Genomic DNA, 46,145 nt, shown 5'->3' on the forward strand with positions numbered 1-46,145 from the left:
TGAGGTATCGAGGTGATGGGAATGGCAGAAAAGACGGCTAAGAAGACAGTAAAATCCGAGGCGCCAAAGGAAGACAAAGAGGCTGTTAAAGCAATGTCGCAGGCGCTGACAAAACCGGAAACTCAGAAGCTGGCAAAACCAGAGGCACAGAAGGCTGTTGTTGCAGCTGCCAAAGCACCATCAGAAGTTGCAGTTAAGGCGCCAGCAGAGGTACAGATGCAGGAACCGAAAGTTGTAGCACCAGTAAAAACAGAGCCGCAGACGAAAGCAGAAGCACCACAAGCCAAAGCCACCAAGGAACCTGCGAAAGCCCAGCCTGAAACGATAGCAAAAACAGAGGCGCCAAAACCTAGAGAGAAAGCGGCAAGAGAAGCGGTGAAAGCGACGCCAGAGGTTTCAGAGACGCCAAAAACTGATGAAGCAAAGGCAGAAGCTAAAGCTGGAGCTAAGAAAGAAGCCGACCCTAGCAAGGAATTCGTGGACGGCATCATGGCAGAGATGAGCTTGAAAGGCGCATCAAAGAAGAGGCTTATCAAGAAGCTGGCAGAGCAGTACAGTTTTGATAAGCAAAGGGTGCTGTTCAAGCTCAAGCGCGCGCTGATTACGGAGAGGTATACGGCGGCGCATGCGGAAGCGGAGCATTGATTTAATTATATTTTATCAATAAGTTCGAGAATTGTAAGGTATTGCTTTTGCCCCATCCAGAAGCCATCTGTTATCATCTTGTTTATTTTGGCTTTTGCATTTTCTTTTGATATTTTGCCTTTTCTGATCATTAAAAATATCAAATAAATTGTTCCGTGAACTTCTACACCCAGAATTTTTCCTGCCGTTCTTGCGATATCGTCATCGATAATTGCAATCCCATCCAGGCTTTTTGCAAGAGATAACACTCCGATCTCCCCACGATGGAGTTCTTGGTTAAGCTGGGTAAACTTACTTTTATTTTCTATTTTCCGTACTGAAATGACCTTATTTTTGACCAGTTCTTCTGCTACGAAGGCGTCTTCGCTTCCTGTCTGTTTGCCCCTAATTACTACTTCTTCATATACAGAATCAGGTATTATGCAATCTGCATCCAGTTCCTGAAAAATCCAGTTAAGACCTGCCTTGCACAGATATATCAGAGGCGTTGAATTGATTACAAAAATCATTGCACAGCAGCCTCAAAATCTTCCAAAATACTCTTTTTAGAAATGTGAAGTGGTATGCCTTTTTCATTCAAAATGTCAAGCATCTCACGAATTGAAATTCCTGCAATCTCTGCCGCTTTCCCCAGAGAGACTTTCTTTTGCATATACTGATTCAATGAATATTCTATCAGCTTTTGCCTCATTCCAATGTCTATAATGCTTCTGATTACAGCGGACCTGTCCATGTGAAAACCGGCTGCAAGCATGTTTATTTTGTTTTCAATGTCCTCGGGCGCGGTAATGGATATATCTGGCATGGGTTGTAATTTAGTTTTTATAAATAAAAAGATTTGCAATGCTGCGCTGAGGTATTAAGAAGGCAATATGTTTCATACCTAAGCGCGCACTGATCATGAAGAGGTATGCGGCGGCGCACGAGGCGGGGCATTGAGTTCAATTGACTGCGCCGCACCCTGAGTTCGTATCAGTTCGTTGTTTTTATAAAAGACTACTGCGCAGCCTTGCGTTCTTCGCGCCTTTTGCAGTGAATGCACACATGTAGTTGCATCGCTTTTATTATCATCCGCCCCAATAACTTCTGTATGGATCATCCTTATTTAATCAGGTTCTTGATAGGTGGCGCGGTAATTGCAGGAACAACGTGGGTTGCAGAATATTTTGACCCGAAGCCTGGGGGCATCATTGCGAACATACCCTCGGCGACCATTATAAGCCTGCTGATCATCGATAGCGTACTGGGCGAGAAAGGGGCAGTCCTTTTTGCGAAAGGAGTCGTGGTCGGGAATATACCGTGGTACGGTTATATTTTCGCCGTTATCCTGCTCACCCAGAGAATAGGTCTTGTAAAAAGCCTTGCTGCCGGGATGGTTATCTGGCTGCTGCTTGTGCCGGTTACATGGTGGCTTTCCAGGTTTGTTTAAATGATGGTGCAAGGCTCAGTGAATGGAAAAAGCTTTAATTAATAAAATGCGAAATCAGTTATAGCAGATATGGCTCATAAGTTCGATGTAAAAAGAGCGGAAATCCTTGACAGTCCAGATAGAATACAATTCCTGAATCCGGATAGTATTCTGGACAGGATAGGTCTGGACAGGGAGATGATACTTGCAGATCTTGGTTGCGGGACAGGGTTTTTCACAATACCTGCGTCGTTGCGTGTCAAAAAAGTGTACGCTCTCGATGTGCAGCAGGAAATGCTTGATATTTTGCAGGACAAAATAAAAAAACAAAAGATCGCCAATATCGAGACCATTTTATCGGAAGAATCATCAATACCGCTGCCTGACGGTTCAGTTGATGTCCTGCTTATGGCTAATGTGTTCCACGAGCTTGAAGACAGAAGTGCCATATTGAAAGAAGGGAAGCGTATTCTTTCAAGCAGGGGAAAACTGGCAATAGTCGATTGGAAGAAGATAGAAATGGACTTCGGACCGCCTGTGGAAGAGCGGTTGGCGGAAGAAGAAGTGATCTCAGTCTGCAAGGACAGCGGTTTTGAACTTGCGGTGCGGTCGGATGCGGGACCTTACAATTATTTGTTGGTTTTTGATTGTATCAAGCATTTGCAGATGAACCCATCCACTAATTAGACGGAAAGACTATATCGACAGGATGACATGAAAAACCTATCCTGATAATCCTGTAGTATTCTGAATTTTACGACCTATATAAACTCGCCACAGAGGCACGGAGAAACAAAGAAATATTTCAAAAAAGCTCTCTGTGCCTTAGCCCGAAGGTCTCCGTGCCTCAGCGCCTCTGTGGCTCATTTATGCTCCACTCGTTTAGATGTTGGAATTATTGGATGGGCTTGCAGACGAAAAGTTATTTTAGTTAAACGAATATATATTGTCGCTGATCATAATGGATAAGATGGAAACCGACAGGATAAAAAAAATAGCACAAATAATCTCTGAAGTTTCGCATCTGGATGAAACCGATATGTTCATCCTGCTGGCGCTGCTTGCTGACAGCAAGAAGACCAATGCCGAACTGGCCAAAATGCTGAAATTCAAAGACGGGAATTCTGTAGCATATCATATGCGCACTATGCAGCAGGACGGGATCATTGAGCGGCATACCATTGTCCCGAACTGGAAGCGCATTGGATTGCCGACAGAATTCATCATACTGGCAGAAGCAGAGAACGAAGAACAGCTGCTTGAGCTCGAGAAAAGGCATGTGATAACGGCAGATGAATACTCTTCAGCGTATGGAGATATCGTTGTGACGCCAACGATTTCAGGCTGCGTTGTCCTGCAGGATGTCTACCAGTGCTACGGCGACAGGATCATGGGAATAATAATCGGCAGGGCAACATCTGACCAGGATGCTGCGGTTTATTGTAAGAATTATGTTGCGGGCAGGTATCCGGGCATTAAGGTAAGCCTGCTTATAAACAAGTACAGGACTATCAGTAATTTCTTCGTCGATAAGAAAGCCATAAAAAAACTAAAAGAATTCTTCCAGATAGGGAACAAAGGTGGGTCTGCCGACGCCCTGAAAGAATTACGTGACATGGAGATATAGGCATATAACTCGCATCGGTTTTAAAATTTCAATTATTCTCTATAGTGGTTTCTAATTTTAGTTATAATTAGAATTTTTTCGTTTTTGTTAAAAACAGGATAAAAAAACGATAAATATAAATACAATGCGTCAAAACAGGTCGGTACTTGGAAAGTAAATCTTGTATTTACGGGAGGAAATTATGAATAAATATGCAAGTGGTATTGCAATAATAGCGCTTATTCTGGGCTTATTCGCAGTCGGTGGTGTTTCAGCCCAGGTTGTAGGAGTTGAGGAAAGAGTTGTAAGCATGCCTGCCATGCCTGCGGCGGAGCAGTTCGGCAACTTCACAAAGCTTGAGATTTTACCCCGCTACGGCAATTTCAGGCTACAGTCCGGGGAGAGCAAGGAAATGACAATTACCATTAAAAACAAGGAGAAAAAAGCTGTCAGTGTAAAACCCAACATAGTGATACCCCCGTTCAGCGAATATATCATGGATAAGGAATGGATAACGGTTACACCTGCCAGCGCAGATATACCAGCTGAAGGAAGCCAGAAGTTCACGCTAAAAGCATCTGTGCCAAAGGATACTTCTGTTGGTTATTATAACGCACAGATCGCTTTTACGGACGAGGAAATGCCATCGCCCTATCCGCAGCCGGTTCCCAATTATGTCCATACCTTCAGCCTTTCAATTGACGCCTGGACACCGCCCATTATCCAGGTCACAACACCCTATATAAGCGACCAGCTTGAGGCAGGGAAGGAATACGACTACGAGATAAAGCTCAAGAACACAGGCGACAAGGAGGTTGCTATAGCCCCAAAGATAAGCCAGGAAAATTACATGTACGGTCCCTACGGAATGGCTAAATCCGCCTTCCCTGACAGTGCGATAACAATAACTGCACCCAAGAGCGTACCTGCAGGCGCTACTGAGAGCGTAAAAATTCACGTTAAAGTGCCCGCAGACTCCAAGGGCATGTATAACGGAATGATAGACCTCGGCATAGAAGACCCATCCCTTCAAAGGTTTGGGGGGTCTGGAGGAATTAATCTTAATTTCAATGTCTGGAAGCAGCCAACCGAGCCTTTTGTCAAGAGCTTCACCCTGAAGCAGCCATCGCCCGTCACCATAGAGATCGGCTCCAGCTACTTTGGCGACCTCTACAGGCTTGCGATGTTTGCAGGCGGCATGAGTGCCAGCAACGCAAAAGAGCCTTCTTTTGAAATATACCTTGAAGGCGGGACAGGAAAAGCCGAGTTGAAACTCGAGAAGACAGTGATAAAAGGTGGTGTAAGTATGGGTGGCCAAATACCGCCGTGGGAGATGGATAGCACCGGCATATACCAGGATATAGGAACGCAGCATATTGAGACCTATACAGCCAATGTCACGGCAGGCGAATGGAAACTGAAAGTGCTGCCCAGAGACACAGACAAGTTTGAGTATACTATAACGATAGGGGAGTAAATACTCCCTTTTGCTTTTTTTCATGAAGTGAAAAACATGAGTAAGAACTATGAACCTCTGCCTTTATTGATAGAATGGAAGATGTTAAACCATGAACACGCCGACAAAACTCGCAATCGGGCTTATTGGAATAGTATTAGCTCTTGGTATAGGGCTAAGCTTAAGCTACAAACAACCCGATCCTATGCCTCAGTGGGTGCATAAAGTAGACTGGCAAAACAAGCCTGGCGATGCTGCCAGAATAGAAGAACTTCTATGGACCGGGATAAGCCCGTACAGGACAGAATACGAGACGGTAAACATAAGCGCAGGTAGCGGGAGCAGTAGATTGCGCCTGCGGGTGGTAGCTACGGCAAAAGATTCGGAGTACCATGATATATACGATTTTGTATACGAGGGCGATAAACTGTTGCTTACCGGTTATCTCCTTGAGGCGATACCGCAGGAGTACAGGAACGAGGCGATCAGCCTCGCTCTTGGGAACCAGGAAATAGCCTCTTCGGTTATCGGTTCAGGCGCTCCGAGCGTGAAGCGCGTACTGCCTGCTACGGCAGAAAAATTCTATGCACCGAAAACATTGCTTAGCGTGACGTGGGAAGGGACTTCAGCATTAATAGACCCGGACGAGCGGAAAGTGGCAAATATCTGGAAAGCAGGAGCACAGGATTCCCAGGTTAGAGGCGGAAGCAAATAAAGGATATGTTAAATTAACATTGTTCCTTAAATATATGGTTTCGCAAATGTTTTCAATTTTTCCGATAAATTTTACGATTTCTCCTCAGGTAATAAACTACCCCCATTGCCCCGCCTGTAAGCACAAATGCAGCCGATAGCTCCAGGAATTCTCCGGGTTGTTCAGTCTTCGAAATGTTCGAATAAGCCGAAGTCTGCGTAGTGTTCTTGATTGATTCTTCCGCGGAAGCATTGGAAACAGGTATCTCTACCTCAGGTCTTTTAACCCCGACTATAGCAAAACTGCTGAAATTCCCCGTAAGACTGGCGTAATAGGTGTAATTCGACTTTCTCTCGGCAATCTGGGTCTCTTTCTTAACCCAGCCTCCCTGCCACTTATACATGCTGATATCCTCCGGGTCAAGACCGTTCTCCTCAAGCCAGCTATTGTTCACACGGAAAGCCACTACACCGTTGCTCACCTTTTTGCTGAAGCCACTTCTGCCCGCAAAGACGTTGAAATACTTATAAAGCTTACCCGGAGTATCGTCTTTTATGTTTTTTGACCTGTTCTTCAGTATCTCCACCGAAACAGGCACTTCGCTCTCGCTTGCACTGCTTTCAAACGTAACCACCAGAACAGGGTCTGCCGCACGGAAAACATATGCTGAAGATACCCTGGAAAGCACATCCATTTCCCTTACCTCCCTGCGTTCAATGTTGCCGATATCTTCACTGGGTGCCATGCCACCCCCTCCGCCGCCACCCCGGCTGCTTGAGGTCCCGACCTGCCTGGTAATAGCTGCGCCTCCAAGGCAATCCTTGTCTGTATCCCTGCATAATGGCAATCTCACATAATCCGTATCAGTGATAGTATTACCGGACTCGGTTTTCGCGGTGAGGGTCGCAATATTCATAATGCATGAGTTATACGGCTCTTCACATTTAAATTTAGATAGATCAGCCGGGGTAGCAGGGTAGATAAAGCTGAAGTTCCTGGGATTATTTGCCTCAAGACCTGAGATATTGAAAAATCTCCCGGGGTAAAAAGGGTCATAAATAGAAACATCAGTCAGATTAACTGTACTGTTGGCTTCCAGCGTATAAGTAACCCTGGTCGTTCCTCCCTCAGTAACAACAACCATACCTCCATCGGCTCGTTTTATCCTGTGAACAGGGATTATTGGAAGGGAAACGGTAGTCGAGTTAGTGTAGTTGAACATAAAATTTGAACCGCTGTAGACCTGGACGTTCATTTGCAGAGTCAAATTAAAAACCCCGTCTTTTACCCCTGCATGGTCTATTTCGAAAGCTAACCTGCAACCTGAGACCCTGTTCTGGCAGGGTTTTGTTTCATTTCCCGCAAGCGTAACAGTAAAGGAGTTATTATCATATGATTTATTATTATAAAACTCAGTTACTTTAACTACCAGCGAACTGTTCCCTGTGTTCTTAAAGGTACTGCTATATCCGATTAATTTCCCGAAGTGTCCGGTCTTTGCATCACGCCAGGTCTCGACCTGGGTACCATTATCATCAATCATGCCCGGTTCGATTAATTTCAGTTCGACATTAAGAGGATTCCTGACTGTCACCTTTATGGATTCAACTGCTTTTCCACCATAATCATCACTGCTGCTGAATTCCCATATATATACACCCTCATCGCCATCGGCAGGAGTCCATGTATATACCCCGGTACTGCTATCCAGGTTCCCTCTGGTCGCACTGGTTCCGTAGCGTATTGTATCCGAATCGGTATCACTCGTATTTATTTTAAAGGTCAGCAGTTGACCTTTGTACACTTCCTTATCTCCGATCGGTAACTGGATAGGGGGATTATTGGGCACCTGGATGTTGTGGGAGGCTGAAGTCAGGCTTAGACTGCCTCCCCCTGAGTTGTTGTATGCCCATACGGATATGTTGCTCCATTCATGTGGCCCTGCTGAGGCGTTGAAGTAAGTGCTGGTCACTCCGTTCTTCCATACACCATTCACATTCACATTGTAACTATCAGTAACATTACCTGTTCCCGCCTTCCATACATGATTTACCCAGAAGTTGCCCTGTGTACTTGTGAGGCTAACCGGAACAGGTGGTATGTATATTCGCTCTGGTGGGGATTTTGGCTGCGGAGTAGATGTTGATTGCGGAGTAGATGTTGGAAGCGGGGTTTGAGTTGGTTGAGGAGCAGGTGAAATCTTATAGAGTGTTTTATCAGCATTTACAACATCTGCACCTTTGATTCTAACATTTAAATAGCCTGTATCATATCCGGTTTTAGAATAACTGAAGTTGTATGTACCATCGGAGAGACCTGCCATAAGATAATAGCCATCTTTGTTAGTAATGTTCTCGATACTGCCGCTTTTCACTACCACCCCTTCCAGTGCAAATCCCTGGTCGTTATATACATGCCCGCCTGCGTTGTAACTGTTGGCTGCACTCCTATCAGGAGCCTTTGCCATTGAAAAAGGGATTAATAGTACTAAAAGTACTATTGCGATTTTATTTAGATACATTTGATTTATCCGCTTATTAACTTTATTTGCATATTATTCACTCGTGTGCCGTTGAGCGGCACTACTACTTCATTCTCTAAATCCCTCATGCTGGGGACAATATATCTTCCGACCTCGATGCTCTTTTTCTCAGGCAACTGGATTTCCCAGTTCGGTGTTCCCCCTGCATCGCTTTTTCCTTCAAGACTGATTATATTCACAGGCGGGACAAGATCTACCCTGAGAGTGGCATTATAAGTTTTCTTTGCAAAGTTATGGAAGCGGAATTTTATAGTTATGTTGCCGTCCACCTGGGTTATATTCCATTTTGTAAGGACTACACGGGGTGTCAGGTTCTCTGGAGGGAAAACATCGTAATTATCCTCCAGTACCTCAAGCATGTAATAATCCCGCGCAGATGCTTTTCCATTTAAAATCCTTTTTGCCATTTCTTCAGCGCAACGAGGCTTTCCTCCTGAACCGTTCACAGCTTTTCCGCAGAACCACCAGTTGTTCGCGGGTTCTACCGACGCAGCTTGAGGGTCAGGGAAAAGGATTTTCTTTAATCCTCCGATTTTCTGCAACAGGAATATATTCTCGGAATTCCTGATATAAATCGTCTGGTTCACTTTGCCATTCTCCCAGTTCGTCATGTTGACTGAGTCTCCAACACTATCAAGATAACTCCACCTCTCGGCGTAGCCCATTTCCCCGGACTCACCCCACTGGGTAATGCTTCCATTCCTGATATTGTCATAAGAGATCGTCTGGGTAGCATTGCCATCTGATGAGTAGCCTATCTGGATGGAGTCAGCATTATCAAAGCCTGTAACATGAGCATCCTGGCTCGTGTCCCCCATCGTGCTCGCCGCGATTTGAATGAGCTGGGCAGAACTCATGTCTTCCTCGGCAGATGCCAACGCTATTCCAGCCATTCCTGCCAAGACCAGTGAACATATTACGAGCAGGCGAATCCTTTTCATGTTCTCACCCTTTCGTAATGGTTTTCTTCTCGTTTCTTTCGGTTGTGACCTGGTTCTCTGTGTTTCCGAGGAAGACGTTTATGTCCTGATTCAATATCTGGATATTGCCCTCTACCGCAACTTCAATTCCCTGCGAAACGTTGCCGGAGCCATGATTCTCAGCACCCTGATTAAGATCAACTATTATGAGATTGATTCCATTAATGGTGTTGTTCACCATTACATCGGGATCAGTTATGACCACGACATTGTCTTGGTCTAAAATCTGTATATTCCCGCTCACAAGAACATCTGTATACTGGTTTACGTTACCGCTGCCGTAATTCCATGCTTCCTGCTTTACCTTGACCACAGCCGCATTCCCGCCGATCAGGTCTGCTTTCTGGTTAATGTCCGCATTTACGGGGAATGACAGCGCCGATGCTGTGAGTATAAACGCCAGTACAGCTATAATTTTCATCATGCTGCTCACCTCCTTTTGGTGATTTTGATTCAATTCTGGTTTTCTATGCAAGTAAAGAAATTAAAGGGAAGGTTAAACTAACCCCCCTCCTTAAACCTCACTTTAGTGATTTGTCGGTATTTTCGATTGTGGGATTTTCTTTCTCTATTATTATCTGGCTGTCTTCGTTATCGAATACAGGTATGGTGAAATCTATCGTTGAATCTTCGTGTGCATTAGCAACCTGGAACTCGCGTATATCAACCGGCTGGATAAGCTCCTGATCGACATAGATCTCTGCCGAAGCTGTCTGAATAATATCATTCGACTGGATGACATCACCGCTGTTGCCCTCGCCACCGATGGCTGTTGCGCTTGAGTCCTGATCCAAATCAGATGCCGCTACGCTGTTGCAGCCGTTGCCGCCGTTGCCGCTGTCGCCATTGCTGTCACCGCCACTGCCTGCACCAGTAGCATCAGCGACACCAAGACCATTGCCATTGAAATCGTCTCCGCCTCCGTTAGCACCGCTGCCAGTACCTTTGGCTGTGGCTTTGCCAGTGCCGTGCCCACCAACGCCGCTCCAGTCACCGCTGTTGCAGCCTCCAAGCTTGTTGCCATTACCTGTTTTCTGAATTCCGGTATTGACGGAGATTGCCTCTGCGTTTCCGCCAAGACCGATATTATGGTTATCCAGATTGCCATTGTTTGTCAGTATCTGGTTTACATTAGCTTCAGCCGCTTGTGCACCATTTACATCCACATGGATTTTCTTTTCGTTCATTGCTTGCGCGTTCGAATCGATTTTAGGATTTGCCATTGCTGCTGGTATCAATCCTATCACTAACATTCCTGTCAGTATCGATATTATCAATGTTTTCTTCATATATTCACCTCATTCATATTTTCCTATTCTAACCCGGCGCTTTAACCGGGTAAATGCGCCCCTGGGTCTTGAACCCAGTTATTTCTGCTCCCCGCCAGGCGCCCCGAACGTTATATTCCATGCCGCTCTCCGTACCACCGTACCGTTCTCGGAGACTTGGACAAACATCCGGACAAAGCTGATATTCCCCACCCGTTTTATCGTGAAGTTCTGAGTCCAGTTGTTATCGGCAGTGTAAGTTATATTGGTCTGGTCATACCATTCCTGCCCGAACTGAGGCTTGAATACGGTGATCACTGTTTCATTCAATCTCGGGTTCGTGAGCTGAAGAGTTACAGTGACCTTGTTGGTCTTATTGAGTTCATTCGATTTGATGACCAACCGCAGCATGTTTGAACCTGCATTGCCGGTGTCGGATGCATAACCCTCCAGGCTAATGTTATCCTGGCTGGCATTCTGGCTTCGGTTCATACCGGGAAGGTTCAGGTCGGCTTTATTTTCGTTGCCGATGCATCCTCCTATGATGGATATGACTGTAAGTACACCCACAACCTTGCATAACCCTGAGATAGAGAACAGCCCTATCTGAAATTGTTTGTTTTCCAATTTATCCCACCACTTTTCCTGTATCCCCACAATGCTCTCTGGTTTTTCAAGTCCCCGGTTCCCGGAGGAGTCCGGAGTACTTCTTAAATTGTTGTATTAGCATAATATTATTACATACCTTAAAAAACATTAAGAACAGGGGACATCTAAACGTTACATATGGCTATGCATATGCATTTGCATATGCCAAAGCAGGTGGCAATGCATGTAGCGAATACACATTGTAGCTGCATATGTAAAAAAATAATATTAAAAGTAATGTAAATATGGCAGCATTTTTTCTTGATTTTACCGTCTTTTTTATATTCCTTCATAACTTATACTGGCATGTAATGAAAACTATGATCATAGGCGGCGGGCTTGCTGGGCTGGCTGTCGCTTACAGGCTTACAGGAAGGGACGAGGTAACTGTCATCGAGAGAGAGGAAAAAGTCGGGGGCGTGGCTGCAAGCTACAGTGTACAGGCACCGCACATGAACACGGGAACATACAATATCGAAAGGTATTACCACCATATTTTTGCCGGCGATAAAGAACTTATATCTCTTATCGAAGAACTTGGTCTTAAAGAGCGGCTTGAGTGGATAAGAGGCACCACGGGTTATTATTTTGATGGCAAGATATACCCGATGAACACGCCTTTTGAGATACTGAGAGCGCTGCCGCTTATGGATGTTATCAGGCTTACATGGCTTGTATTGAAAGCAAAATCTATAAAAGACAGGTCTCCTTACGACAATGTTGCTGCGAAAGATTGGATAATCGGAACTGCAGGCGAGTCTGTATATAATAATTTTTTTGAGCCCCTGCTCCAGAGCAAGTTCGGGGATAATAAAGAGCGGGTATCGGCAGCATGGCTTCTGGGGCGCGTGCAGATCCGCTCGAACAGGGGCGCAAAAGGCGAGACCCTTGGATACATGCGCGGCGGTTTCCATGCTCTTATAGAGGCAATGGCAGACAGCATCATGAAAAAAGGCGGAAGAATAATGAACGGCGAAGTATCCCGGATCGAGGTCATCGATGGCGCCGCGAGAGGCGTTGTTGTGAACGGAGAGAAAATCGAATGTGACAGGGTCATATCAACAGTGCCGCCCCATGCCCTTGAAAAAATAATCGACACACGGCTTTTGGGACTGGACATGAATATCAGCTATCAGGGGACTGCATGCGTGCTGTTTGGATTGTCAGAAAAACTCATGGATGATATTTACTGGTTGAACATAAAAGACGATGTACTTTTCGGCGCGGTGATAGAACACACAAACTTCATCCCGCCATCGGATTATGGGGAGCACCTGGCATATGTGACCTCATACTTCCAGAATCCTGATAACGTTCTCTGGAGATCCAGCGATGAAGAGGTCGTCGGATTATACATGAGGGGGCTTGAGAAGCTCTTCCCCGGGTTCCGGAAAAAGGTGAAATGGTGGCGCCTGCGGCGGGATATGGATACTGCTCCAGTGTATGAGGTAGGGTACGGGAAAAAAGTCCTTCCTTATAGAACGAATATCAAGGGACTTTATCTTGCAGGCATGTTCTCGGAGGCGAATTATCCCGAGAGGAGCATGAACGGCTCGATAGTGGCAGGGTTTAAGTGCGCTGAGGCAATAATCAAGACGGAGGTATAAAAATAGTCGAAGTTTCAATCGTTCTTCCGGCATACAACGAAGCAGCAAGAATAGAGAGCACAGTAGAGAGAACAGCAGCAGCACTTCGTGAACTTACACCGTCATTTGAACTCATAATCGCAGAGGATGGCAGCAGGGATGGCACGGATAAGATCTGCGAGGCCCTCGCAAAGAAATATGATTTTATAGTGCATCTTCATTCGGATGAGAGGCAGGGAAGGGGACGCGCACTGAACCGCGCTTTCAAATCATCAAAAGGAGAGATACTCGGTTACATCGATGTTGACCTTGCTACGGATATGAAGCACCTTAGCGAACTGATCCAGCACATCCGCGACGGCTATGATTTTGCCACCGGCTCGCGCATGCTTCCTGAGAGCAATGTAAAAAGACCTTTCAAGAGGGGGTTTGCAAGTAAAGGTTTTAATTTCCTGACACGTTTTATGCTTGGCTCAAAACTCTATGACCACCAGTGCGGCTTTAAATCATTCAGGCGCGAGCCGCTTTTCAAGCTCCTTGATGATGTCAGGGATACCCACTGGTTCTGGGATACCGAGTTATTTGTCCGGGCGCAGCGCGCGGGCTTTAAGGTCAGGGAGTTCCCTGTGGACTGGAAACACGGCGGCGCCACGAAAGTCAATTTAATGAGGGACGTCTTCGGGATGGGCTCCCAGATATTCAGGTTATGGTATGAATTCTTATGGGATTAGCTGATATCGTTATCTGGTGGCTGGCTTTAGAAATAATCGGCTTTGCCGCCCTCCCGATCGCCTCATATATCTGCCTTAATTTAAAGGATTACGGGTATTCCATATCCAAGCTCCTGGGATTATTGCTGCTGACTTACATAAGCTGGATTATCTCTTTTTTAGCAGGATACTCAACCTATTCTATCGCACTGGCTTTAGGCATCATAGCTGTAGTCTCGCTTATCATCTACCGGAAAAAAGGTCTTCTTATTGATAAGGACTACGCAATAAAATTCGAAGTATTGTTTCTTCTTGCCTTTTTGAGCTTTGCGGTTATCCGCGCCTACAGCCCTGATATTTACTGGACGGGAGGCGAGAAGATCATGGATATGACCTACATAAACAGCCTCCTCAGGACTTCGCAATTTTCCCCTGCCGACCCGTGGATGTCGGGTACCTCGATATATTATTACTATTTCGGTTACCTGATAGTTGCCGATCTAATAAAAATATCAGGAGTTCTGCCTTCTATCGCGTTCAACCTTGCTACGGCATCTTTTTTTGCGCTCTCGCTGACCGCAGCGTTCGGCATTGGATATAACCTTACGGAAAGAATGAAATACGGGGTTATTACGGCTTTTTTTGTAACTCTTGCGGGAAACCTTGTCGGGTTTTTCCAGTTGGTTGATATTTTATTCATCCAGAAAGGAGGCATGAACGGTACGCTCTCGTTCAATTACTGGACAAGCTCGCGTGTGATACCCAATACTATCAATGAATTCCCTTTTTTCAGCTTTCTCCATGGCGATGTGCATGCACATATGATCTCAATAGCCTTTCAGCTTCTTATCATACTCCTCCTGTTGAATGTGATGAAATCCGGAGCGCCAGGTATAGCTTCCATATTGACCCTGGCTTTATCAATCGGCTTCCTGTATCCGTTGAATACGTGGGACTACCCGGTTTATCTGTTCCTGGCAGTTTTTGTCCTGACATCTCAATTTTTCTTATCAAAAAAACTATCATTCAAACCGGTAAAAGGTTTCGCTATATTGACAGCAGCGATCGGTGCAACAGCAGCGTTCAGCTATCTTCTCTATCTCCCCTACCATGCATCCTACAAAGTTGATAAAACGATCTCTTTTGTTGATTCGGGGAGAACATCGCTGATATTCTATCTTGCCATCTATGGGGCGTTCATTTACTTATTATACAGTTTTGTTATGTTAAACTATAAAAAATCCGACCTGAAACAGGGATATTATAATATCTCTCTTATTCTGCCCTCGATAACTGCATCGGTTGTTATATTGATATCGGCAATAGAATTAAAATCATTTATTTCAGATAATGCAAGCAACCCGAATATCAGCGAGCTTGAGTTGATGATCTTGCTTGTGCCGCTGCTTATTTTATCAGCTATCTCGATGATCAGGGAAAAGGACGGGAACAGGGTTTTTGTTCTCATTTTGATAATAACAGGTATTTTTATATCCCTTTTCTGCGAATTTTTTTATATAAAAGATGCCCTGGGGAGCGGAAACCCTGCGTATATCCGTCTGAACACGGTGTTCAAATTATACCTCCAGAACTGGGTTCTGTGGGGAGCTTCGGCAGGAGCTATCGTATTTTATTTCAGGGAGAGTTTTACAGGAAGGAAGGTGTGGAGCATCATAGCTATAATCCTGGTACTGATGGTCTCCATATACCCTGTTCTCGCAACCATCGGGAAATCAGGAGGTTTCGTAGGCAAATCCACGCTTGATGGTGAAGCTTATGTCAGCAAGGAGCATCCCCAGGACTATGAGGCTATACTCTGGTTCAGGAACATAAGCGGGCAGCCCGTTGTGCTTCAGGCGCCGGGGGACCTATACCAGTGGAACACATATGTGACCGCATTTACCGGTCTTCCTACAGTAATTGGCTGGGCAGGGCATGAGAAGAACTGGAGATACCCCTGCGGCTATGAGGTAGATTCACGCTGGTCTGATGCAGGTACGATATACACATCGCTTAATTTTGATGAAGTTGATTCGCTTTTGCGAAAGTACAACATATCCTATATCTATTTTGGAGATGCTGAGATAAAGAAGTACAGTAGTCCGAAGTTGTTCGAGGCGCATCCTGAGAGATTTGAGAAGGTATTTGATTATGGGGATGTGGTTGTTTATAAGGTAAAAACAGGTAACTCTGGAAAATAACCGGATTTTAAATATAATTTTATATTATGAGTGCATCTTATGTAAAATTCATTTTTAATAAAATCCTTGAGGAGTTCAGGGTGATTTTAAATGAGAACGCTTGAAGAGATAAAAGAGATATTGAAAAAGCAAAAGCCAGCCATAAGAAAGAAATATGGTGTAAGAGAAATTGGAATCTTCGGCTCTTATGTGAGAGGAGAACAGAAAAAAAAGAGCGATGTGGACGTTCTGGTTGAGTTTGAAAAGCCAATAAGTCTTTTGAAATTAGTGAATCTGGAAAACTTCTTAGCCGATCTCATAGATATAAAGGTGGATGTAGTGCCTAAGGAAGATATCAGGTATGAATTAAAAGAGAGGATTCTGAAGGAAGTAGTGTATGTATGAAGCGAGACGTGTCGCCGTATATTAAAGATATCATCGAGCATATGGAAAAATGAAACAAAAGTGCGAATTTTTATAAACAGAAGATATCGGATAGAAAATACAATTTCCAGATAGGTTCTAAGTAAAATATCCCCCATTATACTCACAAGTGAATCCCAAACCGTTAAATCTTTTTACTATCAGGTAGTGCAAAGTGCGAATGAAAGAACGTTACAACCCGCATGAAATCGAGGAAAAGTGGCAGCGCAAGTGGCAGGAAGCCAGAATATTCCAGCCTGAGCCTGATGAAAGGGAGAAGTTTTTCATAACAATCCCTTACCCTTACTTAAACGGCAACCTTCATGCAGGTCATACCAGGACTTTCACCATCGGTGATGTAGTTGCGCGGTACAAACGGATGCTGGGCTGCAACGTGCTGTTCCCGATGGGGTTTCATGCTACAGGGACGCCGATTGTGGGGCTGGCGGAACAGATCCAGAAAAAAGACCCTGAGACAATAAGGGTGTATAACCAGCTTCACGGAATACCGCTTGATGTCCTGGAGACCATCCAGACACCTCTGCAAATAGTAGAATATTTCAGCATAGAAGCGGAGGCTGCCATGAAAAGCATTGGCTTCTCTATTGACTGGCGAAGAAGATTCACGACCACAGATCCCCATTACCAGAAGTTCATAACATGGCAGTTCAACCTTCTCCATGCAAAAGACAAAGTTGTAAAAGGGGCGCATCCAGTCAGATGGTGCCCGAACGACCAGAACCCTGTCGAAGACCACGATATCCTGAGAGGAGAGGATGCCACCATAATCGAATACACCCTGATAAAATTCAAACTCAACGATGATATCCTTCCCTGCGCAACGCTGCGCCCTGAGACCGTGTTCGGGGTCACGAACCTCTGGGTAAACCCGAAGAACCATCATGTAAGGATAAAAGTCAATGATGAGACCTGGGTTGTCAGCAAAGAAGCGTATGAGAAGCTTAAATTCACGGATAAGAAAGTAGAATTTCTGGAAGATGCCAATGCCGGCGAACTGATAGGCAAAAAAGTGAAAAATCCGGTTACAGGTTCTTCCATTCTGATACTTCCCGCCTCATTCGTAAGCCCGGCGAACGGAAGCGGCATTGTCATGAGCGTACCGGCACATGCGCCATACGATTACCTTGCGCTTCGCGATCTAAAGGGTGCAGACTTAACTGAATACGGCATCACGGAGGACGTTTCCACAATACAACTAATCTCTCTAATTAAAGTACCCGAATACGGGAAATACCCGGCAGTGGATGCTGTCAACGAGCTAAAAGTGAAAGACCAGAACGACCCCAAGGCAGAAGAAGCCACCAAGCTCGTGTACAGGCGGGAATTCCACGGCGGCATGCTCACCGAGACCACGGGTAAATATGCAGGCATGGCTGTCTCAAAGATCAAAGACGTGCTGACACAGGACCTTATTTCCGAAGGGGTGGCTGATGTTTTCTATGAGTTCAGCGAGCAGCCCGTGATATGCAGGTGCGGAGCTACATGTGTCATAAAAATGGTCGAAAACCAGTGGTTTTTGAATTATTCGGACCCCGCATGGAAAGCGCTTGTCTACAGATGTCTTGAAAAAATGCAGATAATCCCGCCTGAGCTAAGGGTGGATTTTGAGAACAAGGTGGACTGGCTGAAGGATAAAGCCTGCGCACGGCGAAAAGGGCTCGGAACAAGGCTTCCCTGGGACCCTGAATGGATGATCGAATCGCTCGGGGACTCAACAATATACATGAGCTATTATATCCTTGCTAAATACCTTGATAAGATCAAGCCTGAACAATTAAAAGAAGATTTTTTTAACTACTACCTGCTGGATGAAGGCACGCCTGAAGCCGCTGCGTCAAAGACCGGGATGGATGTCGACCTCATTAAAAGGATAAGGCAGGATTTTGAATACTGGTATCCGGTTGACCTGCGCTCGTCAGGGAAAGACCTGATACCCAATCATCTTTTGTTCTTCCTATTTCACCATGTTGCGATATTCCCCGAAAAATACTGGCCCTGCGCCATAGCCATCAACGGCTTTGTTTCGCTTGAAGGGCAGAAGATGAGCAAATCCAAGGGACCCCTGCTCACTTTGAAATCCGCGGTTAACGAGTACGGCGCTGATATCACCCGCCTCTATATCCTGAGCACGGCAGAGCATGTCCAGGATGCTGACTGGAGGAAAGCTGATGTTGATGCCACAAGAAAACAGGTTGAGAGGTTCTATAAAATAGCATACGATATCATCAGTGCAGAGGATGCAGGCGAATTAAAACTGATCGACAGGTGGATGCTGAGTAAACTACAGTACAGGATACAGGAGACCACTGATGCTCTTAACAAAATACAGACAAGAAGAGCGGTCCAGAACGCCTTCTACCTGCTCATGAACGATATAAAATGGTACGAACGCAGGGGGGGCGGCGCTGCGCGAAAACAGATACTGAGCGCCTGGATCAGGTTAATGGCGCCATTTACACCCCATATATGCGAGGAGATAGAGGAAGAGATGGACGGGAGTTTTATCTCCCAGGCAGAATTCCCGAAGGCAGACCCGGCTCTTATAGACAGGAGCGCCGAGCTTGCAGAAGAGATAACGAGCAATACGCTCAGGGATATGGAAGAGATCATCAGGCTTATTAGGATAAAACCTAAGAGGATAATCCTGTATACATCCGCATCATGGAAAAAAATGGTGCTAAGGAGAGCCATAAGACTTAAAAGAGAGAACAACCTTGACATGAAGAACCTTATGAACGCACTTATGAGCGACCCTGCAATGAGAGGGCAGGCAAAGGAAATACCCAAATTCGCTCAAAAGGTAATTACCGATATCCAGGGAATGGAGCCTGAACTGATGAATTCACTGCTTGAGGTGGATTTTGATGAGACTTCTGCCTTAAACGAAGCCAGGGATTTCTTAAGCCAGGCTGTAGGATGCAGTATAGAAATATACAGCGCGGATGCGCCTGAGTACGACCCGCAGGGGAAAAGCCGTTTCGCATCCCCGATGAGACCTGCAATATATATCGAATAAGGCCTTAAATAATCTAATTAGAAATCTCAAATCGGTTATCAATCCGACCGGAAAGGAACTAAAATATTTATCTGATAAAGTTGAGTAGTATATTATTGCTGGTGAACATGACCACAACGGAAATGCTTGAGAAGATTTTAAATGACCTCAAATACATCGGAGGTATAGAAGCCTCGGCTGTGGCAAGCAGGGATGGTTTACTTATCTCCTCAACTGTTCCCCGCAAGTTCCATGCAGATACGTTCGTAGCCATGGCCGCTACAATGCTGGGAGCCGCGGAAACTGCAACAACAGAACTCGGAAAGGGCATTCCGGAAAGAATTATTGTAGAATCAAAGCACGGAAAAATAATCGCAACAGGAGCGGGCCCAAAAGCGCTGCTTCTGGTTATGACCGAACCGAACGCAAGTCTCGGATTAATCCTGGTAGAGGTAGTAAAAGCGTCCGAGAAAATAAAAGAAGTGCTGGGGTAAATAATATGAAACAGGTAGCGACAGGAGTAACAGGTCTTGATAATATCCTGGAAGGAGGGTTCCTGCGACCATCAACTATATTGATAGCAGGCACCGCAGGGACGGGAAAAACTACCTTTGTGATGCAGTCCATCTTTAATGCGGCGAGAAACGAAGAAGTATGCATGTATATTACTGCGCTCTCAGAGCCTATTGCCATGATCAATAATTTCATGTCAAAATTCTCTTTCTATAACATTTCATTACTGGGGAAAGGCAATGTGAAATACGTGCCCATCGATATCGAAACGATCCATAAAGGCTCAAAAGCGATAATTGACGAAATGGAAAGGAACATAGAAGTGATCAAGCCTGATAGGATCGTTATCGACCCTGCTAACGTGTTCGTATACGGACTTGATGAGGAATCCCAGCGCCAGTTCTATTATGATTTTTTCACAAGCATGAAGGGATGGAACTCCCTTGTCCTGTTAACAGGCGAATTTACCTCTGATACGCTTGTTAAAAGCACGCTGAGCTACCTGGTCGATGGCGTCATCCATATCAGCAACGAACCATTTTTAGACCGGAACGTGCGTTACCTCAATGTTCTCAAAATGAGGGGACAGGATTTTCACGGAGGCAAGCATTCATGTAAAATAACAAAAGACGGGTTCATGGTGTTTCCAAGGGTATCCCCTGCAGTCAGAACATCCGTATCAAAAGAACGGTTATCCACGGGGATAAAAGGTCTTGACCAGATGACAAGTGGCGGATTTAACCGGGGCTCGTCAATATTGATCTCAGGTTCGAGCGGGACTGGTAAAACAACGATCGGAACACAGTTCATTGTGGACGGCCTGTTAAAAAAGGAGCCCGGCGTAATAGTCTCTTTTGAGGAAGATGCGCTGCAGATACGTGAGAATTCTAAAGTGTTCGGCTGGAACCTGGAAGAGCATGAGAAGAATGACCTCTTCAGGATAATATCCCCTGTTGGATCCGATGTCCATGAACTGGCGCTCCAGCTTTACGAGACAATTGAAAAAATAAATGCCAGGCGTTTGCTGTTTGACGGTACAGGCAAGCTGAACAGGATAATGCCCCAGTTTATACCGTTTCCGGAATACATGGACAATATTATCAATAACGTAAAAAATAAAAATGTAACAGCCATATACACAAATGAAACCTCGAACCTGACAGGGACTACGCAGATCACAGGTACAGGGATATCCCCAACAATGGATACTGTTATCCTGCTGCGGTACGTGGAGATAAGGAGCGAAATGCGAAAAGCGCTCTCGGTGCTCAAGATGAGGGGCAGCGATCACGATAAGGATATAAGAGAACTTATCATCACCAAGAAAGGTGCTGAAATAAGACTGCCGTTCAGCGAATATTCAGGCTTATTATCAGGAAGCCCCATGAAGACATTATCTGATGCTTTCGTAGAAGCTTTCAGAAAATAACCAATATGTTAAACATTTCGCTTCAAAATCTCATTGAAATATATGCATGGACCGTAGCGGGCATTATAATGATATTTATAACCGTAATTGCCAAATTTTATCAAAAAAAGTTCGGCATAAAGACCTTTTATTATTTTTACGTTTTTCCGATATTGGTTCTTTTTACAGCAGCTTTTCATCTATTTTCCTATGACTCGTATCTGTCCGAATCAATAGAACTCATAGGTTCTATCGGTTCTTTCCTGGCAAGCTTTTTCCTGTACAGGCTTATGGTAGGTGTAAAATGAGCTGGGAACTGCTCGATATCACATCCTTTATTTTATTTACATTGATATTTTATTTTTTAGGTGTACTCAGCAAGCGGCTGGGCGAAGTCATGGGTATGAAAAAATATTACTATATGTATTATCTGGGTATGGCTCTTATGTTATCAGGTTCGGTTGTAATGACTCCATTCTTCAATATTGGAAATCCCAAGCTGTATGGGTATGCTTTGTTCGCGCTCGGTTTAACTGCCGGATTGATCGCATCAATAAAATACTGGGGATGGCTGTTCAAGGAGCTTTTTAAAGGATAATCAATGAGAAATATATATTTAATAATTTTTATTATAGTAATAGTAACATCGGGTTGTATTGAAAAACATGAGATAGTGGACCTGAGCCTCGTCCAGGAGCCGGATATCAGGGAAAATGATCCTGCGGTTATCGTTGCTATTGCCCCGGTGGTATCCCAGAAAGAGTCCTATGTATATTATGAGGACATGATACAGTATATCTCCAGAAAATTGGGAGGACCTGTAAGGATAGTGCAGAGACGTACATATCTGGAAATAAACGATCTGATACGGAACAATGAGATAGATTTTGCCTTTGTGAGCAGCGGTCCGTATATTGAAGGCAATTCGAAGTTCGGTATGAAGCTTCTTGTAGTGCCTGAGGTAGATGGAAAAACAACATATAATTCCTACATAATTGTTCCCAGGAACAGCAGCTACACTAACCTGCTCGACCTGCGCGGCAGGAGGTTTGCGTTCTCAGACCCTTTATCAAATTCGGGAAAGCTTTATCCTGCATACAGGCTTTTTCTCATCAATGAAACGCCCGAATTTTTTTTTGGGAGAGGTGAAAAAGGGAGATATAACTATTTTTATACTTACAGCCATGACAACTCCGTTATTGCCATAGCAGAAAAACTGGCAGATGGTGCAGCGGTGGACAGCCTGACATATGATTATATGAAGAATACAAAACCTGAAATCGTATCAAAAACAAGAATAATTGAAGTTTCGCCTCCTTTTGGAAATCCTCCTGTAGTAGTCCCGAAAGATATAAATCCGTTTTTAGAGAAAAGGCTTAAGGATATTTTCTTGAATATGGATAAAGATGAAGAAGGCAGGAAGATACTATCCAGGATAATGATAGATAGATTTGTAAATATAAACGATAATGCCTATGATACCATCAGAGGAATGAGGGAAGAAATCAAATGATAAGCCTTCGGTTTAAAATCGTTATATCAACACTGTTTATAGGGTTACTGGTTATTATAGGGTCTTATCTGGTTATCCAGGATCTTCAAACAGATATCATTGAGAAAGAGTTCCGTGAAAAAGGATTTTTATTAGCAAACAACCTTGCATTAGAAACTACAAACCAGGTTCTTGTAAATGATGTAGTAGAGCTCAGGAATTCAATTAAAGAGTTAAAGGACAGCTATCCGGATATTGAATATATTTTTGTGACAGACTCGGAAGGAATAGTGCTGGCACATACGTTTGACAACGGTTTCCCGAAAGCGCTTCAAAATCAGAGCAGACCTTATAACGTGATGAAGGAATTTGTATACATCAGTGACAGAGGGACTATGCACGAATTTGACGCTTCCCTTTTTAAGAATATAGGTTATGTGCATGTGGGCTTATCTGAGAACAGCGTCAGAGCGCAAATCCAGGATGCATCTCAAAGACTGCTGCTTTTAGCCGTATCATCCATGATATTCTGGGGGATATTCATTTACCTCATCGGGCTATGGCTGACAGACCCCATCCTCAAGCTTACCAAAGGAGCTAAAAGGATAAATAACGGCATCCTTGACCAGAAAATAGTGGTTCAATCAAAAGACGAACTCGGGGAGCTTGCTTCTACATTTAATGACATGGCATCAAGCCTTGACCAGAAAATCCGGGATTTAGTAGCATCAAAGGAACAGACAGAGACTGCGCAGAAATACCTGGAAACGTTATTTGACAGCATTGATGACGGCATAATCGTGTTGAATGCGGACCATAAGATCATCAAAATGAACAGGTCATTCCCGAATATCATGAACCTGCCCCGGGAACAGGTTCTGGGCAAAAGCTGCCACGAACTGATCTTCAAAGCTGCTCCGCCTGAGAAGGAAAAAGAGTGCCCGGTCAGTTCGATCCAGCAAACAAAGAAGCCGATAAGGATTTTACATGAGATCTATATCAAAGGGAAACGAAAAATCCTGGAGATCAACGGTTCTTTGTTCTCAGATAATACGGGAGAACCTGAGGTTATCCTTGTATTGAGGGATGTGACCCAGGAGAGGATCCTTGAAGAAGAAATAATCAGGCGGAACCGGGAACTTACAGCGCTTAATGAGATATCCAGGATTATAAGTGAAACGTTCGATCTGGACAAAATATTATCAAAAACGCTTGAAAATCTATTAAAGCTCGCCGGCATGGAATCCGGAGAGATATACCTGCTGGATGAACCGTCAGGAAAATTTACTCTTAAAATACATACAGGCAGTGAAGAAAATATAATTCCTGAAATAACCCCTGCGTATATACGCGGCGAAATACTGGTCTCGGATAGTATACAAAAAATACCTGAGTTCGCATCAAACCGGAACCCTGGTTTCTTTTATGCCGGGATCCCTGTAAAGTTAAAAGACAGAGTCTCCGGGATAATTACATTGTGGGGCAAAGAACCGCGTGCATTTTCAGCAAGGGAGAAGGAACTTTTCTTATCAATAGGCAACCAGCTCGGAGTGGCTATGGAGAATATAACTTTCTATAACAACATTAAATACCTGAAAGAATTCAATGAAGAAATACTGAACAACGTCAATCTTGCAATCCACGTTGTTGATAAGGATTTTAGGATACTTGCTGTTAATGACGAATTACTGAAACTTAATAAGGGTAAACTTAAAAAGGAACAAATAATAAATAAAAACCTCTTTGAAGTTTTCCCGTTCCTTAAGGAAAAATATTTCAATAAAGAGTATGAATATGTTCTCAACACAGGGGAACTTTTCCAGACAGAAGAAAGGACCGAATATGAAAACGATGTGATCTACACAAGCACATCCAAAATCCCGATCAAGGATGAAAACGGAAAGGTTGAAAAAATCATAACTGTAATGAAGGACGTATCCAACCAGAAGAGGCTGGAAGAAGAACTAAAAGATTCCTACGAGGAACTCAGGCTAACGTACGTGAAACTCAAGGAACTTTACAAGATAAAAGATAATTTCCTTTCAAATATGTCGTATGAACTGAGAACCCCGCTTACATCCATTATCGGATATACCGAACTGATGCTTGATGAGAACGTAACCTCGGAGCAGAGGCATAAACTTGAAATAATCCTGCGGAACTCACAGAGGCTATCAAAGCTAATAAAAGGATTGCTTGATACCGCGATCATTGAGTCCAAAAATCCCCAGCTTGATATGCAGATGTTATCAGTTTATGATATAATAAATCATGTAGCAGAGGATATGAAGACATTAGCGTCCATAAAAAACATCCCGATAAATGTCGAGGTTCCGCAACGGTTAATGGTTGAAGGGGACAGGGACAGGTTGATGCAGGTCTTTTCAAACCTGATAGACAATGCCATTAAATTCACAATAAAAGGGAGTATAAAAATAACAGCCGAAGAAGAGAACGAATCCGTGCACATTAAAATCGATGATTCAGGCATAGGCATACCCGCGGATAATCTTGATATGATATTCGACAGGTTCTATCAGGTGGATTCGGTGAGCCCGCAAAAAGAAGAAAGTGCAGGTCTGGGTTTATGGATTTCAAAGAACATAGTAACAGCGCATCGCGGCAAGCTCTGGGCGGAAAGTAAAAATAGGGGAAGTACATTTCATGTTTTATTGCCGAAAAGGAGAATCCAATGACAGGTAATGTTTCTGTTAAAAAGGTGCTTGTTGTGGACGACGAGCCTGATACGCTTGAGCTTGTTAAATTAGTCCTTGAGAGCGCCGATTTTAAGACAATGCTGGCTACGAGCGGGAGGGAAGCGCTGAAACTGGCTGAGGCATCAAAACCGGACCTTGTGCTTCTTGATATTATGATGCCCGATATGGACGGATGGGAGGTTTTCAGGAAATTGAAGGAGAAGTATCCGGCTATACCAATAGCTATTTTAACAGCTAAGGCACAGAATATAGACAGGTTGCTGGGATTGCACGTATTAAAAGCTGATGATTACATAACAAAACCTTTTGGTAAAAACGAATTAATAGACCGGGTGAAAAAATTAACAGGTATGGTTACGGTGACCAAAAGCTAAAAAACCAAAGAGAACAAAAGGGAGAAAACATGCAGGAACCAAAATACAAAGTTCCGTTCTATACAGAAGAACGATGGCAGAACTGGATAACTAAAGTAAAGGATAGCGGATTTAAGCTCGATGACCAGGACAAAGGCGCGATTTTTGTGTACATGGAAGACGATGTTGTACTTGCATGTTTGAAGGTAATAGCAAAATATGATAAGAACCTGATATCTGCGGAGGAAGCACTGAAAGACCTGAACGATATAAAAGAGATCGTCCTGAAGAAAGCAGATTCCATAAACAAGGATATCGACATGATGATAGAATCCACGCAACTTGCGCTGATGGGCGTTTTTGCTGCGTGCGAATGTTATGTGGAAAAGGCGTTTGAGAAAACGAAATCCCTTGATAAGCTGATAAAGGGCGCAGTTGAGGCTGAGAAGGAAGATAACATGGGAGCTGCGCTTGGCTGTATCGCAGAGATCGGCGCGAACGTGCTTGCAGGCGGGAAGCTTGATGATAAAGTTCTTGAAGATGTCCCTGAAGGACTTGTGGCTGAATGGCTTGATGGTATTGATTCGATCGGCGCAGCCATGATCGGTGACCAGAGTTATCGCGATGATGAACCCGATGAGGGTGATTAGCGGCTAAAAATTAACTCAAGATATGCTCATACATGATATTTTACGGCTTGAAAGCTCAGATAACATATACTTTGTTGAAGAAAGCTACGCAGCTTTAAAAAATAATACGCTATCCTTACAATATTTAAAAAATATCCTGAAAGAGCCGCCGGATGAGCTCAACGGGGTTGAAGATGAGAGCGGCAATATAATCGGGCTGGCTCTATTTAATCCTGAAACCGAGGAATTCCCTGCTTTTTGGGCTGTTTTTACAAGCCTTGTCTCCTCCATTCCCGCGCCGAACGGGAGCAGCAGGAGGTTTTCTGACCTTGCAGGCAGTTTAAAGTTGGATCAGGTACACAAAACCACTTATAAAGAGTTCAACACTGCGATAATCGAGTATTATTCCCTGACGCTGGTGAACAGGCAGTTATGTGAAGGCTGCCGTATATCAAAGGAACCTTACGGGATGGTTTATATCGAGAGCAGAAAAAGCAGGCTGACGGAACTGCTTGGTAAATATGAACTGCGCGGGGATATACTTGAAATATGCTGCGGCAACGGCATGTCTACACTGCCTCTTCATGAGCTGGGTTACAGTCCTTTAACGATCGATGATGATAAGTGCCAGATATGCCAGGGGCTTGAACATGAGGCGCTGCACCCGGAAAAGACCATCGTCCTGGATGCAACGAACCTTTCACAGTTTTTCAGGGAAGGGTCTTTTGACACGGTAGCGGGTTTCATGCTCGGCACGATATATACTTTTAATAAGGATATATGGGAAAAAATGGTAAGTGAAGCGGTCAGGCTCCTGAAACCGGGCGGGATGATGCTTCTGACCGTAAATAAAAGGGAGGAGATGGAGATCCTTAAAAGCGTACTCGATATGACAAGGATGAAAGGGGATATAATCGATAATACGGATGATAAAGGCATTTATGACCAGTGGGTATATGTTGGGACCGGTTAAACACGGACATAACTATGCCGCGTGATCGCAGGGATTATTTTTACAGGAAAGCCAAGGTAGAAGGCTACCGCTCCAGGGCTGCTTTTAAGCTTAAACAGATCAATGAACGGTTCAACATAATCAGGAAAGGGGATACTGTTGTCGATCTCGGCGCGGCTCCGGGCGGGTGGCTCCAGGTGGCAAAGGAACTATCAGGCGGCACGGTGGCAGGTGTTGATCTGCTGCCAATAGAGAAAATCGAGGGTGTGGAAACGATAAAAGGGGATATCCGTCTTGATACTACGGTTGATAAGATCAAGGAATTAATACAGAGGGGCAGTAAAAAAGAAGGTGCTGATGCCGTTATCTGCGACGCTGCGCCCAATCTTTCGGGGAACTGGAGCTACGACCACGCCCGTTCCATCGACCTCGCCACCTCTGCCCTCGAATGCGCCAGGAAAATCCTGAAGCCCCGCGGCAGGTTCGTGGTAAAGGTCTTCCAGGGTGACATGTTCCCGGATTTCATGAATAAAGTTCGCCGGTCTTTCGTTAAAGTGCAGGCTTTCTCCCCTGAAGCTTCGCGAAAACAGAGCGCAGAGATATACGTTATCGGGAAGCAATTGCTACCTGAGGCGGTAAAACCCGGTGGAGAGTATATAGTGACCATTGAAAATGTCGGGGCTGGCGGAGACGGGATAGCCAGGGTCAATGATTTTGTGGTGTTCGTAAAAGGTGCAGAGAAAGGGGAGACGCTTAAGATCAGGATACGGCATGTCAAGCCGAATTTTGCTTTCGGGGAGAGGATTGAATAAAACTTACCCGTTTTTAGTGCCTGAGATACAAATATTTATTTAGTATCGCACTACAATTGCTTTATCTATGGACTTGGCAAAGATCGAAAAAATTCTGAAAAAAGAGCCTGATGAAGCGGCTGAAGAATTATTAAAAGAAGTTGAAAAAGTCTATGGGGAAGTGCCGTATATCCTCAATTTCATGAGAGATTCACCTGAGCTGCTTGTATCCAAGATTATATACGAGAATGCAATAGTCCGTGAGTTCAAGCGCCTCGATGCAAAAACTGTAGAACTTATATCAATAGGCGTGGCTGCAGCGCTGCGGTGTGAACACTGCCTTAAACTGCACATCCGCGTTGCCCAGAAACTGGGCGTGACAAAAGAGGAGATTTTTGATGCCATACTGATCGCGGGTTCACTGTCCAACGCCGCCGTACTTGCTGAGGGAACAAGGGCGATGGATGCTGAAAAGCTCGGGCTTAAGGACGAGTGCGAGGTATGCGGGATTCCTGAAGGGAAAGAGAAAAAGGATTAGAGCAACTAAGATTTATCGTTTCGGCGTCATCCCGAGCACATTTATCATCTGGATAAGCTCTGTGAAAGCCTCAAGCTCCCTGGCAAGAACCTCTTCTTTAGTCATCGAAATACTCATTTCCCCATCCACGGTCAGCATATCGGGACCCCTTCGCACCAGCCTTTCCACCCCATCGCCAGATAGTATCTTCTTGACCTCGGGGTCGTGGACGAACGCCCTGCCCGGAAACAGGACGGTCTCTTTTACCTGTGATAAGTCCAGAGCTTTTATATCTTCGATTGTTATCAGGCAACCGATATCCTTTTTTACCGGAACTACGTTAACCCGCCCGCCCAGCTTATCGAAAATCTCTTTCAACAACGGCGCGGCAACTTCACTTGTTATTATTGTCACTTCTTTTGTGATTTTTGGTAACTTCGAAAGCGCCTCAGGCTCATTCCTTATAGCGAACGGCGAGCCGGTTTCGGGGTCGTACAGCGGCGTACCTGTGACGCGGAACCCAAACCGGCTGTTTATGTCATCAACGATTGACTTGAACTCCGAAATAGTATGTGAAGTAATGTCTTCTAAAACAGGAGCATTGTCAAGTATCAGGCCCTGCCCGTACGTATTGGCAAAACGCATCAGGATAAAACCCTTTACGCCCATCTCTTCAAGGTCTGCACATGTTTTTAAAAGGACTTCGCCGTCATTTACTCCGGGAATAAGCACCGCTGCCGCATACACGTTGCATTTTCCTGCAAGAACGCGAAGCGCGCCAAGTGAATCCTCGGGTGTTTTATCGTTCATATACTTTCGCCGAAGCTCCGGCTCCGTGGCAAAAACCGTAAATGTGACTTCGTTTACGCCGTGGTCGATGAAGAACTCCGCATCATTTTTATTCAGTCCTTTCCCGCTTGTGTAGCCGAGGTGTATCGGCTTTTTAAACTGTGACAGGAATTTCACAAGAGATTTAAGCTCGGGATAACAACTGACATCGCCGCCCCCGCTCACATTGAATTTTGATACGTTCTTATTGAAAAAAACAGCCTGCTGGACTTCCTGAGCGATCATGGAAAGCGGCTTGAAACTCGAATAGCCTTCTTTTACGCTTCTTGTGCAGTAATTGCAGCCTTTCTGGAAGGGAAGGCAGTGCTTGCAGCCAAAGGGCTGGACTTCCTTTACTCCTTTAAAGTAGCAGTACCTGCAAAAACCCCGGCAGTCATGTCCGGGTCTTCCTCCGAGGTCGGCGAGAATTTCCATGCTGTCCGAGATGCAGGAGAATATAATAAATCTATGGGAGGGCATCGAATAAGGAATGTCTGGATGCTCTTAAATCGTGGTTATTTATCAATAACCCTGCGTACGGTATTCAACAATTCCTCAACCGTATAAGGTTTCATCAAAAAAGCATGTACTACGCCTGCAATATTTGCAAGCATATCATCCTCAGCCGACCTGCTGACAGCAATGAGCCTGACATCCGGGTTGATTTTGCGAAGAACCCAGATACAGGCCGGACCATCCATGACCGGCATCATCATATCAATGAGAACTGCCTTTATTTCCCCTTTGTGGCTGGAATATAATGAAACCGCCTCTGCTCCGTCACTGGCTATGAGAACTCTGTATCCATGTGCTTCCAGTGTTTCTCTTGCCATCTCACGGGTATTGGTTTCATTATCAACAACCAGTATCAGTTCTTTACGTTCCGCTACAGGTTCAGGCTGGTGTACATCTGTTTCCCGTATCTTGGCTTTAACTGCAGGCAGATAGACCTTGAATATCGTTCCCTTCCCGGCTTCACTGTGGACAGTTATAAATCCACCGTGGCTTTTTACAATAGCAAGGGATGTTGAAAGACCAAGCCCTGTGCCTTTGCCGGGCTTTTTTGTCGTGAAAAACGGTTCAAAAATCCTGTTCATTATTTCAGGAGGGATGCCGGTTCCCGTATCTGAGACGCTGATAATAATGTATGGACCGATTTTAGCTTCTGCATTAACACGAATAAAACTCTCATCAATGAAAAGATTTTCTGCAGAGATACGGAGGATACCGCCATCCGACATCGCGTAGCGGGCGTTTACGCAGAGGTTCATCAGAACCTGCTGCAATTGAACGGCATCACCAATGATGTTCCATATGTCCCCGGATACATCAGTCCTGATTTCTATGGAGCTTGGGAAGGTCTCTTTTGCGAAATTCTCAGCATCGGAGATAAGATCTGCTACCTGGATATTCTTGCGTTCTCCTTCAACCCCCCTTGAAGATAATAGGATCTGCTTTATCAAGTAAGCTCCGCGTTTAGCATTCCTTTCAAGTATCCCGAGCAGTCTTCTGCTCTCATCATCCGTTAATTTTTCTTTTAATGATTGCAGCGACAGAGTTATCGGTGCCAGCACATTATTGAGGTCGTGTGCAATGCCTCCAGCTAGTGCGCCGATACTTTCCAGGCGCTGTGCACGAAGGAACTGTGCTTCGAGTATCTTTTTCTCGGTTATGTCCGTGTTAATTATAAGAATTGATTTCGAATTTCCATTGCTATCCCGCACCAGAGTCCAGCGGCTTTCCACGATAATCTCCCTGCCCTCTTTTGTTATCTGGCTAAGCTCGCCGTTCCATTCATCCCTATCTATCACGTTTTTGCGGGCTTCGATGAGAGAAGGTGGTTCTTCTTTATACAGAAGCTCATTTGCATTTTTGCCGATGGCTTCATCCGCCGTCCAGCCGTACAGGCGCTGTGCACCCTGATTCCAGTATGTGATCCGATGTTCCATATCCCGAACAATAATGGCATCATGAGCTTTATCGAGGAGGGCAGCCTGCTCCTGTATTTGTTCTATTGCACGTCTGCGCTCTGTGATGTCCTTCACGGTTCCTATACTGGCTACCTTCCCACGGTAGGTTATAAGCCCGACGTTTATATTGACGGTAGTTCTTGTCCCATCCTTTTTGATTCCATGGAATTCATATTCCCTGAGGACATCTTCTCCCGCCTGCCTCCTGAAGTAGCGGTTTACAACCATCTCTAAATCTTCTGGTGCAACAAGCTCCCGGAAGTCTTTTCCGATAACCTCCTCTACTGTGTAACCACACATTCTGGCAAACGCTTCATTCGCGAATTCAATTTTACCATCCTGGATAAGAAATACCCCATCCTGGATGTTCTCAATTAACGTGCGGTATTTCTCCTCCGATTGTTGCAGAACCTCCTCAGTGCGCTTATGATATGTAATGTCGCGAGCAATACCCTGATAGCCGACTACCCTCCTGTCATGGGTTTGCGGCTTTACTGTAAATTCCATGGTAATATAACCACCAGACTTTGAAAGAATACGCAATTCAAAGCCTTGCGGGTGTATTTTTTCGCCAAAGATGCACCGATAAACCAATACTTCGAGGGGCAAATCATCGGGGTGGACGAGAGGCTGGAAATTCTTTCCGATATATTGTTCGCGCTGCCAGCCTGTAACAGTTTCAAAAGCAGTATTCAGGGAAGTGATCGTGCCCTCCGGAGAGAGCGTGAAGATTATGTCCTTTACATTCTCAACGATTTCTCGATATCGTCCTTCTGATTTTTCTAATTCGGCAACTTTCCGGCGCAGTTTTATTAATTCATCAGCAGTTGCTTTTGATTCATCTTCGTTTTTCACCTTGGTTACCTCTGCATTGTAATATTAGTCGCACACCTCCACATGTTCAAGTGTGGTTCGTAGTAGCCGAATAAATCGTTTGTTTTCAGTCTAATATAAGGAGGTGGATGGGGCATAACTTTAACATTACAACTCTACTTAAAAACATTACTCTTCCCTGTAGTATCTTGAAAAATATTTGAGTTAATAAAAAATCCGGTGGAATAAAGGCAAGCCCGAACACTACAACAACCTTTACATATCTTTAAGCGTTTTTAGTACCTGAAAAGACCAGATATGACCACACTTGACCCATGGGGCGCCGTAAAAATCGATAACTACTCAAAACTCTTTGATGAGTTTGGGATATCGAGGTTCGATGAGCTTCTCGGACGGATACCCAACCCGCACAGGTATATGCGAAGACATATTATTTTCGGGCACCGCAGCTACGAAACAGTCCTGGATGCGATGCTCTCAGGCAAGCCTTTCGCTGCAATGAGCGGCTTCATGCCCTCCGGCAAAGCCCACCTGGGGCACAAGATGGTGATGGAAGAGATAATCTGGCACCAGCAGCAGGGCGGGGATGCGTTTTTAGCAATAGCGGACAGGGAAGCGCATGCAGTCAGGGGTAAAAGCTGGAGGGAATGCAGGGAACTGGGGATAAACGAATATATCCTGAGCGCGATAGCACTTGGGCTTCAGCCAGGCGCGCATATTTATTTCCAGTCAGGCTCAAATCAGGTGAAAGACCTTGCTTTTGAACTCGGGATAAAGGCGAATTTTTCCGAGTTGAGCGCCATATACGGCTTCAACGGGGAAACGAACGTCGCGCATATGATTAGCGCCCTGACTCAGAGCGCTGATATACTCCAGCCCCAGTTAAAGGAGTTCGGCGGACCAAAACCTGTTGTCATCCCCGTTGGCGCTGACCAGGACCCGCATATCAGGCTGACGCGCGGGCTTGCGTATAAGGTGAATATGTTTGTAGTGGAAGAGCGCAGAGAGGAAGGTAAAGTATACACAAGCGTGCGCGGCAAAGCAGCCCCAAAAGATGCCCTCATGGAAATCGCGAAGCGCACAGGCGGCAAACTTTACGAAGAGCATGTGGATATTTTTAAGTCAAGCTTCGCTGAAGTGGAATCCGTTGTGAGGGAAGTGGAATTAAAATATGGCGGTTATGCCTTCATGCCTCCCGCCTCAACTTATCATAAGTTCATGACTGGCTTGCAGGGCGGAAAGATGTCAAGCAGCATCCCTGACAGCTACATTGCCCTCACAGACCCGCCAGAAGAAGGCGCAAAAAAGGTGATGCGTGCAAAGACCGGCGGCAGGGTGACGCTGGAAGAGCAAAAAGTAAAAGGCGGTGAGCCTGACCAGTGCAGCGTATATGAACTGCTGGTTTTCCACCTGGTCGAGGACGATAACGAGCTTAAAGATTACTATAAGGAATGTGTGGGAGGCACGCGCATGTGCGGCGCATGCAAGAAACATACTGCCGAACTGATGAAGGCGTTCCTGAAAGAGCATCAGGAGAAGAGGGAGCTGGCAAGGAAAAGGTTGGGGGAGTACGGGCTGAAATAAAAGCCCGGAATTTTTATTCTGGTCATTGCCGCATTATTTTTTCCAAATTTTTCAAATCAAACAGCTCCAAATCAGGATCCTTTATCTTTTCCTGGAACGATTTTGCGAAAATTGCGTAATGTTCCTTTCTTTCATGATTATTCCATTGCACGAATTTCGCTTTCTCCTTCAATTCAGCTAAAATCTTCCTTGCATTAACTTTATCCTGCCATTTGCATTCCGCGAATAGAATTTCTTTTGTCTGCTCGTTGATTGAGACAATATCAATCTCCGCAGTTTTTCTTTCATTCGTTTCCATATCCCGGTAAGCCCCCCACCATTTTCCCACATCTGTTGAATTTATGGGGTTGGCTAATCTGACCGCTTCGCTACAAACAATTTCAAACTGTTTTCCTACATAAGAATTGAAGTTCTGCCTGAAATTATACTCAAAACCATCAAATATGAACGAATCAAGTTCTTTTATGAATGGGTAAACGAAGCCAAACCAGAATTTAAAGTAGTTATCCTTTAAGGAATAAATTGTATTCCTGCTTTTTTCCTTCACAGTTACGGGTTTTAGTAGTTCTATCAATTCCAGCTCTTCTAAGGTGTTCAAATATCTCGTTAGAACTGTTCTTTCAACCCCCAAGGCATTTGATATCTCATTTAACGTATTTTTGCCGGCAGATATTTCTTTTAATATGGAGAAATACGTTTTAGGCTCTCTTAACTCTTCTTTCAGTATTATATCTGTTTCCTGATAAAGCAGGGAGCCCCTTGTTGCTATTGCCGCTTTGGCATTTTCGTACACGGTTTTGCTGCCGTCAAACTCAAGAATATACAAAGGTATGCCGCCGGTGCCCTTTATCCGGGCTTCCGTGCCCTATACAAAGAGAGCGTGCCGAACACCGTCGCATATCTGGTTGTCTCTTCAACTTCCTCAAAACCAGCCTCGCGGAACATCTCAGGTAGCAAGCCCTTTATATTATCCAGAGTGTCCTCAAACAATCCCAAGAAACGTGATATTAAGTACATCAGGACATTTTGCGGCTTCCCGAAGTCGGCGATATGCATTTCCCCGCCGGGCTTGAGTACCCTGAATACCTCTCTAAATGTACGAGCTTTATTCTCATGGGTCAGATGATGAATGACAAGGCTGGATACGACACGGTCAAAAAAGTTGTCGGGATACGGCAGTTCAAAAGCTGACCCTTGATCTAATTTTATATCCACGCCTGCCTTTTTAACTTTCAATCTTGCTATATCGAGGATTTTGGGATCGATATCAAGCCCGATAATCTCAACTTCTGGATAGGTCTTCTTGATGAGGATGGTCAGTGTTGCTGTACCGCAGCCCGAATCAAGCACCCTGTGGCTTTTCTCGAGCCTCATTTGCTCAATCAGGCGGCGCTTGAAGGTAAGTTCGCGGATGGTCAGTCGCATCACGAGGTCATAGAGCGGGGTCAAAAATTTGAATCCGAGGGCGGGGATGAATTTTGGGGGAGGTTGGGGCATGGTTTTACAAACAGAAATTGCAAAATTTTATTTTAATCAAAGATTTCCCTCTCTCTCAATCAGTATTTTTACTTCTTTTTTCAATTCGGGAATATCTTTTTTTACTGTATCCCAAACAGCGTCTAAATCCACACCAAGATAATCATGAATCAGCTTATCTCTCATTCCAGCCATTTTCCTCCATGGTATATCAGGATATTTTTCTCTTATCTCGGTGGATACTCTTTTTGTGGCTTCCCCTACTATTTCAATCTGCCTTACCACACCATCCTGAACCAGACTGTTATCCATAAAATCATCATAGTTCAGTCCTTTGATATATTCTTCGATTCGGGATATAGCGTCCAAAATATGCTTTAAATAAACAATATCATCTTTCTTCATTCGTAAATTACCTTCATTTCCTTTTTAATCCTGCCAATTAAATAAGGGCTTATGGATTTTTCAGTCAGTAAATCGACCTTCATACCAAGTGCATCAGACAGCTCCTGCTCTATTCCCACAATATCAAGTAGACTTTTCCTCTCTGAAAATTCGACAAGAATATCTATATCGCTCTTTGGCTTTTCTTCTCCTCTTGCGTAAGATCCAAAGATAGCTACCTTTTTTACGCCGTGTTTTTTAATGAGAGAGATGATTTTTTTAAAGAGGTGTTCTTTGTTCACTTTCATAATTATTCAATGCCGTTTTGGGATATTAAGAATTTCGGGTACACCATATAATCTAAAATGCAAAATATCAGGCTGATGGCAAGCTAATTTCAAACTCCTCGCCATTGAGTTTGCCATGTAGATAATCTATTGTTTGTTCAATAATCTCAAGATCACCATAATCAAACTCCTTGTGATGGTTAGGGCAAAGAACGAGAAGATTACCCAACACACTTCTGCCACCCTCGGATACCGGTTCAATATGTGCAACTTCTATATAGTATCCTCCATCTTTTTTAGGTATTCTCACATTGCAATTCGGAAATTGACAGCTAAAGTGACAGAGATCCTTAAGAGCCTTTACCAGTATGGTATCATTTCTGATTGTTTGAGAAACTATCTTTTTAATCCTTGCAGAAGGGATTCCAGCCATTACATTATTCAGTTGACGCAATCTTTCAATTGGTATGCCATCCGGAATAATTTCGTCTAGTGTTGAATCATCAGCGATTTCCATCTCCAACCATTTTTGTGCTATTTCGTGCTCACCTGAGAGCCATCCTTGCTGTGGAAACTTGAATTCATCAGGTTTAGGTAAATTTAATCTTTGAAGCGATTTAACTTTAAAAACAAGACAAAAGCCCTGTGAAGGTGCCTCGGTATAGTAAGACTGTTTATCGTCAATTTCACCGAATCTCTTTTTGATTTTGCGTTTTGCTTCCTCTTTGCTATCATATGAAAATCTATCAACATCTTCAACGATAGTTCTCCAAACAATACTTTTTTCTGCAGACTCATACCAGTATAAGACAGCATCTATATTCAATTCATTTATAGGCCAGTACTGTTTTCTCCACATATTGAACCAAGGTCCATCAGCCATCTCGGCGGCTGATGGAGGCAACTTAGGTCGACTTGTAATGAACTTCATATTTATTTTACTAATAATGGTAGGGCACTTTCTTACACCTTCCTCTCCCTTGCCGCCTTCAGCATTAACTGCATCTCAGTCCTCGCCACCATCTCTCTCACAGTCTCCACCGCATCAATATTTGCAGAAATGCTTGTTATCCCAAGCTCCACAAGCCGCTTTGCCACCTTCGGATTGCTGCCAGCCTGTCCGCAGATGCTCGTCTTCACGCCTGCCTTATTGCATTCGGTGATAACATACTCGATGAGCTTCAACACGGCAGGATGCATCTCATTATAAAGATGCGCCACATGCTCATTGTTCCTGTCCACAGCGAGAGTGTACTGGGTGAGGTCGTTGGTGCCGAAGCTCACGAAATCCAGGCCTTCTGCTATGAAATCATTGATTATGAGCGCGGCTGCGGGGATCTCAACCATTATGCCGATGTCGATCTTATCAATATCCAGCCCCTTTGAGCGCATGAACTCCTTCGCCCGTTTCAGTTCCGAGGGATGCTGCACAAGGGGAATCATAATCCCCATATTGCTGTATCCGCGCTTGATGAGTTCCTTGAACGCCTTCACCTCAAGATCGAAGTGCTCGGTATCGAGAAGGTCGCGCCTTATGCCGCGGTATCCCAGCATCGGGTTCGGCTCTATTGGTTCGCCTTCTCCGCCCTCCATTGCCCTGAACTCATCCGTGGGCGCATCCAGCGTCCGCACCCATACAGGCTTCGGATAGAACGCATCCACAACGGTCTGGATACGCGAAACAAGCTCATCGACGTATTCATCCGCTTTACCTTCCTTGATGTACTGCTTCGGATGTTTGGGAAGACCGAGAATCATGTGCTCGATACGCAGAAGCCCGACACCGTCAGCCTGCGTCTCGACCGCCCTTTGCGTGGCTTCGGGGATGGAGACGTTCACCTTGACCTCTGTAGCGGTGATGGGTTTGGATTTTGCAAATGATAATTGCATCTGCGGCGGCGGAGTTATAGGTGCAACGGTATCTTTCTTACCTTCGAACACAAGCCCTTTCTCGCCGTCAACCGTTATTTTCATATTGTCGGTCAGTAGTTCTGTCGCCCTTCGCGTTCCGACAACAGCCGGGCAGCCCAGCTCACGCGAAACTATAGCTGCATGGCATGTCATCCCGCCCTCGTCAGTCACTATAGCGGCTGCGCGCTTCATGGCAGGGACCATATCCGGGGTTGTCATGACAGCCACGAGTATGTCGCCTTCCTTGACCTTTCCGAGTTCGGTCACGTCTGAGACGAGTTTTGACTCGCCATAAGCCATCCCTGGCGATGCGCCCAATCCTTCAAGCAGGGCGGACGTCGCTACTTTTTCCTTCACATCTTTTTTCTTCTTTATGGTAGTTATGGGTCTTGACTGGAGGATGTATATCTCATTATTTTTAATTGCCCATTCCACATCCTGGGGAGTCCCGTAAAGGTCTTCGACAACTTCCCCGAACCCGACCAATTTCATTATTTCATCATCATCAAGTACAATGGCATTCTTCTTATTCTCAGGTACGGGTATATCAATCGTTTTACCCGTATGCATGTCCTTTGTATGCATGATATTTTTAGTAGCTATCTTGCGCTCAAGGATTTTTCTTGCCTGCTTATCCACAGAATAATAATCCGGAGAAACCGAACCTGAGACCACGGTCTCACCGAGCCCCCATGAGCCTTCGATGATCGTGATGGGTTCCCCTGTTGCAGGGTGGGATGAGAACATGACGCCTGCTTTCTCAGCATCCACCATCATCTGGACTACCGCGCACAGGTTCACTTTCCTGTGGTCAAACCCCTGCTTGACGCGGTAATAGATGGCGCGTGCCCCGTAAAGCGATGCCCAGCATTTCTTGACCGAATCAATTATGTTCTGCTCTCCCCTGATGTTGAGGAAAGTATCCTGCTGGCCCGCAAAACTGGCATCAGGCAGGTCTTCCGCTGTGGCGCTGGAACGCACTGCTACGAAAACCTCGAATTTCTCTTCTTCGTCCTCCTTGAGAATTCTCAGGTCTTTTATTTCTTTGAATCCCTTTCCCTTGAGCTGGTTGGAAAGCTCTCTCTGGCACAGTTCCCTGTATTTTGACCTTATGCTCTCTTCAATATCGGCAGGGATACTTGCTTCCATGATTATCTTTTTTGCGTTCTTCTCGGCTTTCCTCAGGATATCCGCATCATCAACATCCACTTCAAGCGACCTGAAAAGCTCGTCGCTGATGCCATTCTCATCTATGAACCTGCGAAAAGCCTGCGCTGTCACCGCAAACCCGCCAGGTACGGGCAGTTCTGCGCGTATCATCTCACCTAAACTCGCACCTTTTCCGCCCACTATAGCTATATCCTCTTTCCCAACTTCTTCAAGCCATACGACCGAATCATTTGCCATATTCTTTCTCCTTTAACGACTTTTGAATTTTATTGAGCTTTTTATCGTAACTTTCAACGCCAAGTTTTAACATAAAAGGCAGTTTTTCCCGTGAAAAACCGAACTCCTTGGCGATGTTTTCAAGAAAATATACATCCATTCCCTTATGCTGCGCCCTCTCGACACGTACAGCTTCGATCAGTGCCACTGCTTTAATAAAGGCTTTGACGAAATCAAAGGTAGGTGTCACAGTGCCGTTCTCGATACGCGATATTGACTCCCTGCGCAGGTCCATTAATTCCCCCATATCCTCTTGAGACATATCATATCTCATCCTGTACTCCCGTATCACTTCCCCGGGGTCCAGGCTCAGAAGGATCTCCGCTGCAACGTCTTTCTCAAAAGAGATCAGCCAATCGGGCGTGTATATTAAAGGCTTTGATGATAATTTCAAGCAATCCTCCAAATAAATGTTACATCATATGTCTCATTTATTTGCAAGATGTATAAGGATGGCTTCTTATTTAAATATTTCTTATTACTCCCGTTAAATTACATGATTTATCATGTCACTTTTTCCCGGAGCCTCTTTTCCCAAAGCTGGCTTTTCTTAGCCTGGTATTCTGGTCGAAAAGTCCCATGAAAATCTTATTTTGTTTTGTTTCCCTGCTGTATTCGTCAAGCTGCCCCTCAAGTTCCCGTATCTTATCCTGGAGCTCATCTATCTTTGCATCCTTTTCTTCAAGCTCCTCTTCCAGGTTCTTAATCGTGACCTCCCGGCGATGTATTGTAAATTCCATCTTTTTCTTATCAGCCGGGTGTATAGACTGTACGGGTCTCCTGACCTTTATTTCGACCTTTTTTTCAAGTTCAGGTGTGGCTTTGCCCGGAACGGGGGCAGAAAGAAGGGACTCATCCACCTGTCTCCCTTTCAGTTTCTCGATATACAGCCTGGATATCCGGTGTTCCTCGGCAGAAAGGGTCCAGGAAGTTCCTTTATAGCGCTTTTCCTGGCATGCAAGATCAAGCAGCCTGTTTGTGGCAGGTATGCCCAACCAGCCAATGTTCTTATAATAATCTAAGAGACCGGGCAGGTTGTTTTGACCTACCCTCTCAAGCATGAACCGGAGCCACTTTCGTTGAGTCTCTATCGATATATCTGTGAGTTTTTCCAGCATCCTACGCGCTGCTGTGCCAGAATTGCTTCGGCATGTCCATCGCCAGCTTTAATGCGCCATCCGCGCCACCGAAAACAGGGTCGGTGCATTTAAAGACCTTGCCGCCGTCGATGAGTTCAAGCTCACGTTCCAGGACCTTGTCAAGCTGTCTGATCTGGCTGCCTCCGCCTGCCAGCCAGATGTTGGAGCGCAGAGCATCCTGGAAATCAGGGTCATATGTAGAGATGAGCCTTGAGATCCCGCCCACGATATCAGGCAGTATGGATTCACATGCTTTCTTCATTTCCTGTGTAATTGTGAGTTTCAATACGGAAGAATCGACCGGGACATCCATGATAAGCTCTTCTTCCGGGTCGCCTACAAATGAATGCTGGTCTTTCCACCGCTTTGCCATTTCGGTTGTTACCCGGACATTTGTATACTGGTCTGAGATATGCTTCACAAGTTCCTTATCAATGAAGTTCCCCGCCTTATTGGTACTGATCTGGTCATCAGGTTCGGGGAGCGTGCCGTGGACGCGGCATAGATCGGTGGTGCCTGCCCCGATATCGACTACCAGGGAATGCTCAAGCTGCCCGATATTATAAGCCACGCAGAATGGTTCGCTTGCTACCATTATACCGTCAAAGAACTCCTTTGCCATCTCGGTTATTATCTTTTTGCTCAGCACGCTTGCCTGTGCAGGCACTCCTACGATAGCGTACTTCTTGGCATTATTGGTCGCATCTACAGAGTTCAGTACATAATCAAGCAATCCCTTTGCAGCTTCTATGTCCTCTCTCTGGTTTTTCAACACGCCGTTCTCGATCGGTTTGTATATATTAAGAGCGACCCTGTGGTGGATCGCTTCCTCTCCATACAGATGCTCTTTCTGCAGGAATTTTGAAGCGACAGCGTCTTTGGGGCTTCCTACCACGGTCAGAATGCTGTTCTTCTTACCATCGCTGGTCGAGATGGCTGTATGGTTTGTTCCCAGATCGATTCCTATATACATGGTCTTACCATCAGCACTTGCTGATTCAGTAGCGATTTTGTTAGCTTTACTTTTTGATGCCATAAGCTTTCCTCATTATAATTATTATGGTAATCATATAATTAGTGTTGTGCCTAAATATATAGTTTACGTAACCTGAACCAAAAAGTAAATGTGCCTCTGCATAGCGGTCATTTTTTACGGTAAAATCCTAAAAAATGCCGCAGCGTATTGAATAAAGCGATTTGGCAATTTAGCAGTCAGTTTTGCGCTTTAACAGTTACATCGGTTATCTTCCAAGCGCAGCATGGGCATTTGAAAGATGCCTTGCTGCCAGCGCACCGATTAATGACAACTCACCTGCCAGTATAGCCGCTGCGATTATCTCGGCAAGCTTCCTGGCGTTCGTACCGGGCGGGTTTCCTGCCCCTGCTACCCCAAGCATATTCAGGCACTCCTGCTGCGTGCCTATGCGCGTTCCCCCTCCCACAGTTCCCACAGCCAGCGACGGCAATGTAACAGAGCAATAAAGCCCGTCATCTGCGGGTTCCATCGTTGTTATGGCATTGCTTGCCTCAACAACATGCGCCGGATCCTGCCCGCATGCAATGAACATGGCTGCTGCGATGTTCGCAGCGTGGGCGTTAAAGCCGAGCGAACCCGCGCGCGCCGAGCCCAACAGGTTTTTCCTGTAATTCACCTCAGCCATTTTCTCAGGTGTCGTGTGGAGTTTTTCCATAATTATTTCCTTTTCGATTATTACATCGGCAGATACGGTCTTTCCCCTGCCCATTATAACATTGATTGCAGCAGGCTTCTTATCCGTGCACATATTACCGGACAGCGCAACGAGGTCAACGTCGTTCTCTTCAAGAACGAGGTCAACTGCCGCATCAGTAGCAATAGTGACCATATTCATGCCCATGGCATCCTTCGTATCATAGGCGAACCGCAGGTAAACGCTCCTCCCGGCCACGAACGGTTCAACAGAAAGCAACTCCCCGAAACGCGTCGTTCCTTCGGCTCTTTCTTTCAGGCGCTGGAAATGCCCGGAAACCCATTCCACAAGATTTTTTGCACCGATCACGTCTTTTGCCCTGAAAACAGGGGCGCGCGTCATCACATCCCCGAATATCCTGACGTTCGCACCGCCAGAGGCTGAAATGACGGAGCATCCCCTATCGGCGCTTGCGACAAGCGCGCCTTCGGTGGTAGCAAGGGGGATGTAATAATTTCCATTTGCGTATTCTCCTTTCACCTGCAGCGGCCCCGCAACTCCCAGAGGGACCTGGACTGCACCTATCATATTCTCGATGTTGTGTTTTGTTACGTCCTCAGCGTCAAATGAAAAATTGCTTATATGTTTGAGCTCTGTCCCTGTAATTTCGGAAACCGCTGTTCGCCGCAGTTCAATCGCTGCTCCGGCATCAAGCATGTGACCGACCTCGTGGAAGCTCACATCGCCCTTTTTGAGTTTTTCAAGGAGTACCCTGTCCATAAGAGGGCGTTAATTGGTTTTGGTATTTAAAAAGATAACAGATTCACAGGTTTATCACAAGCTGTCCTTCCTCGCAATACTCAAGCATCAGGTCGGCGACTTCAAAGGAATGTATCATTTCAACGCCTTCGATGAGTTCATCTTTTTCAAACCCTATCATTGCCGATGCAAGTTCGCAGCATTTGAATTTCACTCCCATTTCCATACATTCCCTGACGCGCTCATCATACGGGGGCGTGCCCTGCTTCCCTTTTTTAGCGAGGATGACTCCCATCGGTCCCCAGAGGACGACCACCACGTCTATCCCTTTCTTGCGAAAGTATTTCGCGAACCGCAGTATCTCCATCGGGCTTGTGCTCTCATACACCATGTTCTTAAGGAACAGGAGAACTTTTGTGACCTTCCTTTCGGGCATCAATATATACTTTGGAAGAGAAGGTATTTAATCCCTGCTCATGCGCAGCTTAACGCTTACTTTTCTGCATCATCTCGTCCAGCAATTCCTTTGCCCTGTCAGCCCTGACCTTCCTTTCTTTGACCATTATCTCTGCTATCTTATCCACCATATCTCCTGTGGCGCCTGCCTGGATAGCGACGTTCCTTGAATGAAGCCCCATATGTCCCCTCTGGATGCCTTCTGTGGCAAGGGCGCGCATGGCTGCGAAATTCTGAGCCAGTCCCAGCGCAGCAAAAACCTCGCCCATTTCCGTCGCCGTTTTTACGCCGAGGATTTTAACAGCCGCGCGGGCGATCGGGTTTGTCTTTGTTGCGCCGCCGACAAGACCTACTGCCATGGGCATCTCGATAGTGCCCACAAGGTCTCCGTTTGCGTTCTTCTCGTAGCAGGAGAGAGGGCGGTAGACTCCGCTGCGTGAGGCATATACATGCGCTCCGGCTTCGATGGCTCTGGTATCGTTCCCGGTAGCAAGAACAGCCGCAGTCACGCCGTTCATTATGCCTTTGTTGTGTGTTGCAGCACGGTACGAATCTCCTGCCGCGAAGTGATACGCAGCAAGAATGCCGTCCACGACATCTTCGCCGCCTATGGCTTCCTTTGTGAACACCGCCCTGGCTCTCATTATGCGCTTGTCCGCGAAATTCGAGATTATCCGAAGATATACCCTGCCGCCTGCTAATTCTTCAATATACGGGGCGACCGTTTCAGCCATCGTATTCACGGCATTGGCTCCCATGGCATCCCGGCAATCCACCATCAGGTGCGTGATCACCATCTTACCGCCCGGCGTATCGATGACCCTTACTTCCACGTCTTTTGCACCGCCTCCGAACTTCACCAGTACAGGATCAACCTCGTTCGCGCGCCTGATAATCTCATCCTTTTTCTCAAGTATGTTCATCCTTGCGCCGCTTGGGTCTGCAATCCCCACAGCCTGTATCTGGCCTATCATAACAGGACCTGTGCTGCTCGTTGTGAATCCGCCTCCATCCCGCGCCATCTTTGCCGCATTGCTCGCCGCAGCTATGACCGAAGGTTCTTCTATCGCCATCGGGATAAGATAGTCTTTCCCGTTGATCTGGAAGTTGACAGCTACGCCCATCGGCACTTCCATGACGCCTATTAAGTTCTCGACCATGCGGTCTGCGGCATCAAGGGACAGGGCGCCAGCGGCGCTGATGCTTGAAGCCTCTTCTTCTGTGAGACCTGAGAATTCGGATACGATCTTGAGCCTGTTTTCCGGGCTTAGCTTGTAGAAACCTGAGATTTTAGACGTTTTAGCCATGATACACCCTCAAGAGGACTCAAAAAGGCAGGGAAGTATAAATAGATTTTCGGCTGTTGGTCGAGGCTTCGAAACGTATATATTGGGAGAACATTATTAGAGAAAAGCCTTTTTCGGGCTGGTAGCTTAGACAGGCAGAGCGTCGGACTCTTAATCCGACGGCCGTGGGTTCAAATCCCTCCCAGCCCGCTACTGATTTTAATTTTAACAGAGCTCAAAATAATAAGCAAAGGTACCATACCTCAAATTTTATTAATGTTCAAGATAAGCGGTTGCATCTTTAACAAACTAAAGATGCCTGAGACGTGGCGAAATACTTTTAGGAACAATCTGACTAACTATATAATTAGCCAATTATATTGCAATAAAGATTCTAGTTACTGTTAGCTAAATGTTATTCAAACCCTTATTTTTATTTTGCCATCCATTAAAGATATAATTTCTCCTGTTTCTATTTTTATAGGTTGGATGTTTTTCATGGTTATTGAATTATTGCCAATATCAGTAACTTGGAATTCTCCATATTTATCCCCAACTATAATCACTTTCTGATCCCTGTATTGGACAATATCAAACACCAGTTCATCTTGATTCACTTGCTTTGGGTAGATAATTATTGTCTTATATTTTTTATAATCATCTATTTCCTTCCAATATTCTATTGGTGAATCGCCTGCTGCCATAATATTCTTTACAGTTATATTATCTTTAGAAATAATAAATTGTAAACTCTGGTTTGTGATTTTTTCCAATGTAACTGCATAGCCTTCCTTGATCTTAAAAGTCTCATTTATTTTTAATTTTTTATCTTTCATATCCAAAATAACAGGATATAGAAAGTTTACCATAGCCGGAAGTATTTTTTCATACGTTTCTCCCAGAAAGATGATTTTGTTTTCTTCGCTGGGCGTCGTATATATCGCATCCCCCGGTTTCACACTATCTTTCAGGATTTTTAACTCAAGCTTTTCTCCGGTATCAAATCTATACGAAATAATATCTCCATTCTGTTGTTTAGTATAATTTTGTGGCACAATAGTAACTGTAACATTAGGTTCAAGACCGTAGTTTAGGGCAGGAATATTTGTAGCAGGAATGATCTGAAATGCAAAAGCTCTATAAGTCTCATTATTTTTATAAAGCAAGAATTCAAGCTTCGGGTAACCGTCCGTAAGATTGGGAGTAAAAGAAATAGTCTGGTTAAAACTACTGCCACTGTTCAGCCTTATCTCCTTACTATAAATTTCCTCTCCTGTCAGGCGAACTTTTATCTCATAATCTATAGTCTTACCTTCGTGATTTTCAAGCATTATTCTGTAAGAAGCTGGTTTTCCATAGAATATTTCACTTTCATTTACTGCGTAAAATGCTGTAGTTAGCTCTGGCTGAGACTGAGATTTTTCTCCAGCAAGTTTTATTAAGGCAAAACTAGCTCCTATTCCACCTACCACAGCGATTATTATGAATAGTATGGGCACAAATTTTCTCAGTTTTTCACCTCCGTATTAAACATTAATTACCTGCTTCCATATAACAATACCTTCGCCATTAAGGAGTATT

At 45.0% G+C, this 46,145-nt stretch carries 46 protein-coding genes and 1 tRNA gene; 24 read left to right on the forward strand and 23 right to left on the reverse strand.

Features of this window, described 5'->3' with window-relative positions; all coding sequences use genetic code 11:
• The first annotated feature begins 21 nt into the window (after positions 1-21).
• Positions 22-645 (forward strand): hypothetical protein, encoded by a 624-nt coding sequence (locus tag MNV_RS16805; RefSeq protein WP_143311874.1) that lies wholly within the window; start codon positions 22-24, stop codon positions 643-645.
• Between the two features lie 5 nt (positions 646-650).
• Here the strand turns inward: MNV_RS16805 and MNV_RS16810 are convergent, their stop codons facing one another.
• The 3 genes from MNV_RS16810 to MNV_RS19925 form a co-directional block, all read right to left on the reverse strand.
• A complete protein-coding gene (locus MNV_RS16810; RefSeq protein ID WP_096207100.1) occupies positions 651-1,154 on the reverse strand; it encodes a DUF3368 domain-containing protein in 504 nt (167 codons plus the stop codon).
• Entirely contained in the window at positions 1,151-1,450 is a 300-nt protein-coding gene (locus MNV_RS16815) for a UPF0175 family protein (protein WP_218838058.1), read from the reverse strand. The genes MNV_RS16810 and MNV_RS16815 overlap by 4 nt, the downstream gene beginning before the upstream one ends.
• 93 nt (positions 1,451-1,543) lie before the next feature.
• On the reverse strand, positions 1,544-1,744 hold the full coding sequence (locus MNV_RS19925; RefSeq protein ID WP_179294053.1) for a hypothetical protein: 201 nt from the start codon (positions 1,742-1,744) through the stop codon (positions 1,544-1,546).
• On the opposite strand from MNV_RS19925, the gene MNV_RS16820 reads away from it, so the two are divergent.
• From MNV_RS16820 to MNV_RS16840, 5 genes are all read left to right on the forward strand, one after another.
• Positions 1,736-2,074, forward strand: coding sequence for a DUF3147 family protein (locus tag MNV_RS16820; protein ID WP_179294054.1), 339 nt, complete (start codon positions 1,736-1,738; stop codon positions 2,072-2,074). The genes MNV_RS19925 and MNV_RS16820 overlap by 9 nt on opposite strands.
• 69 nt (positions 2,075-2,143) lie before the next feature.
• Positions 2,144-2,740, forward strand: coding sequence for a class I SAM-dependent methyltransferase (locus MNV_RS16825; protein WP_096207103.1), 597 nt, complete (start codon positions 2,144-2,146; stop codon positions 2,738-2,740).
• Positions 2,741-3,014: 274 nt separating this feature from the next.
• Positions 3,015-3,680, forward strand: coding sequence for an Lrp/AsnC family transcriptional regulator (locus MNV_RS16830; RefSeq protein WP_096207104.1), 666 nt, complete (start codon positions 3,015-3,017; stop codon positions 3,678-3,680).
• 181 nt (positions 3,681-3,861) lie between these two features.
• Complete coding sequence (locus MNV_RS16835; RefSeq protein WP_096207105.1) at positions 3,862-5,136, forward strand: COG1470 family protein; 1,275 nt, start codon at positions 3,862-3,864, stop codon at positions 5,134-5,136.
• 91 nt (positions 5,137-5,227) lie between these two features.
• The gene (locus MNV_RS16840; protein ID WP_096207106.1) at positions 5,228-5,830 is read left to right on the forward strand and encodes a hypothetical protein; all 603 of its coding nucleotides are present in this window, start codon (positions 5,228-5,230) and stop codon (positions 5,828-5,830) included.
• A 52-nt stretch (positions 5,831-5,882) separates the two neighbouring features.
• Here MNV_RS16840 and MNV_RS16845 read toward each other — a convergent pair whose 3' ends face one another.
• The 5 genes from MNV_RS16845 to MNV_RS16865 all read right to left on the reverse strand — a co-directional run bounded on the left by MNV_RS16845 (position 5,883) and on the right by MNV_RS16865 (position 11,226).
• Positions 5,883-8,276: a PGF-pre-PGF domain-containing protein gene (locus MNV_RS16845; RefSeq protein WP_179294055.1), complete on the reverse strand. Its 2,394-nt coding sequence runs from the start codon at positions 8,274-8,276 to the stop codon at positions 5,883-5,885.
• Positions 8,277-8,335: 59 nt separating this feature from the next.
• Complete coding sequence (locus tag MNV_RS16850; RefSeq protein WP_143311876.1) at positions 8,336-9,292, reverse strand: hypothetical protein; 957 nt, start codon at positions 9,290-9,292, stop codon at positions 8,336-8,338.
• Between the two features lie 4 nt (positions 9,293-9,296).
• Positions 9,297-9,755 carry a hypothetical protein gene (locus MNV_RS16855; RefSeq protein WP_096207109.1) on the reverse strand — a complete coding sequence of 153 codons (459 nt, stop codon included), beginning with the start codon at positions 9,753-9,755 and terminating at the stop codon, positions 9,297-9,299.
• A gap of 97 nt (positions 9,756-9,852) precedes the next feature.
• On the reverse strand, positions 9,853-10,620 hold the full coding sequence (locus tag MNV_RS16860) for a hypothetical protein (protein WP_096207110.1): 768 nt from the start codon (positions 10,618-10,620) through the stop codon (positions 9,853-9,855).
• Between the two features lie 78 nt (positions 10,621-10,698).
• On the reverse strand, positions 10,699-11,226 hold the full coding sequence (locus MNV_RS16865) for a hypothetical protein (RefSeq protein ID WP_143311878.1): 528 nt from the start codon (positions 11,224-11,226) through the stop codon (positions 10,699-10,701).
• A 332-nt stretch (positions 11,227-11,558) separates the two neighbouring features.
• Between MNV_RS16865 and MNV_RS16870 the strand changes: the two genes are divergently transcribed.
• The 16 genes from MNV_RS16870 to MNV_RS16945 all read left to right on the forward strand — a co-directional run bounded on the left by MNV_RS16870 (position 11,559) and on the right by MNV_RS16945 (position 28,555).
• On the forward strand, positions 11,559-12,854 hold the full coding sequence (locus MNV_RS16870) for an NAD(P)/FAD-dependent oxidoreductase (RefSeq protein WP_096207142.1): 1,296 nt from the start codon (positions 11,559-11,561) through the stop codon (positions 12,852-12,854).
• 17 nt (positions 12,855-12,871) lie between these two features.
• Complete coding sequence (locus tag MNV_RS16875; protein WP_257000101.1) at positions 12,872-13,564, forward strand: dolichyl-phosphate beta-glucosyltransferase; 693 nt, start codon at positions 12,872-12,874, stop codon at positions 13,562-13,564.
• On the forward strand, positions 13,555-15,744 hold the full coding sequence (locus tag MNV_RS16880) for a DUF2298 domain-containing protein (RefSeq protein WP_096207113.1): 2,190 nt from the start codon (positions 13,555-13,557) through the stop codon (positions 15,742-15,744). The genes MNV_RS16875 and MNV_RS16880 overlap by 10 nt, the downstream gene beginning before the upstream one ends.
• A gap of 90 nt (positions 15,745-15,834) precedes the next feature.
• Positions 15,835-16,128 carry a nucleotidyltransferase family protein gene (locus tag MNV_RS16885; RefSeq protein WP_096207114.1) on the forward strand — a complete coding sequence of 98 codons (294 nt, stop codon included), beginning with the start codon at positions 15,835-15,837 and terminating at the stop codon, positions 16,126-16,128.
• 199 nt (positions 16,129-16,327) lie between these two features.
• The gene (leuS, locus tag MNV_RS16890; RefSeq protein ID WP_096207115.1) at positions 16,328-19,183 is read left to right on the forward strand and encodes a leucine--tRNA ligase; all 2,856 of its coding nucleotides are present in this window, start codon (positions 16,328-16,330) and stop codon (positions 19,181-19,183) included.
• Between the two features lie 107 nt (positions 19,184-19,290).
• Positions 19,291-19,656 carry a roadblock/LC7 domain-containing protein gene (locus MNV_RS16895; protein WP_096207116.1) on the forward strand — a complete coding sequence of 122 codons (366 nt, stop codon included), beginning with the start codon at positions 19,291-19,293 and terminating at the stop codon, positions 19,654-19,656.
• A 5-nt stretch (positions 19,657-19,661) separates the two neighbouring features.
• On the forward strand, positions 19,662-21,104 hold the full coding sequence (locus MNV_RS16900) for an ATPase domain-containing protein (protein ID WP_096207117.1): 1,443 nt from the start codon (positions 19,662-19,664) through the stop codon (positions 21,102-21,104).
• A 68-nt stretch (positions 21,105-21,172) separates the two neighbouring features.
• Positions 21,173-21,391 (forward strand): hypothetical protein, encoded by a 219-nt coding sequence (locus tag MNV_RS16905; RefSeq protein ID WP_143311880.1) that lies wholly within the window; start codon positions 21,173-21,175, stop codon positions 21,389-21,391.
• Positions 21,388-21,681: a hypothetical protein gene (locus tag MNV_RS16910; protein WP_096207119.1), complete on the forward strand. Its 294-nt coding sequence runs from the start codon at positions 21,388-21,390 to the stop codon at positions 21,679-21,681. The genes MNV_RS16905 and MNV_RS16910 overlap by 4 nt, the downstream gene beginning before the upstream one ends.
• Positions 21,682-21,684: 3 nt before the next feature.
• Positions 21,685-22,596 (forward strand): substrate-binding domain-containing protein, encoded by a 912-nt coding sequence (locus MNV_RS16915; protein ID WP_096207120.1) that lies wholly within the window; start codon positions 21,685-21,687, stop codon positions 22,594-22,596.
• The gene (locus MNV_RS16920) at positions 22,593-25,271 is read left to right on the forward strand and encodes an ATP-binding protein (protein ID WP_096207121.1); all 2,679 of its coding nucleotides are present in this window, start codon (positions 22,593-22,595) and stop codon (positions 25,269-25,271) included. The genes MNV_RS16915 and MNV_RS16920 overlap by 4 nt, the downstream gene beginning before the upstream one ends.
• On the forward strand, positions 25,268-25,666 hold the full coding sequence (locus tag MNV_RS16925; RefSeq protein ID WP_096207122.1) for a response regulator transcription factor: 399 nt from the start codon (positions 25,268-25,270) through the stop codon (positions 25,664-25,666). Before MNV_RS16920 ends, MNV_RS16925 begins: the two co-directional genes overlap by 4 nt.
• 29 nt (positions 25,667-25,695) lie before the next feature.
• The gene (locus tag MNV_RS16930) at positions 25,696-26,295 is read left to right on the forward strand and encodes a DUF2150 family protein (RefSeq protein ID WP_096207123.1); all 600 of its coding nucleotides are present in this window, start codon (positions 25,696-25,698) and stop codon (positions 26,293-26,295) included.
• 22 nt (positions 26,296-26,317) lie between these two features.
• Positions 26,318-27,247, forward strand: coding sequence for a class I SAM-dependent methyltransferase (locus MNV_RS16935; protein ID WP_096207124.1), 930 nt, complete (start codon positions 26,318-26,320; stop codon positions 27,245-27,247).
• Positions 27,248-27,261: 14 nt separating this feature from the next.
• The gene (locus MNV_RS16940) at positions 27,262-28,038 is read left to right on the forward strand and encodes a 23S rRNA (uridine(2552)-2'-O)-methyltransferase (RefSeq protein WP_096207125.1); all 777 of its coding nucleotides are present in this window, start codon (positions 27,262-27,264) and stop codon (positions 28,036-28,038) included.
• A gap of 67 nt (positions 28,039-28,105) precedes the next feature.
• On the forward strand, positions 28,106-28,555 hold the full coding sequence (locus tag MNV_RS16945) for a carboxymuconolactone decarboxylase family protein (RefSeq protein WP_096207126.1): 450 nt from the start codon (positions 28,106-28,108) through the stop codon (positions 28,553-28,555).
• A 12-nt stretch (positions 28,556-28,567) separates the two neighbouring features.
• Here MNV_RS16945 and mmp10 read toward each other — a convergent pair whose 3' ends face one another.
• Together mmp10 and MNV_RS16955 are read right to left on the reverse strand one after the other, a co-directional pair.
• Positions 28,568-29,797, reverse strand: a complete 1,230-nt coding sequence (gene mmp10 / locus MNV_RS16950; RefSeq protein ID WP_096207143.1) for a methyl coenzyme M reductase-arginine methyltransferase Mmp10 — start codon at positions 29,795-29,797, stop codon at positions 28,568-28,570.
• An 80-nt stretch (positions 29,798-29,877) separates the two neighbouring features.
• Positions 29,878-32,187 (reverse strand): PAS domain-containing hybrid sensor histidine kinase/response regulator, encoded by a 2,310-nt coding sequence (locus tag MNV_RS16955; protein ID WP_096207127.1) that lies wholly within the window; start codon positions 32,185-32,187, stop codon positions 29,878-29,880.
• Positions 32,188-32,463: 276 nt separating this feature from the next.
• Here MNV_RS16955 and MNV_RS16960 point away from each other — a divergent pair, with 276 nt between their 5' ends.
• A complete protein-coding gene (locus tag MNV_RS16960; protein ID WP_096207128.1) occupies positions 32,464-33,750 on the forward strand; it encodes a tryptophan--tRNA ligase in 1,287 nt (428 codons plus the stop codon).
• Positions 33,751-33,772: 22 nt separating this feature from the next.
• Here the strand turns inward: MNV_RS16960 and MNV_RS16965 are convergent, their stop codons facing one another.
• From MNV_RS16965 to MNV_RS17020, 12 genes are all read right to left on the reverse strand, one after another.
• On the reverse strand, positions 33,773-34,576 hold the full coding sequence (locus MNV_RS16965) for an ATP-binding protein (RefSeq protein ID WP_179294056.1): 804 nt from the start codon (positions 34,574-34,576) through the stop codon (positions 33,773-33,775).
• 20 nt (positions 34,577-34,596) lie between these two features.
• Positions 34,597-35,247, reverse strand: a complete 651-nt coding sequence (locus tag MNV_RS16970) for a class I SAM-dependent methyltransferase (RefSeq protein ID WP_096207130.1) — start codon at positions 35,245-35,247, stop codon at positions 34,597-34,599.
• A gap of 36 nt (positions 35,248-35,283) precedes the next feature.
• A complete protein-coding gene (locus tag MNV_RS16975) occupies positions 35,284-35,631 on the reverse strand; it encodes a HepT-like ribonuclease domain-containing protein (RefSeq protein ID WP_096207131.1) in 348 nt (115 codons plus the stop codon).
• Positions 35,628-35,918, reverse strand: a complete 291-nt coding sequence (mntA, locus tag MNV_RS16980) for a type VII toxin-antitoxin system MntA family adenylyltransferase antitoxin (RefSeq protein WP_096207132.1) — start codon at positions 35,916-35,918, stop codon at positions 35,628-35,630. Before mntA ends, MNV_RS16975 begins: the two co-directional genes overlap by 4 nt.
• 67 nt (positions 35,919-35,985) lie before the next feature.
• Positions 35,986-36,801 (reverse strand): HNH endonuclease, encoded by an 816-nt coding sequence (locus MNV_RS16985; RefSeq protein WP_218838059.1) that lies wholly within the window; start codon positions 36,799-36,801, stop codon positions 35,986-35,988.
• Positions 36,802-36,860: 59 nt separating this feature from the next.
• Positions 36,861-39,215 carry a phosphoenolpyruvate synthase gene (gene ppsA, locus MNV_RS16990; RefSeq protein ID WP_096207134.1) on the reverse strand — a complete coding sequence of 785 codons (2,355 nt, stop codon included), beginning with the start codon at positions 39,213-39,215 and terminating at the stop codon, positions 36,861-36,863.
• Positions 39,205-39,648: a helix-turn-helix transcriptional regulator gene (locus tag MNV_RS16995; protein ID WP_096207135.1), complete on the reverse strand. Its 444-nt coding sequence runs from the start codon at positions 39,646-39,648 to the stop codon at positions 39,205-39,207. The genes ppsA and MNV_RS16995 overlap by 11 nt, the downstream gene beginning before the upstream one ends.
• Positions 39,649-39,763: 115 nt before the next feature.
• The gene (locus MNV_RS17000; RefSeq protein ID WP_096207136.1) at positions 39,764-40,372 is read right to left on the reverse strand and encodes a FlaD/FlaE family flagellar protein; all 609 of its coding nucleotides are present in this window, start codon (positions 40,370-40,372) and stop codon (positions 39,764-39,766) included.
• A 1-nt stretch (position 40,373) separates the two neighbouring features.
• Entirely contained in the window at positions 40,374-41,429 is a 1,056-nt protein-coding gene (locus tag MNV_RS17005; protein ID WP_096207137.1) for a rod shape-determining protein, read from the reverse strand.
• Positions 41,430-41,634: 205 nt separating this feature from the next.
• Positions 41,635-42,843, reverse strand: coding sequence for a hydroxymethylglutaryl-CoA reductase (NADPH) (gene hmgA, locus MNV_RS17010; protein WP_096207138.1), 1,209 nt, complete (start codon positions 42,841-42,843; stop codon positions 41,635-41,637).
• A gap of 43 nt (positions 42,844-42,886) precedes the next feature.
• The gene (locus MNV_RS17015; protein WP_096207139.1) at positions 42,887-43,258 is read right to left on the reverse strand and encodes a DsrE family protein; all 372 of its coding nucleotides are present in this window, start codon (positions 43,256-43,258) and stop codon (positions 42,887-42,889) included.
• Between the two features lie 49 nt (positions 43,259-43,307).
• A complete protein-coding gene (locus MNV_RS17020) occupies positions 43,308-44,585 on the reverse strand; it encodes a hydroxymethylglutaryl-CoA reductase, degradative (RefSeq protein ID WP_096207140.1) in 1,278 nt (425 codons plus the stop codon).
• A 115-nt stretch (positions 44,586-44,700) separates the two neighbouring features.
• Here MNV_RS17020 and MNV_RS17025 point away from each other — a divergent pair.
• Positions 44,701-44,774: transfer RNA gene (locus MNV_RS17025), tRNA-Lys, on the forward strand.
• A 209-nt stretch (positions 44,775-44,983) separates the two neighbouring features.
• Here the strand turns inward: MNV_RS17025 and MNV_RS17030 are convergent.
• Positions 44,984-46,063, reverse strand: a complete 1,080-nt coding sequence (locus MNV_RS17030; protein WP_096207141.1) for a DUF1616 domain-containing protein — start codon at positions 46,061-46,063, stop codon at positions 44,984-44,986.
• Between the last annotated feature and the right edge of the window lie 82 nt (positions 46,064-46,145).

The sequence above is a fragment of the Candidatus Methanoperedens nitratireducens genome (genome assembly GCF_900196725.1).
Taxonomy (GTDB): domain Archaea; phylum Halobacteriota; class Methanosarcinia; order Methanosarcinales; family Methanoperedenaceae; genus Methanoperedens; species Methanoperedens nitroreducens_A.

Coding starts and splice junctions, on each gene's coding strand:
- MNV_RS16910 (WP_096207119.1), top strand. CDS start 21,388: ATGAGCTGGGAACTGCTCGATATCACATCCTTTATTTTATTTACATTG.
- MNV_RS16855 (WP_096207109.1), bottom strand. CDS start 9,755: ATGATGAAAATTATAGCTGTACTGGCGTTTATACTCACAGCATCGGCG.
- MNV_RS16915 (WP_096207120.1), top strand. CDS start 21,685: ATGAGAAATATATATTTAATAATTTTTATTATAGTAATAGTAACATCG.
- MNV_RS16835 (WP_096207105.1), top strand. CDS start 3,862: ATGAATAAATATGCAAGTGGTATTGCAATAATAGCGCTTATTCTGGGC.
- MNV_RS16945 (WP_096207126.1), top strand. CDS start 28,106: ATGGACTTGGCAAAGATCGAAAAAATTCTGAAAAAAGAGCCTGATGAA.
- MNV_RS16845 (WP_179294055.1), bottom strand. CDS start 8,276: ATGGCAAAGGCTCCTGATAGGAGTGCAGCCAACAGTTACAACGCAGGC.
- MNV_RS16870 (WP_096207142.1), top strand. CDS start 11,559: ATGAAAACTATGATCATAGGCGGCGGGCTTGCTGGGCTGGCTGTCGCT.
- mmp10 (WP_096207143.1), bottom strand. CDS start 29,797: ATGGAAATTCTCGCCGACCTCGGAGGAAGACCCGGACATGACTGCCGG.
- MNV_RS16820 (WP_179294054.1), top strand. CDS start 1,736: ATGGATCATCCTTATTTAATCAGGTTCTTGATAGGTGGCGCGGTAATT.
- MNV_RS16930 (WP_096207123.1), top strand. CDS start 25,696: ATGCAGGAACCAAAATACAAAGTTCCGTTCTATACAGAAGAACGATGG.
- MNV_RS16895 (WP_096207116.1), top strand. CDS start 19,291: ATGACCACAACGGAAATGCTTGAGAAGATTTTAAATGACCTCAAATAC.
- MNV_RS19925 (WP_179294053.1), bottom strand. CDS start 1,744: ATGATCCATACAGAAGTTATTGGGGCGGATGATAATAAAAGCGATGCA.
- ppsA (WP_096207134.1), bottom strand. CDS start 39,215: ATGGCAAATGATTCGGTCGTATGGCTTGAAGAAGTTGGGAAAGAGGAT.
- MNV_RS16850 (WP_143311876.1), bottom strand. CDS start 9,292: ATGAAAAGGATTCGCCTGCTCGTAATATGTTCACTGGTCTTGGCAGGA.
- MNV_RS16900 (WP_096207117.1), top strand. CDS start 19,662: ATGAAACAGGTAGCGACAGGAGTAACAGGTCTTGATAATATCCTGGAA.
- MNV_RS16825 (WP_096207103.1), top strand. CDS start 2,144: ATGGCTCATAAGTTCGATGTAAAAAGAGCGGAAATCCTTGACAGTCCA.
- MNV_RS16925 (WP_096207122.1), top strand. CDS start 25,268: ATGACAGGTAATGTTTCTGTTAAAAAGGTGCTTGTTGTGGACGACGAG.
- MNV_RS16960 (WP_096207128.1), top strand. CDS start 32,464: ATGACCACACTTGACCCATGGGGCGCCGTAAAAATCGATAACTACTCA.
- MNV_RS16940 (WP_096207125.1), top strand. CDS start 27,262: ATGCCGCGTGATCGCAGGGATTATTTTTACAGGAAAGCCAAGGTAGAA.
- MNV_RS16975 (WP_096207131.1), bottom strand. CDS start 35,631: ATGAAGAAAGATGATATTGTTTATTTAAAGCATATTTTGGACGCTATA.
- MNV_RS17000 (WP_096207136.1), bottom strand. CDS start 40,372: ATGCTGGAAAAACTCACAGATATATCGATAGAGACTCAACGAAAGTGG.
- MNV_RS16885 (WP_096207114.1), top strand. CDS start 15,835: ATGAGAACGCTTGAAGAGATAAAAGAGATATTGAAAAAGCAAAAGCCA.
- MNV_RS16815 (WP_218838058.1), bottom strand. CDS start 1,450: ATGCCAGATATATCCATTACCGCGCCCGAGGACATTGAAAACAAAATA.
- MNV_RS17005 (WP_096207137.1), bottom strand. CDS start 41,429: ATGGCATCAAAAAGTAAAGCTAACAAAATCGCTACTGAATCAGCAAGT.
- MNV_RS16905 (WP_143311880.1), top strand. CDS start 21,173: ATGATATTTATAACCGTAATTGCCAAATTTTATCAAAAAAAGTTCGGC.
- MNV_RS17020 (WP_096207140.1), bottom strand. CDS start 44,585: ATGGCTAAAACGTCTAAAATCTCAGGTTTCTACAAGCTAAGCCCGGAA.
- MNV_RS16935 (WP_096207124.1), top strand. CDS start 26,318: ATGCTCATACATGATATTTTACGGCTTGAAAGCTCAGATAACATATAC.
- MNV_RS16830 (WP_096207104.1), top strand. CDS start 3,015: ATGGATAAGATGGAAACCGACAGGATAAAAAAAATAGCACAAATAATC.
- MNV_RS16805 (WP_143311874.1), top strand. CDS start 22: ATGGCAGAAAAGACGGCTAAGAAGACAGTAAAATCCGAGGCGCCAAAG.
- MNV_RS16840 (WP_096207106.1), top strand. CDS start 5,228: ATGAACACGCCGACAAAACTCGCAATCGGGCTTATTGGAATAGTATTA.
- MNV_RS16860 (WP_096207110.1), bottom strand. CDS start 10,620: ATGAAGAAAACATTGATAATATCGATACTGACAGGAATGTTAGTGATA.
- MNV_RS16970 (WP_096207130.1), bottom strand. CDS start 35,247: ATGCCCCAACCTCCCCCAAAATTCATCCCCGCCCTCGGATTCAAATTT.
- mntA (WP_096207132.1), bottom strand. CDS start 35,918: ATGAAAGTGAACAAAGAACACCTCTTTAAAAAAATCATCTCTCTCATT.
- leuS (WP_096207115.1), top strand. CDS start 16,328: ATGAAAGAACGTTACAACCCGCATGAAATCGAGGAAAAGTGGCAGCGC.
- MNV_RS16880 (WP_096207113.1), top strand. CDS start 13,555: ATGGGATTAGCTGATATCGTTATCTGGTGGCTGGCTTTAGAAATAATC.
- hmgA (WP_096207138.1), bottom strand. CDS start 42,843: ATGGACAGGGTACTCCTTGAAAAACTCAAAAAGGGCGATGTGAGCTTC.
- MNV_RS16810 (WP_096207100.1), bottom strand. CDS start 1,154: ATGATTTTTGTAATCAATTCAACGCCTCTGATATATCTGTGCAAGGCA.
- MNV_RS16920 (WP_096207121.1), top strand. CDS start 22,593: ATGATAAGCCTTCGGTTTAAAATCGTTATATCAACACTGTTTATAGGG.
- MNV_RS17015 (WP_096207139.1), bottom strand. CDS start 43,258: ATGCCCGAAAGGAAGGTCACAAAAGTTCTCCTGTTCCTTAAGAACATG.